The 56,708-nt window shown below is 56.9% G+C and carries 59 protein-coding genes (2 of these 59 cut by a window edge); 40 read left to right on the top strand and 19 right to left on the bottom strand.

Annotated features, from left to right (window positions below):
• The 32 genes from V2546_RS10555 to V2546_RS10710 form a co-directional block, all read left to right on the top strand.
• A protein-coding gene (locus V2546_RS10555) for a protoporphyrinogen oxidase (RefSeq protein ID WP_227144331.1) crosses the window boundary here: on the top strand, nt 1–479 show its 3' portion. The gene continues 97 nt to the left of window position 1, outside the view; only the last 479 of its 576 coding nucleotides appear in the window; its start codon lies beyond the left edge, outside the window; it ends in the stop codon at nt 477–479.
• Complete coding sequence (locus tag V2546_RS10560; RefSeq protein ID WP_329752286.1) at nt 463–2,385, top strand: phage terminase large subunit family protein; 1,923 nt, start codon at nt 463–465, stop codon at nt 2,383–2,385. Before V2546_RS10555 ends, V2546_RS10560 begins: the two co-directional genes overlap by 17 nt.
• A gap of 15 nt (nt 2,386–2,400) precedes the next feature.
• Nucleotides 2,401–2,667, top strand: a complete 267-nt coding sequence (locus V2546_RS10565; protein ID WP_118647711.1) for a hypothetical protein — start codon at nt 2,401–2,403, stop codon at nt 2,665–2,667.
• 156 nt (nt 2,668–2,823) lie between these two features.
• Entirely contained in the window at nt 2,824–4,401 is a 1,578-nt protein-coding gene (locus V2546_RS10570; protein ID WP_329752287.1) for a phage portal protein, read from the top strand.
• Nucleotides 4,388–5,608 (top strand): head maturation protease, ClpP-related, encoded by a 1,221-nt coding sequence (locus tag V2546_RS10575; RefSeq protein ID WP_008981430.1) that lies wholly within the window; start codon nt 4,388–4,390, stop codon nt 5,606–5,608. Before V2546_RS10570 ends, V2546_RS10575 begins: the two co-directional genes overlap by 14 nt.
• Entirely contained in the window at nt 5,608–6,015 is a 408-nt protein-coding gene (locus V2546_RS10580; RefSeq protein ID WP_008981429.1) for a head decoration protein, read from the top strand. The genes V2546_RS10575 and V2546_RS10580 overlap by 1 nt, the downstream gene beginning before the upstream one ends.
• Nucleotides 6,016–6,033: 18 nt before the next feature.
• Nucleotides 6,034–7,104, top strand: coding sequence for a major capsid protein (locus V2546_RS10585; RefSeq protein ID WP_329752288.1), 1,071 nt, complete (start codon nt 6,034–6,036; stop codon nt 7,102–7,104).
• Nucleotides 7,105–7,126: 22 nt separating this feature from the next.
• Nucleotides 7,127–7,546 (top strand): Rho termination factor N-terminal domain-containing protein, encoded by a 420-nt coding sequence (locus V2546_RS10590; protein ID WP_008981427.1) that lies wholly within the window; start codon nt 7,127–7,129, stop codon nt 7,544–7,546.
• Nucleotides 7,546–7,869 carry a sugar ABC transporter ATP-binding protein gene (locus tag V2546_RS10595; RefSeq protein WP_329752289.1) on the top strand — a complete coding sequence of 108 codons (324 nt, stop codon included), beginning with the start codon at nt 7,546–7,548 and terminating at the stop codon, nt 7,867–7,869. The genes V2546_RS10590 and V2546_RS10595 overlap by 1 nt, the downstream gene beginning before the upstream one ends.
• Before the next feature lie 10 nt (nt 7,870–7,879).
• The gene (locus tag V2546_RS10600; protein WP_329752290.1) at nt 7,880–8,497 is read left to right on the top strand and encodes a hypothetical protein; all 618 of its coding nucleotides are present in this window, start codon (nt 7,880–7,882) and stop codon (nt 8,495–8,497) included.
• A 47-nt stretch (nt 8,498–8,544) separates the two neighbouring features.
• The gene (locus tag V2546_RS10605; protein WP_329752291.1) at nt 8,545–10,056 is read left to right on the top strand and encodes a phage tail sheath family protein; all 1,512 of its coding nucleotides are present in this window, start codon (nt 8,545–8,547) and stop codon (nt 10,054–10,056) included.
• Nucleotides 10,056–10,568 carry a phage major tail tube protein gene (locus V2546_RS10610; RefSeq protein ID WP_329752292.1) on the top strand — a complete coding sequence of 171 codons (513 nt, stop codon included), beginning with the start codon at nt 10,056–10,058 and terminating at the stop codon, nt 10,566–10,568. The genes V2546_RS10605 and V2546_RS10610 overlap by 1 nt, the downstream gene beginning before the upstream one ends.
• A 57-nt stretch (nt 10,569–10,625) precedes the next feature.
• Nucleotides 10,626–11,036, top strand: a complete 411-nt coding sequence (locus V2546_RS10615; RefSeq protein WP_033121176.1) for a phage tail assembly protein — start codon at nt 10,626–10,628, stop codon at nt 11,034–11,036.
• 115 nt (nt 11,037–11,151) lie between these two features.
• Nucleotides 11,152–13,206, top strand: coding sequence for a phage tail tape measure protein (locus tag V2546_RS10620; protein ID WP_329752293.1), 2,055 nt, complete (start codon nt 11,152–11,154; stop codon nt 13,204–13,206).
• Nucleotides 13,178–13,402 carry a LysM domain-containing protein gene (locus tag V2546_RS10625; protein ID WP_329752294.1) on the top strand — a complete coding sequence of 75 codons (225 nt, stop codon included), beginning with the start codon at nt 13,178–13,180 and terminating at the stop codon, nt 13,400–13,402. Before V2546_RS10620 ends, V2546_RS10625 begins: the two co-directional genes overlap by 29 nt.
• Nucleotides 13,403–13,406: 4 nt before the next feature.
• Complete coding sequence (locus V2546_RS10630; protein WP_329752295.1) at nt 13,407–14,327, top strand: hypothetical protein; 921 nt, start codon at nt 13,407–13,409, stop codon at nt 14,325–14,327.
• Nucleotides 14,327–14,737: a pre-mRNA-splicing factor gene (locus V2546_RS10635; RefSeq protein WP_227107479.1), complete on the top strand. Its 411-nt coding sequence runs from the start codon at nt 14,327–14,329 to the stop codon at nt 14,735–14,737. The genes V2546_RS10630 and V2546_RS10635 overlap by 1 nt, the downstream gene beginning before the upstream one ends.
• A 12-nt stretch (nt 14,738–14,749) precedes the next feature.
• Entirely contained in the window at nt 14,750–15,325 is a 576-nt protein-coding gene (locus tag V2546_RS10640; RefSeq protein ID WP_033121180.1) for a hypothetical protein, read from the top strand.
• Nucleotides 15,326–15,340: 15 nt separating this feature from the next.
• The gene (locus tag V2546_RS10645) at nt 15,341–15,613 is read left to right on the top strand and encodes an early E1A protein (RefSeq protein WP_195385476.1); all 273 of its coding nucleotides are present in this window, start codon (nt 15,341–15,343) and stop codon (nt 15,611–15,613) included.
• A 14-nt stretch (nt 15,614–15,627) separates the two neighbouring features.
• Nucleotides 15,628–17,019: a baseplate J/gp47 family protein gene (locus tag V2546_RS10650; RefSeq protein WP_329752296.1), complete on the top strand. Its 1,392-nt coding sequence runs from the start codon at nt 15,628–15,630 to the stop codon at nt 17,017–17,019.
• Nucleotides 17,020–17,670, top strand: a complete 651-nt coding sequence (locus tag V2546_RS10655; RefSeq protein ID WP_008981414.1) for a phage tail protein I — start codon at nt 17,020–17,022, stop codon at nt 17,668–17,670.
• Between the two features lie 15 nt (nt 17,671–17,685).
• Nucleotides 17,686–18,435, top strand: coding sequence for a hypothetical protein (locus V2546_RS10660; RefSeq protein ID WP_033121183.1), 750 nt, complete (start codon nt 17,686–17,688; stop codon nt 18,433–18,435).
• A gap of 270 nt (nt 18,436–18,705) precedes the next feature.
• Complete coding sequence (locus V2546_RS10665) at nt 18,706–19,104, top strand: four helix bundle protein (protein ID WP_008981408.1); 399 nt, start codon at nt 18,706–18,708, stop codon at nt 19,102–19,104.
• Nucleotides 19,105–19,424: 320 nt separating this feature from the next.
• On the top strand, nt 19,425–20,648 hold the full coding sequence (locus tag V2546_RS10670) for an RNA-directed DNA polymerase (RefSeq protein ID WP_329752297.1): 1,224 nt from the start codon (nt 19,425–19,427) through the stop codon (nt 20,646–20,648).
• Nucleotides 20,557–22,266, top strand: coding sequence for a DUF6273 domain-containing protein (locus V2546_RS10675; RefSeq protein ID WP_329752298.1), 1,710 nt, complete (start codon nt 20,557–20,559; stop codon nt 22,264–22,266). Before V2546_RS10670 ends, V2546_RS10675 begins: the two co-directional genes overlap by 92 nt.
• Nucleotides 22,263–22,433, top strand: coding sequence for a hypothetical protein (locus V2546_RS10680; RefSeq protein WP_278985075.1), 171 nt, complete (start codon nt 22,263–22,265; stop codon nt 22,431–22,433). The genes V2546_RS10675 and V2546_RS10680 overlap by 4 nt, the downstream gene beginning before the upstream one ends.
• A complete protein-coding gene (locus tag V2546_RS10685; protein WP_329752299.1) occupies nt 22,430–22,594 on the top strand; it encodes a hypothetical protein in 165 nt (54 codons plus the stop codon). Before V2546_RS10680 ends, V2546_RS10685 begins: the two co-directional genes overlap by 4 nt.
• Nucleotides 22,591–22,782: a hypothetical protein gene (locus V2546_RS10690; protein ID WP_008981402.1), complete on the top strand. Its 192-nt coding sequence runs from the start codon at nt 22,591–22,593 to the stop codon at nt 22,780–22,782. The genes V2546_RS10685 and V2546_RS10690 overlap by 4 nt, the downstream gene beginning before the upstream one ends.
• 57 nt (nt 22,783–22,839) lie before the next feature.
• A complete protein-coding gene (locus tag V2546_RS10695; protein ID WP_329752300.1) occupies nt 22,840–23,205 on the top strand; it encodes a serine/threonine protein kinase in 366 nt (121 codons plus the stop codon).
• Nucleotides 23,206–23,209: 4 nt separating this feature from the next.
• Nucleotides 23,210–23,527: a hypothetical protein gene (locus V2546_RS10700; RefSeq protein ID WP_329752301.1), complete on the top strand. Its 318-nt coding sequence runs from the start codon at nt 23,210–23,212 to the stop codon at nt 23,525–23,527.
• Nucleotides 23,524–23,838: a phage holin, LLH family gene (locus V2546_RS10705; protein ID WP_329752302.1), complete on the top strand. Its 315-nt coding sequence runs from the start codon at nt 23,524–23,526 to the stop codon at nt 23,836–23,838. The genes V2546_RS10700 and V2546_RS10705 overlap by 4 nt, the downstream gene beginning before the upstream one ends.
• A 58-nt stretch (nt 23,839–23,896) precedes the next feature.
• The gene (locus V2546_RS10710) at nt 23,897–24,784 is read left to right on the top strand and encodes a LysM peptidoglycan-binding domain-containing protein (RefSeq protein WP_329752303.1); all 888 of its coding nucleotides are present in this window, start codon (nt 23,897–23,899) and stop codon (nt 24,782–24,784) included.
• A 59-nt stretch (nt 24,785–24,843) separates the two neighbouring features.
• On the opposite strand, the gene V2546_RS10715 is transcribed toward V2546_RS10710, so the two are convergent.
• Nucleotides 24,844–25,623 carry a hypothetical protein gene (locus V2546_RS10715; RefSeq protein ID WP_329752304.1) on the bottom strand — a complete coding sequence of 260 codons (780 nt, stop codon included), beginning with the start codon at nt 25,621–25,623 and terminating at the stop codon, nt 24,844–24,846.
• A 159-nt stretch (nt 25,624–25,782) separates the two neighbouring features.
• On the opposite strand from V2546_RS10715, the gene V2546_RS10720 reads away from it, so the two are divergent.
• The 4 genes from V2546_RS10720 to V2546_RS10735 all read left to right on the top strand — a co-directional run bounded on the left by V2546_RS10720 (nt 25,783) and on the right by V2546_RS10735 (nt 28,182).
• Nucleotides 25,783–25,992 (top strand): helix-turn-helix transcriptional regulator, encoded by a 210-nt coding sequence (locus V2546_RS10720; RefSeq protein ID WP_329752321.1) that lies wholly within the window; start codon nt 25,783–25,785, stop codon nt 25,990–25,992.
• 382 nt (nt 25,993–26,374) lie between these two features.
• Nucleotides 26,375–26,638, top strand: a complete 264-nt coding sequence (locus V2546_RS10725; RefSeq protein ID WP_008981396.1) for a helix-turn-helix domain-containing protein — start codon at nt 26,375–26,377, stop codon at nt 26,636–26,638.
• A 58-nt stretch (nt 26,639–26,696) separates the two neighbouring features.
• The gene (locus tag V2546_RS10730; protein WP_329752305.1) at nt 26,697–27,746 is read left to right on the top strand and encodes an IS30 family transposase; all 1,050 of its coding nucleotides are present in this window, start codon (nt 26,697–26,699) and stop codon (nt 27,744–27,746) included.
• A 214-nt stretch (nt 27,747–27,960) separates the two neighbouring features.
• Complete coding sequence (locus V2546_RS10735; RefSeq protein ID WP_118533554.1) at nt 27,961–28,182, top strand: hypothetical protein; 222 nt, start codon at nt 27,961–27,963, stop codon at nt 28,180–28,182.
• Nucleotides 28,183–28,317: 135 nt separating this feature from the next.
• Here the strand turns inward: V2546_RS10735 and V2546_RS10740 are convergent, their stop codons facing one another.
• Genes V2546_RS10740 through cdd form a run of 3 tightly spaced genes read right to left on the bottom strand, consistent with a single transcriptional unit; the run spans nt 28,318 to nt 30,623 of the window.
• On the bottom strand, nt 28,318–29,511 hold the full coding sequence (locus V2546_RS10740; RefSeq protein WP_329752306.1) for a phosphopentomutase: 1,194 nt from the start codon (nt 29,509–29,511) through the stop codon (nt 28,318–28,320).
• Nucleotides 29,498–30,169 carry a deoxyribose-phosphate aldolase gene (deoC, locus tag V2546_RS10745; RefSeq protein ID WP_329752307.1) on the bottom strand — a complete coding sequence of 224 codons (672 nt, stop codon included), beginning with the start codon at nt 30,167–30,169 and terminating at the stop codon, nt 29,498–29,500. Before deoC ends, V2546_RS10740 begins: the two co-directional genes overlap by 14 nt.
• Before the next feature lie 37 nt (nt 30,170–30,206).
• Entirely contained in the window at nt 30,207–30,623 is a 417-nt protein-coding gene (gene cdd, locus V2546_RS10750; RefSeq protein ID WP_215702255.1) for a cytidine deaminase, read from the bottom strand.
• A gap of 280 nt (nt 30,624–30,903) precedes the next feature.
• On the opposite strand from cdd, the gene V2546_RS10755 reads away from it, so the two are divergent.
• Complete coding sequence (locus tag V2546_RS10755; protein ID WP_405580220.1) at nt 30,904–31,551, top strand: phosphatase PAP2 family protein; 648 nt, start codon at nt 30,904–30,906, stop codon at nt 31,549–31,551.
• A 277-nt stretch (nt 31,552–31,828) separates the two neighbouring features.
• Here V2546_RS10755 and V2546_RS10760 read toward each other — a convergent pair whose 3' ends face one another.
• The 3 genes from V2546_RS10760 to asnA form a co-directional block, all read right to left on the bottom strand.
• The gene (locus tag V2546_RS10760; protein ID WP_329752308.1) at nt 31,829–32,809 is read right to left on the bottom strand and encodes a D-2-hydroxyacid dehydrogenase; all 981 of its coding nucleotides are present in this window, start codon (nt 32,807–32,809) and stop codon (nt 31,829–31,831) included.
• Nucleotides 32,797–34,608 (bottom strand): aminopeptidase P family protein, encoded by a 1,812-nt coding sequence (locus V2546_RS10765; protein ID WP_329752309.1) that lies wholly within the window; start codon nt 34,606–34,608, stop codon nt 32,797–32,799. The genes V2546_RS10760 and V2546_RS10765 overlap by 13 nt, the downstream gene beginning before the upstream one ends.
• Before the next feature lie 162 nt (nt 34,609–34,770).
• Entirely contained in the window at nt 34,771–35,775 is a 1,005-nt protein-coding gene (asnA, locus tag V2546_RS10770; protein ID WP_118299207.1) for an aspartate--ammonia ligase, read from the bottom strand.
• 240 nt (nt 35,776–36,015) lie between these two features.
• On the opposite strand from asnA, the gene V2546_RS10775 reads away from it, so the two are divergent.
• On the top strand, nt 36,016–36,762 hold the full coding sequence (locus V2546_RS10775; RefSeq protein ID WP_329752310.1) for a LytTR family DNA-binding domain-containing protein: 747 nt from the start codon (nt 36,016–36,018) through the stop codon (nt 36,760–36,762).
• A complete protein-coding gene (locus V2546_RS10780; protein ID WP_329752311.1) occupies nt 36,743–38,035 on the top strand; it encodes a GHKL domain-containing protein in 1,293 nt (430 codons plus the stop codon). The genes V2546_RS10775 and V2546_RS10780 overlap by 20 nt, the downstream gene beginning before the upstream one ends.
• A gap of 379 nt (nt 38,036–38,414) precedes the next feature.
• On the opposite strand, the gene V2546_RS10785 is transcribed toward V2546_RS10780, so the two are convergent.
• The 4 genes from V2546_RS10785 to V2546_RS10800 all read right to left on the bottom strand — a co-directional run bounded on the left by V2546_RS10785 (nt 38,415) and on the right by V2546_RS10800 (nt 44,741).
• The gene (locus V2546_RS10785; RefSeq protein ID WP_329752312.1) at nt 38,415–39,413 is read right to left on the bottom strand and encodes a hypothetical protein; all 999 of its coding nucleotides are present in this window, start codon (nt 39,411–39,413) and stop codon (nt 38,415–38,417) included.
• 152 nt (nt 39,414–39,565) lie between these two features.
• Complete coding sequence (locus tag V2546_RS10790) at nt 39,566–41,605, bottom strand: hypothetical protein (protein ID WP_329752313.1); 2,040 nt, start codon at nt 41,603–41,605, stop codon at nt 39,566–39,568.
• The gene (locus V2546_RS10795; protein ID WP_118531630.1) at nt 41,589–43,907 is read right to left on the bottom strand and encodes an efflux RND transporter permease subunit; all 2,319 of its coding nucleotides are present in this window, start codon (nt 43,905–43,907) and stop codon (nt 41,589–41,591) included. The genes V2546_RS10790 and V2546_RS10795 overlap by 17 nt, the downstream gene beginning before the upstream one ends.
• 81 nt (nt 43,908–43,988) lie before the next feature.
• Nucleotides 43,989–44,741 carry a hypothetical protein gene (locus V2546_RS10800; protein WP_329752314.1) on the bottom strand — a complete coding sequence of 251 codons (753 nt, stop codon included), beginning with the start codon at nt 44,739–44,741 and terminating at the stop codon, nt 43,989–43,991.
• 210 nt (nt 44,742–44,951) lie between these two features.
• Here V2546_RS10800 and V2546_RS10805 point away from each other — a divergent pair, with 210 nt between their 5' ends.
• Nucleotides 44,952–45,551, top strand: coding sequence for a TetR/AcrR family transcriptional regulator (locus V2546_RS10805; protein WP_182426803.1), 600 nt, complete (start codon nt 44,952–44,954; stop codon nt 45,549–45,551).
• Nucleotides 45,552–45,618: 67 nt separating this feature from the next.
• On the opposite strand, the gene V2546_RS10810 is transcribed toward V2546_RS10805, so the two are convergent.
• From V2546_RS10810 to purF, 8 genes are all read right to left on the bottom strand, one after another.
• A complete protein-coding gene (locus V2546_RS10810; RefSeq protein ID WP_329752315.1) occupies nt 45,619–47,160 on the bottom strand; it encodes an amino acid carrier protein in 1,542 nt (513 codons plus the stop codon).
• Between the two features lie 237 nt (nt 47,161–47,397).
• A complete protein-coding gene (locus V2546_RS10815) occupies nt 47,398–49,107 on the bottom strand; it encodes a S8 family peptidase (RefSeq protein WP_329752316.1) in 1,710 nt (569 codons plus the stop codon).
• Nucleotides 49,108–49,262: 155 nt separating this feature from the next.
• Nucleotides 49,263–50,216: an AEC family transporter gene (locus tag V2546_RS10820; protein ID WP_215702797.1), complete on the bottom strand. Its 954-nt coding sequence runs from the start codon at nt 50,214–50,216 to the stop codon at nt 49,263–49,265.
• 233 nt (nt 50,217–50,449) lie between these two features.
• Nucleotides 50,450–51,256, bottom strand: coding sequence for a hypothetical protein (locus V2546_RS10825; protein ID WP_118531647.1), 807 nt, complete (start codon nt 51,254–51,256; stop codon nt 50,450–50,452).
• Between the two features lie 244 nt (nt 51,257–51,500).
• Nucleotides 51,501–52,781 carry an adenylosuccinate synthase gene (locus V2546_RS10830; RefSeq protein ID WP_329752317.1) on the bottom strand — a complete coding sequence of 427 codons (1,281 nt, stop codon included), beginning with the start codon at nt 52,779–52,781 and terminating at the stop codon, nt 51,501–51,503.
• A gap of 186 nt (nt 52,782–52,967) precedes the next feature.
• Complete coding sequence (locus tag V2546_RS10835) at nt 52,968–53,873, bottom strand: LysR family transcriptional regulator (RefSeq protein ID WP_215702799.1); 906 nt, start codon at nt 53,871–53,873, stop codon at nt 52,968–52,970.
• Nucleotides 53,873–55,303: an adenylosuccinate lyase gene (purB, locus tag V2546_RS10840; RefSeq protein ID WP_329752318.1), complete on the bottom strand. Its 1,431-nt coding sequence runs from the start codon at nt 55,301–55,303 to the stop codon at nt 53,873–53,875. The genes V2546_RS10835 and purB overlap by 1 nt, the downstream gene beginning before the upstream one ends.
• 101 nt (nt 55,304–55,404) lie before the next feature.
• Nucleotides 55,405–56,708: the 3' portion of an amidophosphoribosyltransferase gene (gene purF / locus V2546_RS10845; protein WP_118531651.1), read on the bottom strand. Its footprint extends 136 nt past the window's final position; 1,304 of the gene's 1,440 nt are visible here — the last part of the coding sequence; its start codon lies off the right edge, out of view — the gene reads right to left on this strand; it ends in the stop codon at nt 55,405–55,407.

Consider the following 56,708-nt stretch of genomic DNA (forward strand, 5'->3'; position numbering starts at 1 on the left):
GCGTCATCGCCGCGGTCAAGGAAGGCAACGCCAACCGCTATGACCTGCTGCCGACGATCCAGAGGTACATCCGATACCTGACGGCCAAGGCCAACGGCCGGGAGCCGTCGAAGAAGGACAGCGAGATCGAGGGCCGACGTCTGGAGGCTGAGGCTGACCTCAAGCGCAGCAAGGCAGACATCGCCGCCCTCCAGCTCAGTGAGCTCGAGGGCACCATGCACCGCAGCGAGGACGTCGAGGCTGTGATGACCGACCTCGTCTACAATATCAGGTCGATGCTCGTGGCCCTGCCGGGCCGTCTGGCCGTCGACGTCACCGGCGCAGCAACACCCGCCGAGGCGTCTGAGATCATCCGCACAGAGGTCTACAAGATCCTGACGGAGCTGGCCGGTTATAAATACGATCCCGAGGTGTACGCCCGGCGAGTAAGGGATCGGGAAGGCTGGGGCGAGCAGCTCGCCGATGACGCGGACGACTAAAAAAGCCGCCGCGAAGCTCAATACCGCCATCGCCGGAGCGGTCAAACGCTTCGCCCCGCCTGAGAGCCTGACCGTGGACGAGTGGGCCGACAAGCACCGCCGCCTCTCCCCGGAAAGCTCAGCCGAGGCCGGCCCGTGGCGTACCAAGCGCACCCCGTACCTCGAGGAGCCCATGCGGGCCTTTACGGATCCGAAGGTGCACAAAATAGTCATGGTGGCCGCCTCTCAGGTCGGCAAGTCTGAGCTCGAGCTCAACATCATCGGCTACATCATCGATCAAGACCCCGGCAGCATCCTCTACGTCCACCCGACCATCGACGACGCCCGGAAGTTCAGCCGCCTCCGCGTGGCCCCTATGATCCGCGACAGCAAACCCCTGAAGGCGAAGGTGCACGACGTCAAGGCCAAGGACAGCGGCAACACGATCCTCCAGAAGTCGTTCCCGGGCGGGATGCTCACCCTGACCGGCTCCAACAGTGCCTCGGCTCTGGCCTCCACGCCTGCCCGCTATATCATCGGCGACGAGCGCGACCGCTGGGCGACCAGCGCCGGCACCGAGGGCGACCCGTGGGCGCTGGCCGAAGCACGTCAGGCCACATTCTACAACGCCAAGGCGGTCGAGGTCTCCACCCCGACCATCAAGGGCAACAGCAACATCGAAACGAGTTTTTACCAAGGCACGCAGGAACGCTGGTGCCACCGCTGCCCCGAGTGTGGGGAGTACAGCGAGATCGTGTTCGACAATATCCACTTCGACCCGGAGGCCAAGAGGATCCGCGGGAAAAAGTCGTGGAGCCTCAAGAGCGGCGTCTCGTGGAGCTGCCCGGCGTGCGGCTGCCTGATCCCCGAGGACGTCATGCGAAAGCAGCCGGCCAAGTGGATCGCCGACAACCCGGACGCCTACAAGAAGGGCGTCCGTTCTTTTTGGCTCAATGCCTTCTCGAGCCCGTGGACTCCGTGGGAGAAGATCGTCCTCAAGTTCCTCGACGCCAAGGATGACCCGCAGCGCCTCAAGGTCGTCTACAACACCCTGCTCGGCCAACTGTGGGAAGATCGCGGCGACCTCGAGGACGAGGACACCATGCTCGCCCGCCGTGAGGACTACGGCACCCGCTCGGACGGCACCCCTGTGGAGCTGCCTGACGGCGTGCTCGTGCTGACCTGCGGCGTCGACACTCAGGACAACCGCCTCGAATACGAGGTAGTCGGTCACGGGAAGTACGGCGAGACGTGGGGCGTCGTCAAGGGCTACATCATGGGCCGGCCAGACACCCCGGAGGTCTGGCAGCGGCTCGATGACGTGGTCGACCACGTCTACAAGTTCAAAAACGGCCGCGGCCTGAAGATCTCCATCACCTGCGTCGACTCCGGCGGCCACTTCACCCAAGAGGTCTATGAGGCGTGCCGGGCCCGCGTCGGCAAGCGCGTCTTTGCCATCAAGGGCAAGGGCGGCGACGGCATCCCCTTCGTCTCGCCCCCGAGCAAGGTGCCGATCCGCGACAACAAGCGGATCACCTGCTGGCTCTACACCATCGGAGTCGACGCCGGCAAGGCGACGATCATGGCTAATCTGAAGGTGCAGGAGCCCGGGCCAAAATACTGCCATTTCAACCGGCACCCCGACGCCGGTTATGACCTCAATTTCTTCAACGGGCTCCTCTCCGAAAAGCTGGTGCTCACGCACACGCGCCGCGGCGACCGCTGGGCGTGGGATAAGCTGCCCGGGCACAACCGCAACGAGGCCCTCGACTGCCGCGACTACGCCAACGCCGGCCTCAAGATCATCAACCCCGACATGGACGCCATCGAGCGCCGCCTGCAAGGACTGGAGGAAAAACCGAAGGCCCCGCAACAGCGACGGCAGCGGCAACGGCACAACCGGGCCGACGCCTTCGACGACTGGTAAGGAGGACAGACCACAATGAGAAAGACCCGCGAACAAATCGAGTACCAGCTCTCCATCAAGAGGAACCGGCTGGAGCTCTACCTGAAGCGAGAGGCCGAGATGCTGGACGGAGGCGTCCAGAGCTACGGCATCGGCTCGCGCAATCTGGCCCGCTACAACACCGACCTCGGATCCATCCGGGCCGCCATCAAACAGCTCGAGGCAGACATCGAAGCCCTCGAGGCCGCACTGAACGGCGAGAAGCCGCGAAAAGCTGTGGGAGTAGTGCCCCGAGACTGGTGAAAGAAGCCCCGAAAGGGGCTTTTTTCATAGGCCGACGCCGGGAGTTTTCGCTCCTTTTCTCCCGACTCGGCCATCTTCACCATGAAGGAGGTGAGCACCATCAGCAAAAGAAAAAGCAGAAGCCGCCCACAGAACAGGCGGCAGCAGCCGCGCCCTGTGAATAAGGGCTACGGCGACGCCGGCGCGAGCTGGCACAAGAAGGCGACCAAGGGCTTCAGAGCTATGAGCGGCAGCCCGAAGGAGGACATCGACGCCAACAACTACACCCTGCGGCAGCGTGCTCGGATGCTTTACATGGCGGCCCCGATCGCCACCTCTGCCATCCGCACCAACCGCACCAACGTCGTCGGCATCGGCCTCCAGCTCAAGAGTCGGATCGACCGCGAGGCGCTCGGCATGACGCAGGAGGCCGCCGACGCATGGCAGGCTCAGGCCGAGCGTGAGTTCGCTCTCTGGTCTGAGAACAAAAGGGCGTGCGACGCCACCGGCGTCAACAACTTCGCAGCCATGCAGCAGCTCGCACTCTCCTCGTGGCTGGTCAGCGGCGACGTGTTCGCCGTCGTGAAGCAGTACGAGCCGACGCTGCTCACGCCCTACTCGCTACGCCTGCACCTGATCGAGGCCGACCGAGTCGCCACGCCAACGACCTCCGGCATCATCACCCCGATGCTGCTGACCACCGGCAAGGCGGCCAACGGAAACACCATCTACGACGGCGTCGAGGTGAACGTCGACGGCCAGATCGAGGCGTACCACATCCGCAGCACCTACCCCTTCGAGCTCGGCAGCACGACGACAACGTGGGCCCGTGTTCAGGCATACGGCGAGCGGACTGGCCTGCCGAACATCCTGCACGTCATGGAGAGCGAGCGCCCGGATCAATACCGCGGCGTCAGCTATCTCGCGCAGGTCATCGAGCCCCTGCTCCAGCTTCGCCGCTACACCGAGAGCGAGCTGACTGCGGCGGTCGTCGAGTCGTTTTTCACGGCCTTCATCAAGACCGAGGCAGGCGCCGGCGACAACCCGTTCAACGAGGTCGGGAGCAGCCTGCCGGAGGTGAGCCGAGATCCTAACGAGTACGAGATGGGCCCCGGCCAGATCAACATCATGGAGCCCGGCGAGGACGTGACCTTTGCAGACCCCAAGCGGCCGGCCAGTGGCTTCAACACCTTCCTGCGCGCCATCTGTGAACAGGTGGGCGCCGCGCTCGAGATCCCGGCCGACCTTCTGCTCAAGAGCTTCAACAGCTCGTACAGCGCCAGCCGCGCCGCCCTGATGGAGGCGTGGAAGGCGTTCCGCATGAGGCGCAAGTGGTTTGTCGATGACTTCTGCACGCCGGTATATGAGATCTGGCTCTCTGAAGCCGTCGCCCGCGGCCGCATCAGCGCCCCGGGCTTCTTCGCAGATCCGGCGATCCGCGCCGCATACCTCGGCGCCGAGTGGATCGGCCCCTCTCAGGGACAGCTCGACCCGACGAAGGAGATCACGGCCGAGATCCTCGCCATCGGCGAAGGCATCACGACCAGAGAGCAGGCGACCATCCGACTCAACGGCGGTCAGTGGGACGCCAACGTCGACCAGCTCACTCGGGAAAACGAGAAGCTGCGCGCAGCGCAGGGGCAGGTTGACCAGAGCACAGCGGCCAGCGGCACGATCTCCGCAGCTCTGCGGGAGGCAATCGTCGCCGAGGCCATCAAAAGCATCAAGGAAGGAGACAAGCATGAGAACGCATAACACTCCCCGGCTCTGCGCCGGGCCTCAGACTGCGGGCACGCCGATCAAGTTCTGGAACGTCGCCAGCATCGGCGACGACGAGGGCGAGATCACCCTCTACGGCGACGTCGTGAGCCGTCAGCCTGTGGACTGGTGGACGGGCGAGCCCGAGCCCGGCCTCTACATCGCGCCCGAGAGCTTCATGGAGGATCTCGCGGCCGTCAAGGGCAAGAGCAACATCACCATCAAGATCAATAGCTGCGGCGGCGACCTCTACACCGGCATCGCCATCCACAACGCCATCAAGGGCCTGACCGGCCACAAGGTCGTCGTCGTGGAAGGCATCGCGGCCAGCGCGGCCAGCGTCATCGCCTGCGCAGGTGACGAGGTGCAGGTCTATCCCGGCAGCATGGTGATGATCCACGGCGTCGCCGGGCTGCTCTACGACTACTACACCCTCGCAGACCTGAAGAAGCTCCAGAAGGACTTCGACGCGAGCGAGCGGGCCATCGCGGAGATCTACCACGCCAAGACCGGCCTCGAGGTCGACCAGCTCCGCAGCATGATGACCCGCGAGACGTGGATGGTCGGGCAGGAGGCCATTGACAACGGCTTTGCCGACACCCTGCTCACAGACGAAGGCCCCGACGTCACCCTGAGCGCCGACAAGAAGGTGCTCCTCGTCGCCGGCATCCGGCACGACGTCAAGGGCTTCAGACACATCCCGGGGACGATCCCCATCGACAACAGCATCCACGCCGCCCCTGCGGCTGGAAATAAACACGCGGCCGCCAAGAACGACGGCCCCAAGAAGGAGGACAACAAGACCATGACCCTCGAAGAAATGAGAGCACAGCACCCCGACGTCGTGGCTCAGATCGAGCAGCAGGCGGCCGAAACTGCCAGAACGCAGGAACGTGCCCGCATCGAGGCCATCGACAGCATCGCCGCAAGTGTGGGCGACGCGCAGCTCGTCAGGGACGCCAAGTACGGCGAGACCCCCTGCACCGCTGAGCAGCTCGCGCTCAAGGCTATGCAGAAGCAGGCGGCCCTCGGTGCCAAGCACCTGAAGGACGCCAAGGCTGACAACGACGAGTCCGGCGCTGCCGGCGTCGGCGCTGCCCCTAACGGCGGCGAGGAAGGCAGCGAAAACGACGACAAGGCAAAGGTGGACGCCATCGTCGGCCTCTACAACTCCACCAAGTCTCAGAACGGAGGTAAGAAGTAATGAGCAAGAGACTGGACGAAAACCTCGGCAGCGTCGGCTATGACGGTCTGATTGTTGCCAACGAGCCCGTCGCTGACGTGTTCACCGTGACCATCCGCAAGGAGGCCACCGCCGCAGCCACCTATAAGCGCGGCACCGTGCTGGCCCTGTCTGCCGGCACCGCCGGCGACGGCAAGCTGGTGATCCTCGGCTCCACCGCGACCACCAACGAAACCCTGACCGCCAACTGCATCCTCGCCGAGGACGTGGAAGTCGGCACCACCGCGGACGTGACCGTGCTGGCCTACCGCACCGGCCACTTCGCCCGCAACAAGCTGGCTGTCGCAAGCGGCTACACCCTGAAGGCGACCGACGAGGAGGAGCTGCGCAAGGCCGGCATCCTGCTCTCCGACGCCATCGAATACTAAGAGAAGGAGGACAACAAAATGCCTTTTAACTTCTACGACACCCACACGCTGCTCATGGCCGTGCAGCAGCTCACCCCTGCTGCGACCTTCCTGCGTGACCGCTACTTCCCCACCAACGACGCGAGCGACATCTTCGCCACCGACGACGTGCTCGTCGAGTTCCGTGACGGCAGCAAGAAGCTGGCGCCCTTCGTGGCCCCTCGCAAGGGCGGCGTCACCGTCCTGCGCGCCGGCTACAATATGGAACGCTACACCCCGCCCTTCGTGGCTCCCCGTCGCGTCCTGACCCTCGACGAGCTGCGCAAGCGCGGCTTCGGCGAGGCTCTCTACTCTCAGCTCACCCCTGAGCAGCGCCAGCAGACCCTCATCCTGCGCGACGCTGACGAGCTGGGCGAGCTCATCACCAACCGCGAAGAAGCGATGGCCGCCGAGACCATGCTGACCAATGGCTGCGTGATGAAGCACATCGCCGACGACGTCGACAAGGCCGACGAGATGGAGATCCGTTTCTACTCCGAGGCCAGCAACCCCGCGACCTACACCCCGACGGCCAAGTGGGACGCCACCGGCGGCAAGATCCTGAAGGATCTGGAGGCCATGATCCGTATGCTGACCAAGCGCGGCCTCCGCGCTTCTGATCTGGTCTGCTCCCCGGACGTGGCTGACACCATCATCAACGACGCGGCCGTGCAGAAGCTCCTCGACAACCGCCGCATCGAGATCGGCAACGTGGAGCCTGAGCTGCTGCCTGACGGCGCTGCCATCGTGGCCCGCCTGAACGTCCTCGGCCGCATCATCAGCGTCATCTCCTACGACCTGACCTACACCGACGACGAGGGCAAGGACAAGCTCTACATCCCGTCCGGCAAGTGCATCCTCACCGCTCCCGGCGCTGGCCGCACCGCCTACGGCGCCGTCTCTCAGGTCGAGCAGAGCGACGGCGAGTTCCACACCTACGCCGGCCGCCGCGTGCCGAAGTATGTGAGCAGCGCCGAAGGCAACAGCCGCACGCTGACCATCTCCAGCCGCCCGCTGATGATCCCCAACAACAAGAACCCGTTCATCGTTGCGGACGTCCTGACGGACTGAGCGCAGCAGAAAGGAGCAGAGTATGATCCAGATCATCAAGGGCACCTTCGGCTACTATAACGGCCGCAAGGTGATCCCCATCACTGAAGCAGATGGCCCTCAGAAGTTCGACGACGAGCTGGAGGCCCGTCTGGTGAAGGAAGGCGTCGCCAAGTACATCGGCGAGCTGGGCGAGACCGCCGAGCAGCCCGCACCCGCTCCCGGCGACGACGCCGACGAGCCTGCCAGCACCAACACCGCGGCCGACGAGGCCCCTGAGTACAACGAGGACATGAAGCTCGACGAGCTGAAGGAAGTGGCCACGCGCTATGGCGTGGACGCCTCTGCTATGCGCAAGAAGGCCGACGTCATCGCTGCCATCGAGGCCACCAAGGCCGAGCAGCCTGATGACGGTGCCGACGACGAGGAGCCCCCTCAGATCGGCGCCGCCGATCCCGTCTGATGGCCTTCAGCTTCAAGGCGATGGTCGAGGCTGACCGTCGGCGCACGTTTCTCAATCTCGACGAGTTCGGTGAGAAGCACACCGTCGAAGGCAAAGCCATCGCCGCCGTGCTGGACGACAACGCCCTGAAGGAACGCCAAGGGGGGCAAGAGCTGAGCGTCGCGGAGTCCTCTCTGCTGCTTTACGCGGCGGTCGAGGATCTTCCCGCTCGGCGCCCGGCGGGCGAAGGGCTCAACGTCGACGGCCGCGAGTACATCGTCAACGACTGGAGCGAGGACGTGGGGATCGCCACCGTGGCCCTCGGCCAGACTGTCACCATGTAGGAGGTGCCCCATGTCCATCGTCAACAGCATCGAAACCGTCCGGGACTGGCTGACCGCCGAGGTCTGCCCTCTGGTCAAGCTGAAGCTCCCCGACGACAACGCAACGGACGCCTCCTACCCATACAAGCTGGTAAACCCGGCCGCGTTCTCGCTTTTCGTACCATCGAAGGACAGGACGCCCCCGAACATCGCCGCGCCGATCCCGTCGGTCTGCGTGCAGATCGTTCAGGGCGACGACGACCTGCTCCAGAGTGCCCGAGACATCAAGATCCGGCTCTGCTTCTCAGCGTGGGATCCCGGCTACCACGGGCCCGACATCTTCAAGCCGAAGGGCGACGGCAGCGGCACCTACATCCAGCAATGCAACGAGGCGGCGGCCTCCTACTTCGTGAAGAACGGAGAGGGCTGGCGTGACGCATGGAATTTTGTGGACACAGCTCTCCGGCTGATTGAAAACGCCGAGTACCTCGGCGACCTCCGCGTCATCAAGGAGAAGGGCATCACCTTCGGCCCCGTCACGGAGCAAGACGCCGTCCCCGACTTCTACCCGTACTGGTTTGCATGGGCTGAGTTCTCCATCGAGGAGACACTGACCCGCAACCCGAAAAGCTACCAACACCTGCTTTAAGGGCAGCCACTCGGCTGCTCTAATTTCATGCAAAGGAGGATAAGCAGATGGCAAACGAATACCTCTACGGCGCCTACGGCCACATCGGCGAGACCGTGGCACAGAGCGCCGTGCAGGCGGGCACCACACCGGTCTATATCGGCACGGCACCCGTCAACCTCGTGCGCGGCTTCGGCGAGGCCGGCATCATCAACGCGCCGATCAAGATCACCAGTCTGGTCGACGCTCAGAAGAAGATCGGCTACTCGTCCGACTGGGGCACCTTTACCCTGTGCGAGGCCGTGTACGCGCATTTCAACAACACCCTCGGGAACATCGGCCCGATCTACGTCATCAATGTGCTCGACCCCTCCGCGGGCAAGCACCGCAAGGAGACGGCCACCACCAAGACCCTCACCTTCACCGGCGGCCGCGCCGAGTTCGCCAGCGACAAGATCATCCTCGACACCCTGACCATCGCAAAGAATGACAGCGGCAACTACGTCGAGGGCACCGACTACGCTGTGGACTATAACTTCACCAAGGGCACGGTCATCATCACCAGCCTGAAGGACGACGCGCAGCTCGCCGGCAGCCTGACGGCCAGCTTCAGCGAGGTGGACGACTCTGAGATCGCAGACAGCGACATCATCGGCGGCGCCACCTCCTCCGGCGAGTACAGCGGCCTGAGCGCGATCGCGCTGCTCTATCCCGAGCAGTTCGCGGTCTGCAATCTGATCGCGGCCCCCGGCTGGAGTCACAGCCCTGCCGTCTACAACGCCATGCTGACGGCCTGCAAGAAGATCAACGGCCACTGGGACGCCTTCGTCGTGGCCGACCTGCCCCTCGTGGACAGCACCGCGCAGGCGGTCGACACGATCACCAAGGCGATCGCATGGAAGAAGGCCAACGCCTTCACCGGCGAGCGTTCTAAGGTCTACTGGCCGCAGGCTGTGGACAACCTCGGCAACGTGTTCCACCTGAGCACGCTGGCCGTGGTCGAGCTTATGCGCGCTGACTTCAGCCACAACAGCGTCCCGATGGAGACCTGCGGCAACAAGGCCATCCCCGTCATCAAGCAGTATTTCGGGGCCAACGCCAACAACCGCGGCTTCGACCAGCAGACCGGCAAGGAGCTGACGCAGAACGGCATCAGCACCGCCGTCGCATGGGGAGGCGAGTGGGTACTGTGGGGCGACCATACGGCCGCCTACACATACGGCGCAGACGTGGATCCTCGCGCGATCTTTGACGTCTCCATGCGTATGCTCATGCACATCACCAATAGTTTCCAGCGCGAGTGGAGCCCTGAGATCGACAGCCCTATGACCCGCGCGCTGAAGGATCGCATCATCAACCGCGAGCAGGAGAAGCTCGACGGCTATGTGAGCATGGGCGCCCTGCTGGGCGAGCCCGTGATCCTGTTCCTCGAGAGCGAGAACAGCACCACGGACGTGATGAATGGCGACTTCCGCTGGGACATCGCCGTCACCCCGACCCCGCCCCTCAAGTCTGCGAGCGTCTACGTCGCCTACACCGACGCGGGCTTCTCTGTCTACTACGAAGGAGGTGACGAGTAATGGCAAACCTGTGGCTCGACCTGAAGGGCCCCATCCTCGCCGACACCGTCTACATCGGCGGCACTCTCGTCGCCAAAGACGTGACCATCGCGCTGCCGGCTGTCACTCCCGTGACCGCTGACTTCAAGGCTATGGGAACCTATACCGCCCCCATCCTCGGCCAGATCGAGGCTATGGAGGCATCCATCACCAAGATCGGCATCGACCTCGGCCTGCGGAACATGATGAAGCTCGAGAGCAAGACCATCGAGATCCGCTGGGCTCAGGACGTCAAGCAGGCCGACGGCTCCACCAAGACCGAAGGCTGCAAGGCGTTCCTCCGCTGCGTCTCTAAGGGCATCCCGGGCCTCTCTGTGGATCCCGGCAACACCAGCGAGAACGAGGCCACGTTTGCCGTGAGCCGCTACCAGCTCTACGTCGGCGGCGCTGAATACTGGATGATCGACCAGCTCAACACGATCCTGCGCGTCGGCGGCGTCGACTACGCCAAGGACATCCGCAGCCTGCTGTAACCTAAAGGGCGCCGCGCCTATGCGGCGCCCTCTGTTTATCGAAAGGAGACGCACCCAATGAAGAACACCATCAAGCTCGACAACCCTGTGCAGATCAACGGCAAGAGCTACAACGAGCTGACCTATGACATCAGCGAGATCACCGCACAGGCGTTTGCTGAAGCTGACGCCAGAAAGCTGAGCGCCAGCGGCTCCAAGAATGGCAACGCAGCCGGCGCGGCCGAGCTGGACTACGGCCTGCACCTCTACCTCGGCTTCGCTGCCATCATCGCGGTCAACCCTGAGATCGACATCTCCGACCTCGAGCGCGTCCGCGGCTACGACGTTATGAAGATTATGAGGATCGGCCGGGATTTTATTTCCGGGAAGTCGGAGGAACCCTACACCCCCGACAGCTCCGACGCGCAATCCGAGACTACGCCCGAGCCTTCCACACATCAACGCGAGACCTCGGAGAGCGAAGGCTGACCGACTTCCTGACCGAATACGGGGAGGCCGTCGAGGAGGCCAAGCGGTTCCAAGCGAGCCGGCCGACTCGTGCGGCCAGCTTTAAGAAGCCACACATCAGAAGGAGGTGACGCACATGGCAAACGGAAAAACGATGCAGGCGGTCGTCAATCTGGCCGGCAGCATCGACCCATCACTCGGCAAAGCCATCGAACAGGCTCAGAAGAAAATCAGCGGCCTGAACGTGAAGGCGCTGGCCGTTGGTGCAGCCGTGGGCGGCATCGCTGTGGCGACAGGCAAGGCAGTCATAGAGGCCGGAAAGTATATGAAGGATCTCGGCGCGTCCTTCGACGACGCTGCTGATGCTATCCGCATCGGAACCGGCGCAACCGGCGACGCACTGGACGGGCTTCTGGATGACTTCGACGCCGTCTACAAGAGCGTCCCGACCACAATGGAGGACGCCAGCAAGGCGATCGCAGACTACAACACCCGCCTCGGCCTCACCGGCCCGCAGCTTCAGGAAATCTCCAAGCAAGCCATCCAAGTAAGTGATATGCTCGGGGACGACCTCGGCAGCGTGATCGAGGAGTCGAGCCAAGCCTTCCAACAGTGGAGCATCGACGCCGACGACATGGGCGGCGCTATGGACTACATCTTTAAGGTCAGCCAGAGCACAGGCATGGGCTTCACAGATCTGATGGCAGATATGCAGAAGTTCGGCCCGCAGCTTCAGGAGATGGGCTACTCCTTCGAGACGGCGAGCGCCCTGATGGGCCAGCTCGACAAGGCCGGCGTAAACACCGACGAAGTGCTCGGCGCTATGAAAAAGAGCGTCGCCACACTCGCCAAGGAGGGCATCAGCGCCAGCGACGGGCTCGCCATGTACTACGAAAAGATCAAAAACGCCGGGACGGCCGCAGAGGCCGCCAGCATCGCGTCGGAGATCTTCGGCACAAGGGCAGGCTCCACGATGGCCGCAGCAATCCGAGACGGCTCTCTGGCCGTCGCAGACCTGACGGCTGAGCTGCAAGAAAACGGCGAGACAATCGCCGGCGCAGCTGATGACACCTACGACTTCGCCGAGCGGCTTCAGGTTATGAAGCAGGGGCTCGAAGTGGCCCTAAAGCCTATGGCGAACACTGTGTTCGACGGGCTCAACAAGTTCATGCCGACCCTGCAAAAACTGATGGAGCAGATCACTCCGGCCATCTCCAAGGCGGTCGAGGCTGCGGCCCCGTTTGTCGACGAGTTCCTGACCGGCGCGGCCGACGCCCTCGAGGACGTTCTGCCCCTGATCTCTCAGCTCGCGGCCGACCTTCTGCCAGTTCTGACGCAGCTAATGAGCACTCTGCTCCCGCCGCTTCTCAACCTCGTGCAGACGCTCCTCCCGCCACTCATGCAGATCGTCTCCGCGATCCTGCCGCCTATTGCCAGCCTGCTTGCCACCGTGCTCCCTATCATCACGCAGATCGTCAGCGCCGTGCTGCCTGTGCTGGTGAGCATCATCTCGAGCCTGCTGCCGGTCATCACCCCGCTGCTGGAAGTGGCCCTGCAAATCGTCAACAGCGTCATCATGCCGCTGCTTGATCCCCTGATGCAGCTCGTTCAGGCACTACTCCCCCCGATCCTGAGCCTGATCGGCGCCATCACCCCACTGCTGACTCCGCTGCTGTCTATTCTGGAACCCATCGCCAGCGTGCTCGGCACGATTGTCGGCTGGGTATCGAAGATCGTCAGCTTCGGCTCCGGCGTCATCTCCAAGATCGCCGGCCTGTCCGGAGGTGGAGGCGGCAGCGCGTCTGTCTCTGGCTATGCGACCGGCGGCTTCACAAGAGGGCCGTCCATCGCCGGCGAGGATCCACGCTACCCGACCGAGGCGGTCATCAGTTTCAACCCTGCATACCGTTCGCAAAACCTGTCCTACTGGGCAGAGGCGGGCCGGATGCTCGGGGCATCTGACGGCGAAAGCGACTACGAGCTGCTCAGCGGCGGCTCCGGCACTGCTGTGGTCTACGACCTGAGTGGCCTGTCCTTCTCTCCGCAGATCAAGGTCGAGGGCGACACTGACGAGGACGTACTGATCCGAAAGCTCCGCGACCTCGAGCCGGAGTTCATCGACTTCATTCTCGAGGCACTCAGCAGAAGGGAGGGCGGCGCTTATGTCACAGCAGACAGTCGGCTTTATTGATTATGTGGCACAGGGCGGCGACACGTTCGACAGCATCGCGCTCGTCGCCTACAACGAGGAGCGCATGGCAAGCACCATCATCGCAGCCAACCCCGACCTCAGCGACGTGCTGATCTTCGAGGGCGGCGAGGCCGTGCGGATCCCGATCGTCGAGACCGTGGAAACGCCGGAGACCCTGCCGCCGTGGAGGAGGTGACGCCGTGAAGATCCTATACGAAGGCGTCGACGTCTACCCGGACATCAGCGTCCACCGCTGCTATCACGATATGTACGCCGAAAAGCAGAGCGACGAGCTGCTGCTCAAGCTCAACGACACCCGCGAGCTGTGGGACTCGTGGAACCCCAAGAAGGGCGACAGCATCGCCATCGAGGACGGCGCGGCCAAGACGGGCAAAATGTTCGTCGAGAGCGTCGTCCCCGAGTCCGGGATCATCACCCTGCGGGCCTATTCCGTCCCGCAGTCTGCGAAGGATAAGCGGAGCAAGTCGTGGGAAAAAGTCAAGTTTCTGCAACTGGCCCAAGAGATCGCCGGCCGCCACGGCCTGACACTCGAGACCTACGGGATCACAGACCAGACCTACGACTACGTCGAGCAGAACAACCTCGCAGACTTCGCATTTTTTCAAAACCGCTGCACCCTCGAGGGCGCGGCGTTTCTGGTGTATGACGGCAAGCTGGTCGTCTACGACGAGGCGCACATGGAAAGCCAGCAGCCCGTCGACACCATCACCATCACCCCGGCCAATGACTTCGAGTACCGAGACGAGGGCACCAACGCCTACGGCTCGGCCGAAGCCGTCAACGGCGGCCTGACCGGCACCTTCGCAGCCCCGAACGGCGGCGACAAGGTGCTGCGCCGGATCCTGCCATTCCGCATGACCGACCAGAGCGAGGCCGACCGCTTCGCCAAGGGCCTCCTCCGGGACGCCAACAAAAACGCGACCGTCGGCACCCTCTGGACGGGCTCGCTGCTGCGAGACTATGCGGCGGGATCTGTGGTCGCGCTGGCGACCGAGGGCGTTAAGTCGTGGGACGGCGCGGCCTTCATCAGCCGGATCCGGCACGACTACGTCAAGACGCGGAGCAAGCTATACCTCCGCAAGCCACTGGAGGGATATTGATGAACAGCAACAACCAAATGATCCAGAAGGGCAAGATCTCCAGCGTGGAGGGAAAGGCCGACAGGAACGGCGACAAAACCACGGCCAGAGTGCTCCCGAGCACCGCCGACAGCATGGTCACACGGCCGCTGACGATCCCGTGGTATCTGCGCGGAGAGATGGGAAACCTGACCCCCGGAACAGAAGTCGCCTATGCTATGTTCGAGGACGGCACCGGCATCATCCTCTCCCGCATGGACGGAGAGTGGGACGGCATCGTCCCGGGCGACATCACTGTCAAGAAGGGCGCGCTCACGATGCAGGACAAGGGCATCAGCGTCCCGTCGGCAGACGTGACCGCCACGGGCATCAGCTTGACCGGCCACACCCACACCGACAGCATGGGAGGCAGCACTTCTGGCCCGCAGTAAGGAGGGATAGACATGGCCGTCATGGCATCATGGAACGGCAAGACGTGGGGCGTCTCCAGCCAGAGGATCGCCGCCCTGAATGGCGTCTCTCACAGCGTCGAGCTCGACACGGAAAACAGCGACGACAAAGCCGGATCCCCGGCGACCAAGACCAAGGCGCTCAAGCTGCAAAGCATGAGCTTCGACTTCGATCTGGCCGCCGCGGTCGGCTGCGACGTGCGCAGCGAGTACGAGTCGTGGACGGCGCTGGTCGGGCAGTATGCCCCCTTCTATCTGGCCGGCCGGCGCTTCGGCCCGGCCAACCTTCAGCTCACAGGTGTGAGCCTATCAGACACCAAGCTGGACAACCTCGGCAGGATCCTGACCGGCAAGATCACGATCAAGCTGACAGAGTACGCTGAGGAGGCCAGCAGCAAAAAGGCCAGTTCTGGAAAATCCAGCAGCAGCGGCAAGAGCGGCAGCAGCTCCAAGTCGGCGGCGGGCATCGCCACCTACAAGGAGCTCGGCATCAGCTCCTCGGCTGTGAACGTCGGAGCCTCCAGCAGCGCCAAAGCATCCAAAAAGCCAACCAATGCGCAGCTCAAGTAAAGCGAGGTGATCCCAATGAAAGCATCTGGCAACGGAGCGCCCGAGATCTGTGTGCAGAACCTCCTCAAGACCATCCGCGGGGAGGTGCCCTACGAGCGCATCAAGGGGATCGACCGCACGCTGATCGACAAGCCGAGTGAAACCGCTGCGACCGATCTGGCCGCCGACGTGGAGTTCGTTGTGGAAACCTACGAGCCCCGCGTGCAGCTCAGTGACTCCGACCTGAAGGCCCTGACCGCTCAGACCGGCGACTTCGAGCTGCGGGCCAGCATCGAGAACATCACATGAAGGAGGTGAACAGCGTGAGCGACGCGACAAACACCTACGGCGAGGACATCAAACTCACCACGACAGACGCGAGCACCCTATACAAGACCATCATCACCGAGCTCGAAAAGGGCGCCGGCGAGCCGCTCTACCCGGGCGACGAGCGCCGGATCTTCGGCGAGGCTCTCGTGCCCGTGTTCGTTGCCCTCTACAACAGCCTCAACGACGTCGGCCGGCAGACGCTCCTCCGCTATGCGAGGGGCGAGGTGCTGGACGCCATCGGCGAGCGACAGGACGTGAAACGACTGGAAGGCACACCGGCCAAGACGACCATGCGCTTCTCCGTCTCCACGCCGCAGGAGAAAAACATCATCATTCCGAAGTGGACGAAGGTGACGCCGGACAGCGAAAACTATTTTGCAACCGACGAGATCGCTGTGCTGCAAGCTGGCGCCTACTCTGTGGAGGTGCCGACCTCGGCCGTGAGCAACGGCACGAAGTTCAACGGCTACGCAGCCGGCACGATCACCACCCTTGTCGACCTGATCCCCTACATCGAGTCCGTCACCAATCTGACCGAAACGGCCGGAGGCGATGACGGCGAGCCCTACACCACCGAGGGCGACAACCGCCTCCGCGAGCGGATCCGTCTGGCGCCCGCCAAGAGATCCACCGCGGGCCCTGAACAGGCTTACATCTACTGGGTAATGACGGCCGACAGCTCCATCGTGGACGCAAAGGCCGTCAGCGAGAAGGAAACCGTCAGCGAGACCCTCACGGTCTACGACGGCAAAGCCTTCAAGGGCGGCGGCACACTTCTGACCGACACCCTCGTCGTGAAGGCCCACGGGCAGAGCACGGCGGCGGTCAAGGACACGGACTACACCGTCGACTACGCCGACGGCCTGCTGGCCATCACGCTCAAGGGCAGTCTCGCGGCTGCTGAAAGCATCGACATCATCATCACCCGCACGCTGGAGGGCTGCGTCAAGATCGTGCCCCTGCTGGAAGGCGGCGGGATCCCCGACGCTGCCATGCTGGCGAAGGTGCTGGACGTGGTCAACGCCAAGGACATCCGGCCACTCACTGACAAAGTGAGCGCCGTGCCCCCGGAGGTCGAGACCTACGACATCGAGATCGTGTACTACACCACGCCGGAGAGCGAGGCCGAGGTGATCGCCAACGTCGAAGGCACAGGCGGCGCGATCGACCGCTACAACGAGTGGCAAGTCGCAGCCCTCGGCCGGGACATCAACCCCGACCAGCTCCGCAAGCGGATCCTCTCGCCTTCGTGGGGAGAGAACCTGACAGGCGCCTTCCGCGTGGACGTCGTCAAGCCGACCTACAAGGCCCTCGACGACACGCAAGTCGCCAAGTTCAGCGGCCACCTGACTGTCAGCCACAAGGTCGAGAGCGAGGTGGTGTAAATGCGGCTCAATGAGACCGAGATGGTCAAGCTGCTGCCTGCGTGGATGCAGGAGGACGGCAGCGACAAGGGCCTCGCCACCGGCTGCGACATCATCAGCCGCGACGCCTATGCGCGCCTGAAGCTCCTGAGCAGGTGGGACAAGATCGACCAACTCAACGATGCAGAGCTCGACGAAATGGCGTGGGAGCTGAACATCCAGTGGTATGACAGCACCGCGCCCATAGCAGTCAAGCGGGCCGTCATCCGCAGCAGCGACCGCGTCTACGCGAAACTCGGCACCCCATACGCCGTGGAGCAGATCGTGGCCGACTACTTCGGCACCGGCGAGGTCAGGGAGTGGTATCAGTACGGCGGGCAGCCGCATCACTTCAAGGTGCTGAGCGACAACCCGAGCCTCGTCAACAGCAACCTCGACCTGTTCCTGAAGCTGCTGCGGACGGTCAAGCGCCGCAGCTCGTGGCTCGACGCGATCCTGATCTGCCTGACTGGCGAAATGTTCCTCTATTCCGGCATGGCCGTCAGGGATCACACCCAAGAGGTGCACGTCATGGGCAGCGACGAGATCCACATCTACCACGCGGCCGTCGTCCACGACAACAACCGCGAGACCGTCAGCATCGGCACCGACGCGGCGGTCATCTCAGACTAAGGAAAGGAGATAGACATGGCTGCATTTATCAACAACGACATCACCACCGCCGGCCTGATCGTTCTGGCGAAGGGCGTGGCCGGCCAGAAGATCAACTACACCAAGATCGTCCTCGGCGATGGCTACCTCGAGGAGGGCCAGACGCCCCGCACCCTCACCGGCGTGGTCAGCCCGAAGGCGACCGTCGACATCACGAAACTGAAGATCAACGGCGACGGCACCGTGGCCGTCGGCGGCATCTTCACCAACGGCGACGAGACCGATGGCTTCTACTACCGCGAGCTCGGCCTTTATGCCGAAGATCCCGATCCCGAGGTCGGCGAGGTGCTGTACTGCTACGGCAACTGCGGCGATCTGGCCGAGTGGATCCCGCCCTCCGGCGGCGCCACCATCGTCGAGAAAACCATCGACATCGTCACCGCGATCGGCACGGCCACCAACGTGACCGCCTACATCCCCGCCGACGCCTACGCCACCAAAGAGGACTACGAGACCTACAAGGCCATCGCCCTCGGCGCGCAGGCTACGGCCGAGGAGGCTCTGGCACTCGCCCGGCAGGCCATCGCAATCGCGCAGGCTGCCGAGGCATCGGCCAACGACCTGAGCAACGCGGTCGGCCAGAACACCAGCAAGATCGCAACGCTGTGGGACGCCGTTTTCAGCGACATCACAAGCAACCCGTTCCAGATCACATTCGCAGACTTAACAGGCATCACGCTGAAGTCTGGCGTCTGGAACGCTTCACTTCAAAGGCTCGAGTGCTGATGGGAAACTGCTACAACTACACCCCAATCCCACCGGCCGAAGCCTCCTGCATCATCGCGCACCTGTTCGTCGAGCTGGCCCTGCCCTGCTCCTGCTGCAAGCGGGAGGACGGCGTCATCGTCATTCAGGGCAAAACCTACGACGGCAGCAGCGCCCGCGTCACAATCAAAGGCGAGGAGGTGAGATACTACGGCAAGCAACGGACACTCGCGGCCATACGAGCGGGCCAATGTAGGCCGCCCGCCCTTCGGCCGTGACAAACTGCCCGAGATGCAGGTCATCACGGACGCCAAGGAGCTCGAGAAACACACCTACATCAAGACCAGAAACCCGGCCGTTTTCCCGAAGAAGGAGCGGCTCGGTCTGGCGCAGAGGATGATGAACGAGGCCAGCGACCTCGTCGCCGATCTGATGGAGGCCAACGATCTGCTCCTGACGGATCCCGAGGAGCGTGAGCTCAGGTATCGCGCGCAGCGGTCGGCGCTTCGCAACTGCCGAAAGCTGATCCACCACATCGAGCTCGCGCATGAGATCCTCAGCGGCTTCAGCGATGACGCCTTTGCATACTGGGCGAAGATGGCGGCCGGCGTGAAGAACCAGACCGCCAAATGGTACAAAACGGATAAAGAGAGGGCCGCCAAGCTGGACGCGCAGAAGCGTCACCAGTGAGGCGGCCCTCGGGGTATGCCTTGTTTTTTCGTGCCGGCTCGGCCAACAACGCCCGCAACGTCAACACCGATGGCACTCTGAACAGGAACAACGCCTACAACGGCAACAACGGCCTGCGCCCCGCTTCGATGGATCGCCCGACTTATTAACCGCCCGGAGACGGACGGCGAACACTGTGCCCCATCATCCAAGGAAGGCATATCCCTCCCGCAGCCGCGGCCGTCTGGCCGGCCCGGTCATGGGTAAACACAAGACCGCCGATGCTCCCGGCGGCGCACGCAAAGCGTGGCCGGAGCTATACACGGCGGGGAGACTTTTCAATGGAGAATATCGTAAACAGCACCATCGCGCTCTACAAAGCATACCGCAAAACCCGCTGCGGGAAGCGCGACAACCCGACCGCCATGCGCTACCGCATGGAGGCCATCGAGCGCACCGTCGCCCTCTCTGAGAGGCTCCAGCGGCGCGACTATTCCTTCGGGCCCTACTACCCCTTCACGGTGTACGAGCCCAAGGAGCGGCTCGTCCTCGCCATCGACTTCGAGGGCAAAGTCGTCCAGCACTCGCTCTGCGACAACGTCCTCGAGCCGGCGTTCTCCCGGCGCTTCATCCGGGACAACTACGCCGGCCAGATCGGCAAAGGCACCCACGACGGCCTCGACCGTCTGGCTGCGGCCATGCGCCACTATTTCTTCAGCCGAAAGGCAGCAGACGAAGCAGCCCGCAAGGCTGCCGGCCTGCCGCCCCGACCGATGAACGAGTGGGACTACGCCGACGGCTGGGTACTGAAGGGCGATTTTTCAAAGTTCTTTTACACCCTGCTCCATTCCTACTGTTACGAGACGGCCCGCCGGGCCCTGAAGTGGCTGAAGGATCCCGAGCTGATCGACTTCGCTGAGTGGCTGCTGTGGCTCATAATCGACAGCACGCCAGACCCCGGCATCCCGATCGGCAACCAGTCGAGCCAACTGCTCGCGCTGCTCTATCTGGACGCCTTCGACCACTGGCTGAGGGATGACCGCGGCCTCGTATATGGCAGGTACATGGACGACTTTTACATCATCCACAGCGACAAGCTGCTGCTCCGGCAGATACTCAAGGAGATCGAGGCGTACATCAAGCCGCTCGGCCTTCGGCTGAACGGCAAGACGCAGATCCTCCCGCTGAAGAACGGCATCGACTTCCTCGGTTTTCACACCTACCTCACGCAGACCGGCAAGGTCGTGAGGAAAGTGCGAGCCAAGAGCATCGACAACATGAAGCACAAGATCCGCAAGTTCCGCGGGCTGGTGGACTCCAGCAAGATGACACTCGACAGCGTCGTGCAATCCTACGCGAGCTGGACGGGCCACATCTCACACGGCAACACCTACCACCTGCGGCAGAACATGGACGCCTATTTCTTCAGCTATTTCCCGGAGCTCAAACCATCACCGAAAGGAGACACAACTCATGGCCCAAAAACTGAGCAACCTCGCAAACAAGTCGAAGGTCAAGTTCGGCAGCCTGTACGGCAGCCCGATCGTCTGGATCGTGGCCGATAAGAACCACGCAGGCTACCCCTCCAACAGCGTCACGCTCGTGACCAACCAGATCATCAAGATGCTGTGCTTCGACGCGACAGAACCGAGTAACGGCAACAGCGACCGCCGCAACTACGGCAACAACCGCTACATCTACTCGAACCTGCGCCAGTGGCTCAACAGCCCCGCGTCTGCCGGCCAGTGGTACACCGCACAGCACTCCGCAGACCAGACGCCGGACTCCTCCCACGTCTGGAACGGCGTCAACCCGTACAGTGGCCTCGCCGGTTTTCTGAACGCCTTCACCGCCAACGAGCGGGCGGCTCTGCTGAACACCACCATCACGGTCGGCAAGAGCTCCACAGACGGCGGCGGGACGGAGACCTGCACGGACAAGATCTTCCCCCTGTCCTGCACTGAGGTCGGCCTGAGCGGTGACCACGTCTGCGGCAGCAAGCTGGCGATCTTCAGCGACAACAACAGCCGCATCGCCACCGTGACGGCCTCCTGCGTCGCCAATTCCAACTATTCCGGCAACCCGGGCTCTGGTGCCGCGTGGTACTACTGGCTGCGGGACGCCTATGCCGGCTCGGCCAGCAGCGCCCGCCGCGTCTACGCCGGTGGCACTCTGAGCTGGCGCGACGCCTACGACGGCAGCTACGGCCTGCGCCCCGCTTGTAATCTGTCCTCTGATCTCCTGATCTCCGACTCCGTCGACTCGGATGGATGCTATACAGTGATCTACAATCAGGCGCCCACAGCGCCGTCGTCCATCACTGTCCCGAGCGAAGTGCTCGGCGGCGAGAACCTGAGCATCTCGTGGGCGGCCTCCACCGACCCCGACGGCAACCTCTCCGGCTACGTTCTGGAGCGCAAGGTCGGGAGCGGCACATGGGCGCAGATCTACAAGGGATCCTCGCGCAGCTACACCGACGCCATCACCTACGGATGGACGAGCGTGCAGTACCGCGTCAAGGCATACGACGCCGCCGGCGCGGAGAGTGCGTACACCACCAGCGCCACCCGCACTGTCACCAATAACCGACCGCCCGTCATCAGCGGCACGGACGGCGCCCTCGGCAGCTTCAGCACGGCGGCCCCGTCCTACGAGTACACCGTCACCGACGCCGACGGCCATCAGGTCGACGTCGTGGAGATGCTGGACGGCGTCACGCTGCGCAGCTACACCGTGACCCTCGGCCATACCAACACGCTGACGATCGGCTCCGAGGCGTGGCTGAAGGTCGTGAACGGCAGCCACACCCTGAAGATCGTGGCGACCGACGCCAAGGACGCCAGCGTCACCCGGACGCTGACCTTCACCAAGGCCGTCACGTCCGTCGAGTTCGAGCAGACCCTCGCTATGGAGGCCGACGCCATGCCGACCAAGGCCCTCGTCAACATTCAGGGCAATTTCCCGGCCGGCTGCACGCTTCAGGTCTGGATCTGCAACAACGGCAACGACGCGAGCCCGACGTGGGAGGACATCACGCAGAAGGCCCGCACCGGCCAGAAGCACTATTTCACCAACCAGACCAAGACGGCCGCAGCATGGGGCGTCAAGGTCAAGGCCAAGCTGCTCCGCGGCTCTGCTACGGAGACCTGCTACATCCAGTCGATCGGAGGTAACTTTGCATGATTAAGCACAGAGCCGACAGCATCAAAAAGCTGAACGACGAACAGGCCGCAGAGGCCAAGAAGGACAAAACCATCGCCGAGCAGGCTGACACCATCGAGCTGCTGAAAGGCTGCATCATGGAGCTGGCCGACGTGGTCTACGGCGACGGAGGGGAGGTAACAGCATGAGCAAGATCGTCGAGCTGTACGTCAGGGAGCTGACCCGCGAAGGCTCCACCATGACCACCAACGACGTCCCGAAGAAGCTGCGCAAGCAGGTCGAGGACGCCATCGCTGCCATCGAGGCAGCCGCAAACGCTGGCACCGCGAAGGAAGGGGCGAGCGAATGATCGCCCGGGCCCTCGCGTGGCTATTATTAAAAATTGCAGGAAAGGAGGAGCGTGAAATGCTGGTACGTCTGTATGCAGGCGAGATCATCATGGGCCGCATCACCGAGGACAACGTCCCCGCGAAGCTGAAGGCCCGCGTGCACAAGTATCTCGTCGACATGGGCTACTTCGACGACGTCGAGGAGTAAGCCCAACAACAAGGAGGGCCGCGTCCTGCGGCCCTCCGGCTTTTATGAGGTGACACAATGATCGAAATCAACATCGGCGCGCTCGTCGTCCTTTTGGGGATCCCGACGGCCGCGACCGGCTTCTGCTTCTGGATGCTCGAGCACAGGATCCAGAAGCGCGAGAAGCAAAAGGAGGCCGAGGAGGCCAAACGACAGAAAGAGGCAGCGGCCCGAGAGCGTGCCCGTGAAGATCTCCAGATCATCACCATTCAGGGCACGTCGGCAGCCATCGCTCTCGGCGAGGCGACGGCCCGGGCCGTGCAGCGCATCCCTGACGCGCATTGTAACGGGGATATGCACGCGGCCCTCGACTACGCTGCCAAAATCAAACACGCGCAGAAGGGCTTCCTCACCAGTCAGGGGATCCACGCGATCATCGACTAAGGAGGTGAGCAGCACGGCCGCAAAGAAGCGCCGGCGCAAGCGGAAAAAGAAGATCGAGGCGAGCAAGAAGCTCGCATACTGGGCGGCCATCGTGGCAAGCCTCAGCGCGGCCACGTCCTACCTGCTCTCAGCCTTCGGGCGTGACCCGGTCAGTGAAGTGACCGGCACGATCTTCACCGCCTGCGTCGGCTATCTAATCACATACGCCGGCAAGAGCCTCGGCGAGAAAATCAGCCGAAACCGCCACAGGCTCGACGCCGACGGCAACCCGCTCCCGGATCCGTCCGGGGACACTCTCAACAATGAGGAGGCACAAGGATGAACACCATCGACATCACCCCCATCGTCAACGCAGCCATCGCCCTGATCGGCGCCGGCGTGAGCGTTTTTCTGATCCCGTGGCTCAAGAGCCAGACCACCGAGGCACAGCGCAAGGAGCTGACCGCGTGGGTAAAGATCGGCGTCGCTGCTGCTGAGCAGCTCTACAAGGGCGCCGGCCGCGGCGAGGAGAAGAAGCAGTACGTCATCGACTTCCTGAAGCGGAAGGGCTTCAAGGTCGACGAGGAAAGCGTCAGCAACGCGATCGAGGCAGCAGTCAAGCAGCTCAACACCGAGGGCCTGACTATCGAATGACGGAGAGGGGCGGGCTCCGGCCCGCCCTTTTTCTTTTTACAGCTAAGGAGGTAAAACTATGAGCAAATGCTACGCATCGGCCGTTCTTGCCATCGCTGCGGCAGAGATCGGCTACCACGAGAAAAAGAGCAACGGCCAGCTCGACAACCCGACCGCCAACGCGGGCAGCGCCAACTATACCAAGTACGCCAGAGACTTCGACGAGAAGTACCCGAAGTGGTACAGCGGCAAGAAAAACGGCTTCGCATGGTGCGATATGTTCGTCGACTGGTGCATGCTGACCGCCTTCGGATATGCGGACGCGCTGCGCCTGCTCTGCCAGCCCGAGAGATCCGCGGGCGCCGGCTGCACCTACTCCCTCATGTACTACGAGAAGCAGAGCCGCTATCACGCCAAGGATCCCAAGCCCGGCGACCAGATCTTTTTCAGCACCGCGCACTCCAAGAGCAACGTCAGCCACACCGGCCTCGTCGAGAAGGTGGACGGCAGCAAGGTCTACACCATCGAGGGCAACACCTCCGACCAAGTGGCCCGCCGCTCCTACTACCTGAGCGACAGCTACATCGTCGGCTATGGCCGCCCGGCCTACGACGCAGAGCCCGGGAACACCAACACGGGCAGCCAGACGCCGAGCAGCGGTACCACCAGCGAAGTGACCTACACGGTCGTCGCCGGCGACACCCTGAGCAAGATCGCGGCCAAGTACGGGACGACCTACCAGAAGCTCGCAGCGTACAACGGGATCACCAACCCGAACATCATCAGAGTCGGCCAGAAGATCAAGATCCCGGGAACCGCAGCCCCCAAGAAAACCAACGCCGAGATCGCCAAGGAGGTCATCGCCGGCAAGTGGGGCAACGGCGCAGACCGCAAGAGGCGCCTCGAGGCCGCCGGCTACGACTACAACGCCATCCAGCAGGCCGTCAACGCAGCACTCGCACGCTGATCCGCAACTTCACAGCACAAGAAAACCCGCCCGGAGATCCCGGGCGGGCTTTTCCTGTTTTATAGGGCCCCACACTGCTTCAATCTGGCGGCGGCCATTTTGTAAACCTTCGTGCCTCTGTTCGGGCCTGCGAAGTCATAGACATCACGATCCTCCAGAGACTTCAGCAGGGCAGGATCTTCAGCAATCTCAGCCCCGCAACTGCGCAGAAACTCATACACCGAAAGACTACGCGGATCGCTGAACCTTCCACCGCTCTCCTGCCGGTAAACGGCATAAGCATACAACTCGCCCCGAGCGGCTCCGTGCATCTGGCTGACCATATACGAAAGCAGAGCCTTTTCACCGACAAAGCGCGAAAACTTCACCCCGCAGGCGTGCGCATACAACGAAAGGCCGGGATCTGGTGCAGCCTCGTCCTCGTCGGTGATCCTACTGATGATCGCGCTGACGTCCTCCTTGCATACGCCGTCGGGGAGCATGGCCTCGAGTTCGAGCGCGTAGTCCATTTGCCGATCGGTCGGCGGGATCTGCGGCTCCACCTGCACAGTCATGGGCTCAACGAGGCCATCATCCGCAGCCGCAGCTCTGGCGTCAGCCTCGGTCTGTGCCTCATATCGTTTCGTGTTTTTTCTCCCCGTGCTGGAGTTCATACCAGTAACGCAAAAACGCCCATAGTTTACAAAACCGCCGGACGGGCTCACATAGCCGCCGATCTCGGCAAGCGGGAGCTCACCGCGCGTCCGTTGCTTCACTTCTACGGTCTGAGCGTGGATCGTGGCCGTGATCGCAGGAGCCGGCTCTGGCTCCTTTTTCTTCAGAAAGCTAAACAGCCCCATGCAGTACCTCCTCCTGATGACTTTGTATTTATTAGTGTTTAGTCATCTTTGGCATAATATTACCATGCCAAAACTGGTAAAGTCAATATTGCATAGTCATCTTTAGCGTAAAGGGAGGCGAGGGCTGCGAAGATATACAAACCAGACGGCAGGTGCAACATCTCCGGGGAGAGAGTCAAGGAGGAGCGGCTGCGGGCAAACCTGTCACAGGAACAGCTCGCCTACAAGCTCCAGATCATCGGGCTGGACGTCACGCAGAAGGTCATCAGCAGGATCGAGAACGGCAGCCGAGTCGTCGCTGACTACGAGCTGGACTATCTGGCGACCGCTCTCGGCACCACCATCAACCACCTGCTCGGGAAAGAATGAGAAAACCGCACGGCAGCGACGCCGTGCGGGCTTTTTTATGTAGGAAACTGCATAAAAATGTTGAAACTCTGGCGAATTATGCTTGACATTATAGAGCAAATGCTCTATAATATAATCACAGGCAAGGGATAGCCGAGTACAGAAAGAAAGGAGAACAAAACCGCGGAAAGGAGGCAAAGCCGTGGATGCTGAGCAGATGAAAAAACTGCTCGAGCTGCTGGAACAGGCTCTAAAGTGTGAACAGGTTGCCACCATTACGATCACAATAAAGCCGAACCAAAAGCCCAAGCAGTAAGGTCGAAGGACGGCGGGAAAAATCCCGCCCGCCGTTCCTTTTCATTATAACCACGAAACCACGGCAAAGTCAAGCGGGAGGAACAACATGGACATCTCGATCAAAGTGACCTACAAAAGCGAGGGGCTGCAAAAGCTCCGCAAGGCCGCCGGCCTGTCTCAGTCTCAGCTCGCCGATCTGGCCGGGATCAAGGTGCAGGTGCTCCAGCAGTACGAGCGCGGCGCCCGGGACATCAACGGCGCGAAGCTGCCGACGCTGCTGAAGATCTGCAACGCGCTGGAGTGCAGGCTGGCTGACATCATCACAGACGAGGAGACGCTCGAGCTCCTGAAAAAGTACGAGGAACACTGACACACAGAAGGGGCGGCCGGCGGGCCGCCCCTTTTCTTTTATCACGGAGGGGAACACAATGGGACAGCACTGGAGCCATCTGACGCCGACCAAGCGCATCCAGCTCGACGCCTTCATCCGCGCAGGAATGAAGCCGACGGACATCGCCAAGGAGCTCGGCGTCCATCATACGACCATCTACCGGGAGCTGAAGCGGTGCACCTATGAGCACCTCAACAGCGACTACACCACCGAGACCAGATACAACCCCGAAGGCGCACAGGCCCGCTATGAGGCCAACCTCCGCGCCAAGGGGCCGGAGCTGAAGATCGGCAACGACTACGAGCTGGCCGACTACCTGATCGCCAAGATCCGCGACGAGAAGTACAGCCCGGAGGCCGCGATCGGTGAGGCCGAGGTCAAGGGCTGGCCCTTCAAGACCCACATCTGCGCGAGCACCGCCTACAACTACATCCGCGGCGAGATCTTCGGCGACGAGCTGACCGTCTCCATGCTGCCGCAGCACGGCAAGCGCCACCAGCCGGAGCGCCCGGCCGGATCCATGCCCCGCAAGCCCGCCGGCCGGAGTATCGAGGATCGCCCTGAGCACATCAACGACCGCAGCACCTTCGGTCACTGGGAGATGGACAGCGTCGAGAGCTGCCAAGGCGTCAGCAACACCTACATCGTGATGACCGAGCGCAAGACCCGCCGCGAGATCATCATCCCCTCGCCGGATAAGACGAGCGCCAGCGTCGTCGCTGCCCTCGACACCCTCGAGAAGAAAGTCGGCTCCAAAGTGTTCCCGCTGATCTTCCAGTCAATCACCTGCGACAATGGCTGCGAGTTTGCCGACGCCGCCGGGATCGAACGAAGCGCCAGCGGCAAGGGCACCCGCACCGAGGTCTACTACTGCCACCCCTACCGGCCGAGCGAGCGCGGATCCAATGAGAACCAGAACGGCCTCATACGTCGGCACCTGCCGAAGGGCACCGACCTGAGCACGATCCCCTACGAGGAGACCAAGCGGATCGAGGACTGGCTGAACAACTACCCCCGCAAAATGTTCGGTTATCTGTGCTCCGAGCAGCTTTTCCGGGAAGAAATCGCCCTCATTCTGGCCTCATAAAAAATATTTTTGCTTTTTTGTGCATTTACTCTTGACAAACGGCAATTTTTTGTGATGATATTTTTCCTTTTCTATACTACACGATTTTTAAAAAAGACTGACATCTTCTTTTTTTCTCTTGCATTCCCGATACATCTTGTTATATAGTATAACGTATAGGGAACCAGTTTATGGATTCCAATATTATGAAACCTGCACAGGAGGGATTATCATTATGCCAAGAGGAAGAAAGAAAGTCGAAGTTGCTCCGCAGGATCTTTTAAACGAGGTCCTCACTTCCATTGAAGAGACAGAGCAGAAATTAAAAACATTAAAAATGCAGAAAAAGGACATCGAAAAACAGATCGAAGCTAAAGAGATGGCTGAATTATACGCGATCGTGAAAGAGAAAAACATGTCGATCGAAGATGTAAAAACGAAACTCGGCGCAGAATAAGTTTTGCACTTCTGCCTGAACATAAAAGGAAGATCCACATTTCCCAGATATCAGGGATGCGGATCTTCCTTTTTTATTCCATTTTACCTGTTTCGCGAAACCAGCAGTCCCACGCAGATCTCAGTCAGGTCCCGATCATTCTAATTCTTTTAAGATCGACTCCCCGATCATATTCTCCGCTTTCTTCAGTCCGAAGTTATCGAGCACTGTCGCGCCAATGACACCGAAGGTCTTCTGTTCCTCAAACATTCCCTTCTCTTTCATAGATGGGGAATAGGCAATAAACGGAACTTTTTCTCTCGTATGGTCTGTTCCCGCGTAAGTCGGATCATTCCCGTGATCCGCCGTTATCATCAAAAGGTCACCTTCCCGGAGGTGTTCAAGGAGTTCGCCAAGCTTCACATCAAAGCGCTCCAGTTCTTCCCCATAACCCACCGGATTTCTCCTGTGGCCCCAGAGGGCATCGAAATCCACGAGATTCACAAAGCAGAGTCCCTTGAAATCCTTATCTTTGCAGATTTCAATCGTCTGTTCCATTCCATGGACGGAGCTCTTTGAGCGGAACGCCTCCGTGATGCCCTGGCCGTCGAAGATATCCCGGATCTTGCCGACAGAGATCACATCGTATCCGTTGTCCTTTAAGATATCGAGCGCCGTTGTCCCGGTCGGCTTTAACGCATAATCGTGGCGGTTGCTGGTGCGGACAAATTCGCCTTTCTTCTTTCCGACATAAGGTCTCGCGATGACGCGGCCCACGCGCCACTCTTCCTTCATCGTGATCTCTCTGGCGATCTCGCAGCAGCGGTACAGCTCGTCAAGCCCGAATGTCTCCTCATTTCCGCAGATCTGAAGGACGGAATCGGCAGATGTATACACGATCATGTGACCGGTAGCGATCTCCTCCTCTCCCAGCTCATCCAGGATCGCGGTTCCGCTGGCGCTCTTGTTTCCGATCACCTTGTGTCCGGTGCGTTTTTCCAGCTCCTCGATCAGCTCTTTCGGGAATCCATGATCCGTGAACGTCTTAAAAGGCTTCGTCGTGTAGATCCCCATCATCTCCCAGTGGCCGGTCATCGTATCTTTGCCGTTGCTCGCCTCCGAGAATTTTGTGAACCGTCCCATCGGCGCATCCACCGGGTCCACGCCCTTTAACGGTCTTAAGTTTGCGATCCCGAGTTTCTGAAGATTCGGGATATTGAAATGTTCCATATGTTCCGCGATGTGTCCGAGAGTGTCCACTCCCACATCTCCAAATTTTTCAGAATCCGGCATTGCACCGGTTCCGAGTGAATCAATTACGATCGTAAAGATCCGATTATATTTCGGCATCTAAATCTACCCCTTTCTTTGCCTGTTCTACAAGTCTGCTTGTTCCGAGGCGGTCAGCCCCCAGACGGACAAACTCCGCCGCATCGCAAAAGTCTGCGATACCGCCGGCCGCCTTGATCTTCTTTTCTGCGGCCATGTGGGCCTTCATGAGCGCCACATTCGGCTTTGTCGCCCCTGCGGCGGAAAATCCTGTGGATGTCTTGATAAAGTCCGCGTCTGAGGCTGATACAGTCTCACACATCTTTATCTTCTCCTCCTCTGTGAGGAGACATGTCTCGATGATGACTTTCAGGATATGATCGCCGCAGACCTCTTTCAGGGAGTTGATCTCTTCCAGGATCTTATCGTACTGTCCCATTTTGACCCAGCCGATATTGATCACCATATCGATCTCCTCCGCTCCGTCCTTCAACGCCTCTTTCGTCTCAAACACTTTGACCGCCGTCGTGTTGTACCCGTTCGGAAATCCGATCACGGTACAGACCGGCATCTTCTCTCCGAGGTACTCCGAAGCCTGCTTTACGAAAGACGGCGGGATGCAGACCGACGCGGTCCCGAATTTCACCGCATCATCGCAGATCTCCCGGATCTGTTCCCAGGTGGACGGCTGCTTTAATAATGTATGGTCCACTCTCTTTAAAACATCTCTGTATGTCATTTTTCTTATCGTTCCTTTCCGCTTCTTTTCCGGCGGCTCAAATTTCCAGCGCTTTCCCTGTAAATCCGAGCGGAAGAAGCTCCTTCAAAAGGTATTCCCGGATCTCGCCCGCGCCATTCATGAGGATGATCCGGAACGTCTCCGGATCGCAGAATTCCGCCATCACCTGGCGGCAGACGCCGCAGGGCGCGCAGAAATTTTCCGGTTCTTTTCCTTTTGGACCTCCGACGATGGCGATCGCCCGGAATTCTGTTTTTCCTTCACTGACTGCCTTAAAAATCGCCGTGCGCTCCGCACAGTTTGTCGCCGGGTACGCCGCATTTTCAATATTGCAGCCGGTAAATACCCTGCCATCCGCGCAGAGGAGCGCCGCTCCGACGGCAAAACCGGAGTACGGGCAATACGCCTGTTTTCTGGCCTTCAATGCTTCCATGACCAGCTCTCTATTTTCCATGAATTTCCTCCCTTCCGGTCCGAAAATCCGAATATTCTATGTTCTCTTACCATACCATAAACACGGAGCAATGTCAAAGCAGCTTCCGGCACCCCCGGACATTCCCCGCCCAGGAAATTCCTGCCCGCGGAACACTTTCTGACACCTTTCTTACGTTTCGATAAAAATTTATTCATGGGGGTTGAAACCGCAAAACCAAAGTGCTATAATGTGGCAACATAAAGGAAATATGACAAAATTGTTACAGAACATAAATTCAGAAAATAAAGGAGGTCATCCTTTGAAAAAGCTGATAAAAAAATACGGACATATATGGATGTTATCCTACGCATTCATCTATCTTCCCTGGTTCTCAAGACTCCAGGAAAATGTGAACAAGCCTTACCACGTCATGCACACGGCGCTCGACGATCTGATCCCGTTCAACGAATATTTTATCGTCCCTTACCTGATGTGGTTTTTGTACGTTGCCGCGACCATCGCGTTTTTCTTCTTTAAAAACCGCGATGACTATTACAGGCTCTGCACTTTCCTCTTCACAGGAATGACGATCAGTCTTCTCGTCTGCACCCTGTTCCCGAACGGAACCGATTTCCGTCCGGCGATCGATCCGGATAAGAACATCTTCTGTTATTTGGTATCGAGACTCTGGAGCATCGATCCATGTATCAACGTTTTCCCGAGCATCCACGTTTACAACTCCGTGGGTGTTCACATCGCGATCTGCCACAGCGAGGAATTAAAGAAACACCCGATGATCGTCCGGGCATCCGGCGTTCTGATGGTTTTGATCTGCCTCGCAACGATGTTCTTAAAACAGCACTCCGTCATCGATGTCGTCGGTGCACTCTTAATGGCATCCGTCATCTATCCGATCGCTTATGCGCCGGAGGCGGAGAAGAAGAAAAAATACGAGACGAGCTTCTAATAAGGATTCAGAAATATTTGCAGGGCAGCTTTTCAGCTGTCCTGTTTTTTCGCGCGAAGATGAAGATCGTCGCAGGCGACCGCGCTCAGCGCGAGAATGTTCCAAGACACATTCGGTCCTCTCCCCACTGTCTCCCGGGTCTAACTTCATCTTCACGCAAGTGTCCGGTTCCGGTCTGCCAGTGTTTTTTATCCAGAATTTTTACTGCTATAGAAAAACAGCCGCCCTCCTGCACGCTTCACGCGCGCAAAAAGGCGGCTGTCTTACTATTCCGGATCTACTTCCGGTACCCAGTCGCAAAATCCACCACATTCCGGTACGGTGTCCCGTTCGCCCACGCCGCGAGATTCTCTCCCGCGATCCTTACGATCCGCTCAAATGTCTCCGGAAGGAAGAAGTTTCCGGCCACATGAGGCGTGATCACGAGGTTTCCGAGGTCCCAGAGCGGACTGTCCGCCGGAAGCGGTTCCGGCTCCGTCACATCGAGTCCGCAGCCGCCGAGATGTCCCTCTTTTAAGACCTTGTAAAGTCCCTCCGGGTCAACGGCATTTCCGCGTCCGACGTTGATCAGGTACGCGCCCTTTTTCATCAGGCGCAGTCTTCTCTCGTCCATGATGTGGTTTGTAGCGTCTCCGCCCGGAAGCACCATCGCAACAATATCTGCTCTTCCGAGAAGCTCGTCCAGATCGTCCATCGTATGCTGCTCATCCAGATAATCCGGTTTATTCCGGTTCGTGCGGCGGACACCGATCACATGAGCGCCGAGTGCATGGCACTTTCTCGCGTAATCCCCGCCGATATCTCCGAGTCCGAGCACCAGGATCGTCGAACCTTCTACAGAGGTGATATTTCCCATGGACTGCCATATGTGCTTTGCCTGGTTCGCATGATACTGGTTAAAACGGCGGATCAGATCAAAAGTCAGCGCCAGCATATGTTCCGATACGGCAAGCCCGTAAGCACCCGTCGCATTTGCGAGCACCGCCTGTTCCGGAAGGATCCCCGGTTTGATGTACTGGTCTGCACCGGCAGAGTTTAACTGGAACAGTTCCAGATTTTTCGCCTCTTTTACAAGTGCCGGATCGACATTTCCGATGATCACGTTTGCCTCTTTTACATCCTCAGCTATGACATCGCTGCCGTTCACATAGCGGACGCAGCAGTTTTTGTTGCCAGATGCAGCTTTCTCTTCCAGGAACTTTTTATGATCCTCATTTACCGGGATCACCACAAGGATATTTTTCTCTAGATCCGCCATGTATAATCCTCCCCGATCGGTCTTGTCGCCTCTTTTAACCACTCATTCTCCTCCGCCGTCATAAACGGTGAAAGTTTCTCGTAGACCGCTTTATGGTACTCATTTAAGTTTCTCACATCGGACGGCTCCATCACGGAAATGTCCACCGCGTCGAGGTCGATCGGCGCGAAAGTCATGTTCTCAAAGCACATGAACTGGCCGTACTCGTTCTTTTCCGCTTTTCTGCACATCGTCAGGTTCTCGGTACGGATGCCGTGGCTTCCCTCAATATAAAGTCCCGGCTCGTCCGAAGTCAGCATTCCCTCTCCCAGGACGCAGGAGTCCTGGCGCTCCGGAACGATGCGCCAGCGGATACCGTTCGGGCGCTCATGAACCGCAGACAGGAAGCCGACGCCGTGACCGGTGCCATGGTTGAAGTCGAGTCCGCGCTCCCAGAGCGGTCCTCTTGCGAGGTAATCCACATTGAGTCCGCGGCAGCCATATAAGAATTTCGCATGCATCAGACGCAGCATTCCCATCATGACAAGCGTGAAATGAACCTTCATCTCGTCCGTGACATTGCCGATCGCGATTGTTCTCGTCACATCCGTGGTTCCCTCATAATACTGTCCGCCGGAGTCAACAAGATAGAATCCGTCTGTTCCGACCGGGCTCTCCTGCTCCTTTGTCGCGTGGTAATGGCACATCGCGGCGTTGGATCCGAATGCGGAGATCGTCGTGAAGCTCGGTCCGAGATAACCTTCCTGGGCTTTCCGGTAATCCTCAAGACGCTCTGCAGCTTCTGTCTCCGTGAGAGCGACCTTTCCGGCGTTTTTCTTCATCCAGTACAGGAATTTTGTCAGGGCAACGCCGTCCTTTAAATGGGCCTTGCGGAGGTTTTCCATCTCCACCGGGTTCTTCACCGCCTTCATGAGGGAAGTCGGGTTCATGGCCTCCACAACGCGGTTGGATGCGTCGATCTTCTTATAGAGGGCAAAGTTTACCTTCTCAGGTTCCAGGAGAACCGTCTCATTCTTTAACTCCGCCACCGCATCATAGATCGCGTCGTATTTTTCGATCGTCACATGATTCTTTTCAAAATAAGCGCGCAGCTCCGGAGAGAATTTACGGCTGGCGATAAAGAGTCTCGCCTCGTCTTCCGTAATCAGGGCAAACGCCGGTGCGAGCACATTTCCGTCATCCGAATTCTTGCGGATATTGAAGAGCCATGCGATATCGTCAAGGCTTGATAAGATGTGGACGGACGCATTCTTCTCATCCATCTCGGATCTGAGGCGGATCAGTTTTTCCGTCACAGTCTCACCTGCATATTTCACATCGAGAGTCCAGACTTCTGGTGCCGGAAGGATCGGGCGTTCTTCCCATACTTCCCCGGCAAGGTCATCCCCCACGGAGAGAGTCGCGTGTTTCTTCGCCATCATCGCCTCAAATTTTCTTCCCTGGGCTGCATTGACCACGCGGCCGTCAAAGCCTAAAACTCCGCCTTCCGGCATATGATCCGTCAGGTATTCCTCGATCGTCGGAACGCCTTCCTCTCCCATCGCCATCAGACGTGTGTCCTGACCTTCCAGCTCTCTCTTTGCCTGAACGAAATATCTTCCGTCCGTCCACATGCCGGAAAAAGCCTGGGTGATCACCATGGTCCCCGCGGAACCTGTGAAGCCGGACAGGAATGCGCGGCATTTGAAATAGTCCTCCACATACTCAGAATCGTGGAAATCGGAAGACGGAACATAGTACGCGTCCACATGTCTCACTTTCATCAGGGTCCTGAGTTCCCTCAAACGTTCATTTGCCATTGTTTACCTCCATAAGTGAAGAACAGTTACCGCACGCATGTTTTTGCGGACCGTAACTGTTCTTCTGATATATTCATGCCGGCCGGCTTGCGCCGCCGGGTCGTTCTCAAAATGACTTTGTGCAGATCCATATCTGCTGCGTATATGTTCGGAACGCCTTCCTTACAGGAGCGGGATTCCCGCCTTTGCTGCCTCGGCGCGCACCTCATCCGGCCATAAAGAAGACTGGATCTCGCCGATATGCGCTTTTCTAAGGAAGAACATACAGATACGGGACTGTCCGATACCGCCGCCGATGGTGTACGGGAGCTCGCCGTTTAATAATGCTTTCTGGAATGCGAGTTTCTCGCGCTCCACGCATCCTGCTGCCACTAACTGCTCATGCAGGGATTTCTCATCGACACGGATACCCATGGAGCTCAACTCCAGTGCGATGTCGAGAACCGGATAGTAGACGATGATATCACCATTTAATTTCCAGTCATCGTAGTCAGGAGCACGGCCGTCATGCGGCTTTCCGGATTTTAAGTTTCCGCCGATCTGCTCGATAAAGACAGCGCCGTGAAGCTTCACGATCTCGTACTCTCTCTGCTTCGGAGTCAGGTCCGGATAGCGGTCCTCGAGTTCCTGGGATGTGATAAATTCAATGTGCTCCGGAAGAACGCGGCCGATATAATCGTACTCATAAGCCATGTAGTCCTCCGTGATCTTTAACGCCTTATATACGGCGCGGACGGTCTCCTCGAGAGTCTCGCGGGTCCGCTCCTCCTTCGTGATCACTTTCTCCCAGTCCCACTGGTCCACGTAGATGGAGTGGATATTATCGGTATCCTCGTCGCGGCGGATCGCGTTCATATCGGTATATAAGCCTTCGCCCGGCTCAAAGCCGTACTGCTTTAACGCGTAACGTTTCCATTTTGCGAGGGAATGGACGATCTCCGCCTGTCTCCCGCCTTCCTTGATGTCGAACGCGACCGGGCGCTCCACACCGTTTAAGTTATCATTCAGTCCGGATTCCGGCGTTACAAATAACGGCGCGGAAACACGGGTCAGATTTAACTGCTTTGTCAGTTCCTTCTGGAAAAAGTCTTTTACGATCTTGATCGCAACCTGGGTCTCTTTCAGGTTGATATCCGGAGTATAACCGGCTGGTACAATAAAATTCATTGTGGTGCTCACCTTTCTATGCAGCAGCGTGTCTTCTGTATGTTCGTCTCTGGTCCTGCTGCTGTTATCCATCATATCATCATTTGGGGGAAAATGGAAGAAAAAAGTGTTCGTTATAATTTTTCATTCGTTCACACTTTTTTCCAAAAAACATGGTAAAATGTTTCCAGTATCATTCTGTCTCCGGGAATCACCGGACTGGCAGATTGCTACCAAAGACACTGTAAAGGGGATACATCTATGAAACTTGCGATCGTTGACGACTTAAAGACGGATTCCGACCGTCTTGCCGGCTTCGTTCATACATATATGGAGCAGCATCAGCTTAAACTCGATGCATTGGATCAATTTGAAAGCGGAGAGTCCTTTTTAAGCGGCTTTACCTCCGGCTCCTACGATCTTATCTTTCTCGATATCTATATGACCGGGATCACCGGCATGGAGACTGCCAAAAAGATCCGGCAGACCGATCATGACTGCCGACTCATCTTCATCACGACCTCCCCGGAATTTGCCGTGGAAAGCTACGATGTGAACGCCGTCTTTTACCTTTTAAAGCCGATCCGGCAGGAACAGGTCTTTACCGCTCTTGACCGCTGCGCCCTGCGCGCCCGGGAAGACAGCAGGACCATCGATGTTCCGACTGCCCTCGGAACAATGCCTCTCCCGCTCCACAAAATTTCCTACACAGAGCATGTAAACCGCCAGATTCTTGTCCACTTCAAAGACGGAAGGAAGATGGAAGTCCCAATGAACCAGAAAAGCTTCTCCGCCCTCCTTCTCGAGTATCCGTGGTTCTGCGACTGTATCAAAGGCATGCTCGTAAACTTTGAGGATGTGGACAAACTTCTGGACGACCGCTTTCTCTTAAAAAGCGGAGTCTATATTCCGATCAGCCGTTTAAAATACAAAGACGTGCGGGAACAATTTCTCGAATATTCCTATTCCGCAGTCAGAGGAGGTTCCTATGGCGGAGCTGCTTTTTAATGAATTTTTCTGTACCTATCCGTTTCATATTTTTGCCTATCTGCCGTTTCACTCCACACTCCGGATCTCCGGCAGAAAGATCCTCCTGGTTTCGGTCATGGCGGAACTGCTCTACCTGACCGTTTTCGCGCTCTTAGTCAGCGCCGGTCTCCCGGCTGTCTACGTCCAGTACACAGCGATCCCTGTTTTCGGGATCTTCCTCTATTCCCTCGTAAAAGCAAATGTCGGGATCATCACCTTCCAGTATATCTTCGTCATCGACTATCTGATGGTGATCCGTGCCTGCGCCTTCTTCGTCTGCCAGACATTTTTCCACTGCGGATTCTTCTCCTGGCAGTCCGGGCTCATCACATTCGTTCTCGTACTCCTGACCGCCTGGTTCATGATGAAGCGCCTGATGGAGATCATTGACAGCCTGTCCGCGATCCAGGCTCCGGCCCTCTGGAAGACCGCATGGCTCCTCCCCTTCTCCGCGACCATGATCATCTTTCTCCTGACCGGCAGCATCCGGAGCGGAAGCTTCACACAGGCCGCCCTTATGGCGAGGATCCTCATGCTCCTCTGCATGTTCCTCATCAGCCATACCCTGATCCTGCTTCTCCGCTTCTTCAAAGAACAGGCAGAAGCAGCCGTCAAGACCGAATCCATGGAAAAACTCCTCGAGATCCAGTCCGACCAGTACAACCTCCTCACAGCCAGGATCCGCGACAGCAGCAGAGCCCGGCACGACTTCCGCCAGCACCTCGCCGTCATCAAAGACTGCGCAGACCACGGAGATCTCGCCTCCCTGCAAGCATACCTAAAAGACTACGAATCCATGTTCCCGGTCCAGGATGTCCGCCGCTACTGCAAAAACTACGCAGTCAACGCGATCCTCTCCTTCTACGCAGAAAAAGCCGAAAAAACCGGGATCACCACCCAGTTCCAGATCCAGATGGGAGAACCACTCCTGATCCCGGAGACAGAATTCTGCGTCCTGATCGGAAACCTCCTCGAAAACGCCGTCGATGCCTGCGCAGACACAGATGATGGTATCCAGCCCTTTATCCGTCTCCACGTCTGCCAGACCAGCTCCTCCATGCTCTCGATCACAGCCGACAACACAAGCGCATCCGGCCCGACCTGGTCCGGCGACCGCCTCCTCTCCACCAAACACACCGGCTACGGCATAGGAACCGAATCCATCCGCATGATCGCAGAACGCTACCACGGCGACGCCAGATTCTCATGGAAAGACGGCATGTTCTACGCCTCCGTGATGCTGAACCCGTAAAAAAATATATTTTCAGCAATGCCAGCGGCGAGCGTCCCACTCCCAGCAATGCCAGCGGCGAGCGTCCGGCCGGGAGTGCCTTGATCCGGGGAGCTGGTTCCTCTTAGCTCGCGGGTGACTGCGTTGGACAACCGATGACACTTGTCTGAGCGCAGCGAGTTGTGTCATCGGTTGTCCGCCCTTAGCAGTCGCACGGGAGCTTAGCGGAACCCTCCCCGCATCCCGGGCACACCCGGCCGGACGCTCGCCGCGTACCCCCGCCAACCACCCCAAATCGCCAAAAAACAAAAGAAGCGGAACAGACCACTCAAAAAAATGATCTGTCCCGCTTTCCTTCTATTCATATTTTCCGAAAAGATATCCCAAATCCCCTTCGCTCCTACATCCCCGGCACATACACCCCACTCTCATTCACATACATCCCATCCGGCGTCCTCCGGCTCTTATACATCTCTCCACTCACCGGATCCAGATAATAAGACTTATTGTACAACGTGATCCATCCCGTCGCCATATACCCGTCCTCCTGGAAATAATACCACTTTCCATTGATATACAGCCACTTCGCCGCCGGCCACGTCCCGTCACCGTAGTCCCACCACCATCTTCCGTCCGCACTCTGCTTCCAGGAACCGGAGGCATACGATCCGATCTCCCCGGAACGCACCCAGGCACTCTTCGTATTGTTCGAAGCCTTCACCGCACGGACCTCAAAACTGTAGGAGCCCGTCGTTCCCATCAGTCTCGAAAAATCATAAGCCGTCCCATAGATCGTAAACTCATCCCCTGTGAGACTTCCATCCTTCAAAAGCCGGAGCTGGTAATACTTCGCCCCGCTGACCGCCTGCCATGTTCCCGTCCCGTACGCATTCGGGGACCAGGCAGCACCTGCCGGTGACTTGATGGTGCTCGTCGTTGAAGAGGTCGTCTTCTTATCGAGCGTCAGACGAAATGTCAGCTCCAGCGTGCTCCTGTCATCCCTCTTCACCGCCTTCACATACTCCGCCTTCCCATAACCCGATTTCGCAGAATCCGAAAGCGTGAGCCGGAAATCCTTCGACGCCGTCCCGGAAAAATAACAAGAATCCTCATCCGCGACCGATAACGTCACCGTGACCTTCGGAGGATTGGACTCCGTATAGCCGTTTCCGTCGTTGTTTTCGATATAGATGGAATCCACATAGTAATGGTCCGTATTATCGCCGTACGGCGTCACTGTGACGTCCTCAGAGTCATCCTTTAAGCCCACCGTACCGTCGATCGTCAGATAGATCTTCCCAACCGCCGTCTTATCCGCAGCAAAAGCCGGAACTACTGCCGCAGCAGCAAAGACCGCCGCAAGAAAAAAAACGATGGCTTTCTTTCCGAATCTCTTCATATCCTTTTTCTTCTCCTTCCCGGAAATTTTTCTCCCATATGTCAATATGTGCAGAAAAACGGTTCCGGAGTACGGGGTCTCCCCTGCTCCGGCACAGGGCAAAATAAATTTGCCGCACGTCCTCCTGCACAGATCTGTCACATATCCTTTATTTACCTGTTCTTAAAAATCTCAACGATCGCCTTCCACATCTGGACAAGCATGTTCCACATTCTCTGAAGCGGATTGACTGCTGCCTTCTCTGTCTCTGCATCGAGAAGCTCTGCATCATCATCCACGCTGATCTCCTCCGTGCGCATGATGATCTGCAGGGTATTCGGCTCCGCATTCTCATCGGAAGTAAAGGAAACCTTCTCCGCACTCGGATCCATATTTAAGAAGTTGGTGTCATCCTCAAGATCACTCCACTCATTGTCCATCGTATCCTTCATGGTGCGTCCGGCTTTTCTCATGGAGCTGGTGCTGTCGAGAACATTCAGGCTCTTGTTCAGGACATTCAGACTTCCCTTGATGGAATCCTTCGCCGCCGCATCAAGGCTGTCAGAGCTCGCACGGACCGTATTCTGTACAAGTGTCAGAGAGTTCGTGCTGTTATTCAGCGCATCCGTTGTACGGTTCACAAGCTCTTTGGAATCATCCAGCGCAGACTGAAGATCCGGATAATAGACGTCCAGGGAATCCTTCAGAGCCTTCGTATCCTCGATCAGATAATCCATCTGATCCGTCGTCTGCGCAAGATATCTCGCGACATTCGACACATCATCCAGCATATTCGATGTGTCGGAAACCAGCGCATTGCTGGAGGAAGCAACCTGGCGGAGCGCTTTCTCCTTCTGTTTTAAGATCCCGATCAGCTCCTGGGCATTCAGCAGACCGGCGTGACCGGCGGAAGTATCTGCTCCCGCAGCCGCCTCGGCAAGTGCCTGTTCATCCGCATCCCCTGCCTCAACATCGTAGTAATCCGCAATCGCATCCTCCATGGATGCCTGGGATGATGCAAGATTTTTGATAAAGTCCACGATACTCTTCTGGAGCTGTGTGTCCAGCCTTTTGATCTGCTGGACTGCTGATACCACGTCATCAACGCTCACAGACGCACTTCCGGAGCTGCTCTTTAAACCGCGAAGACTCGTATCAAGCTTCCGGAGCGGTTCCTGCATATTTCCGAGCGTATTGACAACATCCGTCAGACTGCTGTGGGCAACCTCGGAGGCATCCTTCGCCGTCTGGATATACGGGATGATCGTTCCGAGCTGCTCGGAAAGGGCATTTAAGGATGCAAGTGCCTGGTCATTGCTGTCCAGGATCTCATCTTTGGAACCGCTGATGATGCCTCTCGCATTCTCCGCCTCGTTTAATCCCTGTTTCAGCTCGTTGACGCCGCTTCTCATGCTCTCCAAAGAAGCTGCCAGCTGGTCCATGCTGTCATATAACTGGTCTCCGGCACCTTTCCAGGTGTCCTTCGCATCCTTTAAGTCCACGATATGCTCAAGGTCTTTCACAGTTCCCGGGACCATCGCCATGATGACGCCGGATGTCTCGAATTTGTCAGAGCCGATCCGGATTGTATAGTCGCCGTCCTCGCCCGGAAGCGCCGTATACATGATCGCGGTCTGGGAACCGAGACTCTGCGTCTGCGCGCCTTCCGCCTCGACACTGTAGCATTTGCTCATATCGACGAGCATCGCGACAACGAGCAGCATATTGTTCTTATCATAATCTCTCGCCGCATCGTTCGGTTTCGCGGTCACATGGACCTCCACGAGTCCGGAAGCTCCGGCGAGCTTCTCTGCATCCGTCGGGACTCCGTTTAATTTGTAGGAGACATCCATCGTCCACGGAAGTGTCACCGTGTCCTTGTCGATCGCTCCTTTATAGTAAAAATATCCCTTTGTGTCGGCCGGGAGATTCCAGGTAACTTTTCCGTCTCCGATCTCCGGGGCCGTATTGTTGGTCATATTTGTGACATCGAGATAATTTCCATAGTCCGTGAAGCTCGTGAGTCCGTTTAAGCTCACTCCTTTCACAACATTCACCTTATCTACAGAACCATAGTAATCCAGGTTCACGTACATCGATTCATCGACGCTCACAGACGCCTCCGCCGCATAGACCGGCGTGGAAACAAGGCTGGTGCAGAGCGTGACAGCTGCCATTCCCGCTGCCATGATCTTTCTATTTTTCTGTCTCATCACCGTTCTCCTCCATTCCTTCTCTATCTGTCATCTCCGGCTCCCTACCTGCCGCCGCTTCGTTTTCATCGTCCTCGTAGGGATCCGCGCCTTCCTCTGTATCTTCTTCCGTCTCACCTTTTTTCGCGTTCCGTTTTTCTCTCCGGTTCTTCACCCGGCGGTGAAGACGTTTCGCAAGCGCCGCTGCCGGCTTCTCCCCGACGATAAAGTTGTCAAACAAGGTCAGGAGCAGCGGAAGCACTGTCAGTACCAATACAAGGCTGAACAGTCCGCCTCGTCCGATCAGGTGGCCAAGGTCGGCGATCGCCGTTGTGGACGAGATCATGTATACAATATATCCGGCCAGCGTGATGATGGAACCGGATGTAAAGATCGAGGAACAGGACGCCGCGATCGCTTCCACGCAAGCTTTTTTCTTCGAGAGCGTCTTTCTCTTCGCCAGATAGTTGTTTGCTAAGAGGATCGAGTAATCGACCGTCGCACCCAGCTGGATACTGCTGACGATGATGTAGCCCATGTACACCATCTCAACGCCCTGGAAATACGGCATCGCCATGTTGATGAAGATCGCCACCTCGATCGGGATGATGACGAGGATCGGCATGACTGCCGACTTGAAGCTCATCATAACGACGAGGAATACGCCCGCAAGGGACAGCACATTTACATTCTCATAGTCCTTGACGATGAAGGACTTGATATCCTGGGTCGACGGCGTCTCACCGACGAGATAGCTGCCATCCGGATAATATTTCTTTACGATCTCCTGGATCGCATCGGAATCCTTGAACGCCTCCGTACTCTCCGTCTTTGTTCTTGTGTAGATCAGCATCCGGCAGTAGCCGCCTTTATGTAAGAGTTCCACCGTGGACTTCGGAAGGAACTCTTCCGGAATCCCCTCCGGCAGCGTGTCTGCCAGGGCCGTCACGCTCTTTACATAGGAGAGATCCTTGATCTCCTTCGCCATCGCCCGCTCATTGACCTCCGAAGTGTTCGGATACAGGGCGAGCAGCATGTTGCTTCGTCCGAAGATCTTCGTGATCTCCTGGTCATCCTCATAGACCTGGGTTCCTTCCGATGCACCCATGGAATCATTTCCGTAGAGGAAGTCGTTTAATCCCTGCGCTGTGTAGGCAAGCGGCGTCACAAGGACGATCACCGCGAACACGATCGGGCGGATCCGGTAGATCACCTTTCCAAGGCCGTGGAAATCCGGCATGAAGGAACGGTGTTTCGTCTTCTCATTGAGCTTCGCAAACTTCAGGATCATTGCAGGCATGAAGAATACGACGGTCAGAAGGCTGAACACGATACCTTTCGCAAGGACGAGACCTAAGTCAAAGCCGATCGAGAACTTCATCGTTACAAGGGCGAGGAAGCCGACGACTGTCGTCAGGCTGCTGGCGAAGATCGAGTTGATCGCCTCCTGAACGGCGTTGATGATCGCGTCCTCCTCATTCATTCCCTGTTTGCGGTAATTCATGAACGCATCAAGCAGGAAGATCGAGTAGTCCATGGACGTCGCCAGCTGCAATATGATCGAGACGTTTTCCGTCAGGAACGAGACCGTTCCGATAAAAATGTTCGTTCCTTTGTTTAAGAGGACCGCAACACCCATAACCAACAGGAATAATATCGGTTCCGTCCATGCCGTCGTCGTCACGGAAAGCACTGCAAAGATCATGACAACGGCCACCACGAGGATCTTGCTCATCTCGCTCTCCATGGACTCGGTCATGGATTTGTTCTGGACCGCCATTCCGACATAACAGCCTTTGTCGCCGAGAAGATTTTTCATCTCATTGATCGCGTTGGAAGTCCGGCTGGAATCGCTCTCCTCGACAAACGTGATATCGAAGACTGCGTTTCTGTCCTTATAGTAATCCTTGATGTCGCTCTCATTGATGAAATCTTCCCCGGCGTAGATGTTGACGGAACTGTCGCACCACAGCACCTGGTCCACGCCATCGATCTCTGCGATCTCATCTTTATATTGCTTCGCCTCATATAGTGAGACATCCTTCACCATGACCCGCGCAGTTCCCGGATAACCGAACTTGTCACGCATGACGTCAAGTCCGATCGCCGATTCCGCTGTATCCGGAAGGTATTTTGTCAGGTCATAGTTTACATTGACGAAATTCATCGTCAAAAGTGATAAGAGACAGCCGATCACAAAGACTGTCTCGATCCACGCGCGTTTATGGATGATGAACGACGCAAGCATATAGGAAAAGCCGCCGCTCTGGCTCTTTTTCTTCTCCTTATGCCCGCGGAGCGCATTCTTTAACTTCTCTCCCATGTCCTCTCTCCTTCAATTCTGAAATGCAGCCGGTCCTGCACCGCGGATCTGGCGCGGGACCGCCCGGTCATTTCTTTTTTCTTACCGCTCCAGAACTACCATATAGTAGTCTTTTCCGTCTCTGTTTTCATGGGCGATTCCCATTCTGCGGTAGTATTCCAGAGAATATTTTTTATCGTTCTTCCGGTCCGCCTTTTCCTGCATCCGGATCATGACAGAATCATACGGATCGTACGTCTCCTCCGGTCCCCAGAGGTACATCTCAAAAAATGTCGCACTCTTTCTCTCCGGAAGTACGTTCTTTATGTAATCGCTCACCGTTCCCTCGCCCGGGATCATATTTCTGCTCTTCGAATATCCCTTCTCCATTGCGAGAGAGAGCCGTTTCTCTGCGATTTCATTTAACGTCTGGTCCAGGACAAAGCTCGCCTGCCCATCGTAAAACTCTACATCCCCGTTGTCATAGTCGTCCTCGGCATCCGGATAAGCATCAAAAAACAGGTCGCTCTTCTCATCATTCATCTCATCAAAGAGTTCCTGTTCCTTCTGATCCAGCATATCAACAGGGTACGCTCCGCCCCGCGTGTTCGGATTTTTCCTCGCATAGGAGAAGATCCCGTCCTTTGTGAACGTGTAGCATGTATTTTCATCCTCGATAAAATCTGTGTTCCAGGCACCGTTTCCCATAAGGTAGTACCAATTTCCGGAAATCTGATTCCAACCCGGCTTCGCTCCGAGCGTCTCCGGAACTGCCGCATAGGCGGGAATCCCGGTCATTCCGGTCATCACGCAGAGGATTGCTGCCATTCTTCGTACATCTTTCTTTCTGATCATCCGATCGCCTCCGCTTTTCCTCTCCTGCTCCGGCTGCCTTTCTTTCTCGCACACCCTGCAGCAGGATCTTTTTTATTTCATTCCTTTTACTTGCAATATTATCTATGTTTATGTTAAAATACTCAAGAACCAGTTTTCAAAAATTGTGCCAAATGAGACAATTTGAGTGTTTTTGTCCAATTTGGAATGGATAAAGGAGTTTTGTGCTTTATGTTAAAGCTGCCTATACAGGAAGAGCATGTCTCTGTCCGCAGAACCTACCTGCTTTTGATGAAAGCGCTTCTGGATCTGCTGGCGGAAATGCCGTTTGAAAAGATTTCCCTGACGGATATCTGCCGGGTATCCATGGTCTCCCGCTCTACCTTCTACCGGTATTTTGAGGATAAGTACGATCTGCTCCACTACTGCATCAAAATGTATATTGAAGGACTTCGTCCGGTGGAGGACCTTTTATATTTCAGGAACATGAACTCCCTGCGGATCTTTTTGACGTTCCTGCTCTCACAGGCGCAGGAAAACCTTGCCCAGTACCAGAAGATCTACCAGGTAAATAAAAACGGGTCCCTGATGTTCCTGATCCAGCATGATCTCGCTGAAATCCTGGCTGAGAGCGGATGGCACGGGGAAAGCAAAGGGTACCGCCTGAAGATCGCGATGCCGCTCTATGTTTCGTTTATGTCAAGTTTTTACCTTACAACGCTAAAATCCTACCTGGAGCTGGCCGATGACTACACGATCGCTGATTATGTGGAAAATGTGTGCCGGTTTGTCCAGAGGGATTTCTGGGAGGCAAAGGAAGACGAGACATGACAAAATGCCGCCTGTCACCGTTTTTTACCAGGTGAACAGACGGCATTCTTTCTATATTTTATATATTCTATTTTCTCTTCTCTGCGTGTTCATCCCACGCCGGAACATCGATCCCCGCAACTTTCGAGGTAAACGCGGTTCCGTCATTCTTTTCAAAGTGTTCCCACGCCCGAAGCACATATTTGAATCCGATATACTGTAACGGAAGGTTGCAGTAAACCATGAGGATATTCGCAAAATCACTGAGATCCCAGAGGGCACTCAGATCCATGCCGGCAATATTTGTGATGACGCCGAAGGAAATGACAACAAGGCAGAGCACACGGATCGTATTGATAAATGCAGGCCGTGTCGAGATCCGGTTCGCGCACATCTCCGTGAAGGACATAAAGCCTACCAAGCAGGTGAACGCAAACAATCCGAAGCAGACGCTGACGAGCATCGTCACAAGATGGTAGATGGTTCCGGTTCCGGTGAGTGCGCCGCATGATGTCAGGAAACGGTCAAGTTTCCCGAGCTCAAACCATGCCGCACTGTCCTCCGTGAGCCACATTCTTCCCATGACAACGACAAAACCTGTCAGGGTGCAGATCACGATCGTGTCGAGGAATACGCCGAGTGCCTGGACACAGCCCTGATCACACGGATGGTTCGCATCTGCTGCCGCTGCCGGCATCGTGATGGTTCCCTGTCCTGCCTCATTTGACATCAAGCCGCGCTTGATGCCCTGGCTTAATGCGATGCCGAACGCTCCGCCGAAGACTGCTTCCGGACGGAATGCCTCGGAGAAGACTGCTCCGAAGAACCACGGGATCCTCGGGATGTTAAAGACGATGAGGAGGACAACCGTCAGGATATAGATTACTGCCATGACCGGAACTAACAGGTCTGTGACCTTTGTGACTTTTTTGATCCCGCCAAAGCTGATGATCGCCGTCGCAACAATGAGAACTGCGAAGGAGATCCAGTAAAGGGACGAATTCGTCTCAATCACGGTCCCGGTAAACACGCCCGCGATCGCGCCGACCGCAGAGATCGTGTTGAAGCCCTGTGCCGGGAAGCAGAGGAACGCGTAGATAATATAGAGGACACTGAGCGCCGCTCCTGCCCACGCTGCATTCTTCAAAAGTCTTCTTCCGTAGAATGGCAGGCCGCCCACATACTCATCATCTTTTCGCTCTTTAAAGATCTGGGAGAGCGTCGCCTCCACGAAAGCCGTCGACATTCCGAAGAACGCAGAGATCCACATCCAGAACAGAGCGCCCGGACCGCCCGTGGAGATCGCGCCGGTGACACCCAGGATGTTTCCGGGACCGACACGCATCGCCGTCGACAAGAGGAATGATGCGAGGGATGAGATTCCCGTTCCGCTGCTCTTCTGCCTCATCAGGACATGGAGTCCGTAGCGGAATTTCCGCACCTGGATAAAACGCAGACGGAATGTAAAATAAATTCCCGTTCCGACTAAAAGAATGATCGCCAGACTGAAATTCCCGAGGATCGGGATCTTCGCATACCAGTCAAAGTTTGTCGGAAAATCCCAGAACAGGTTTGAGACGATCTGGATCTTCCCGCATATGGCATTTACGGCCTGAAACAATGCTTCCATAGCTTTTTCCTCCTCATGATCTCTTATTTGTGTGAATGACCGGATCGAACGCCCCGGCATTTTCACACGCCGCAGTCGAATTCAGATTATCGTTCCACGCTGCGAAATTTGCGCATTGATTTTCGATATTCCGGACTCGTTTTTGTATATGTTTCTATAATATCTCTGATATTTGGTATTTTCAAGAAAAATTTGTCATATTTCAGAAATTTGTAAAGTTCATGTTCCTTCCACATTTCATTCCGGTATACTTTCAGAAACACACAGCGCCCCATACCCCAATCTCGGATTCGGATACTCCAGCTCGGACGGCAGCCGTTTCGCCCCTTTCCTCAGGTACGCTTTCACTTTCTCCCCATAAAGGTACGGGTCATTCCCTCTCACGATCCCCCACTCCATGAGAAGCGCCGCGGCTCCGGCGACGAGGGGCGCCGCAAAGGACGTTCCTGTGACCGCCTCATATCCGCCTCCGCTCTTCGGAGCCATGATCCCGACGCCCGGCGCTGCGAGATCCGGCTTCTGGGCATGGTAGATTCTGGTGTCCCCGCGGCCGGAAAACGGGGCATAGATCCCGGTCCGGCTGTCGTAGGCGCCGACAGTGAGCGGACGAAACGCCGTGGACGGGATCGTGAGCGTCGTCTCCGGCGACGGTTCGAGAAAAGCCGTATTCTGCCCGAGTGCGGCGGATGACGGAAGCCAGAGATCCACATATGTATCTTCCCGCCCCTTTCCGAGAAACCGGAAAATCCAGATTCCGCTCTCCACATACGCCTGCTCCGGAACGAACTCGATGTAGATCTCCTGGGCGGCATTAAACGGGGACGGCTCCCCGTAATAGATCAGAAGCTCCGTCTCCCCGATCCGGATCCGGTCCGTCCCACGTATCGGAAGCAGTTCGAACTCCGCGTCACTGGACGGATCTCTCAGAAAGATCCGCATCCCGTCCTCATAATTTTTCCAGATCTGTACTCCGAATCCCGTTTCATAATTGCCCACCGAAAGGCGGACTTCCGCGATCCTTCCGGGCACGATCACCGGTCTTGCGTGTCCTCCTGAATCCCCCTCGTTCCCCGCTCCGGTCACAAATACGAAGCGTCCCATCTGCGCCAGGGAATCGAGATACCTCTCCAGAAGTCCGCCGCCGTCATGCGACCCGTATGTATTTCCGAAGCTTAAGTTCACCGCCATCGGTCTCCCCAGCTCCAATGCCTTTCGCACAGCAAGATCCATCCCGCTCATCAGCTCTGCCGTCCTCGGAAATCCTGCCGGATCCGGGATCCCAAGACGGACAACGATCAGCTCGCTCTCATATGCGGCCCCGCGGTACAGCCCGCCGCTTGCTCTCCCGTTTCCGGCCGCGATCCCCGCCACCGCTGTCCCGTGACCACTCGTGTCAAACGATGGACTTCCGAAATTTCCTGGTGTTTTCTCCCCGCGGAGCAGCTCATCGATTTCCGCCTTTTCATATGTCTTCCCGGTGACCTGATCGTCCAGATACAAAATTCTCGTAGTTCCATCTTCATTCCGGAAATCCTCGTGAAACAGATCGATCCCGGAGTCGATCACCGCCACCAGAACGCCTCTTCCTGTGAGTCCCTCATTTCCGCTCTGTGACGGAAGAAAGCAGGAGGCCGCTCTCGCCCGGTTCAGGGCAAAGAACAGCCTCTTTGGTTTCTCCGCATATTCAATTTCCCGAAGTGCAATCACTCCCGGGACATCCCGCTCCGGGATCCGGAGGATCGCAAAATCATTTAAAAGATATGTCCCCGAAACAGTTGGGAATTTTTCTCTCAGCACAGACGCAAGATCCCCGTGGTATTTCACGATGATCTCCCAGGTCCGGTCCGCCCTGTCATATCCAATATTCAGCTCCTTTGTCCGCTCTCTCGTCTCCTCCGGAACGGAAAGTGCCAGATTTAAGAGATTTTCAGCCTTCTGATCTTCCATATCCGCCGTGCCGCATCTCCTCTGTCCCCTGCCTGTCTCACGCCGGCGAAACTTACACGCCGGATCCCACATCATCACGATCTGACGCAGATTCCAACGCAGACAGATTCATTCCGGATATTTTATGCAGTGACTGCGGATCCTGTTCCGAACCTCTATCCGAAGATTACAAACGTCTGCATCAGGTACATGAACACCGGGATCGTCACCATGCTGATCACGGTTGTCACAGTGATGACGGTACAGGCAAACTCATAGTCCCTGTCATACTCCCGCGCCATGATCCCCATCTGTGCCATCGCCGGCATCACGGTCAGCATGAAGAATACCTCTCTCATCTCCTGTGTCACCGGCAGGAGTCTGAGGAACACAACGGCGGTCGCCGGCACCATGATAAACCGCATAAGGACCGCCACAACGATATCTTTTCCGATCCTGATCGATGATGTTTCCATGTTCCGGATCACGCTTCCGATAAACACAAGTGCCAACGGGGATGTGACCCCGCTGATCATGGACAGCGGTTTCAGGATAAAATCAGGGACTTCGATCCTGAAAAAGACTGCTGCCATTCCAAGAAACATTCCTACGACCGTCGGGCAAAACAGATTTTTGATATTCTGCGCCCATCTCGCACTCTTGCCGTTTTTTTCTCCCCGCTGCAGCAGACTGATCCCCAGCGTCCAGAAGAGGACTGTGCTCGCGATATAATAGATCGCGCCGACGGAAGTGATCCCCTCTCCCCAGAGCGCCTGGATCACAGGAAATCCGATAAAAACGACATTCGGGAAACCCGCTGCCACGATAAAAGTATCCCGCCTGTCCTCCCTGATGCGGCACACCTTTGCCGTCACTGCCGCTAAACAGACGCACATTAAGATCAGCGCAAACACATACGGCACCTTTGTGATCAGGAACAGAAGGCGTTCCCGGCTTTCCAGGTCTCGATAGATATTATAAAACATATAGAACGGGAGCGTCGCCTCCACCGTAAATTTAGAAAGAAAATCCATTCCGTTTTTTCCGAACCATTTCTTTCCGGCGAAATAGAAGCCCATTCCGATCAATATCAACAGTGCAAAAATACTTTTTATCGATTGTAAGACCATTCCCATCCCCCTGAATCCATAAAAGAGTCGTAACTGTTCAGTACCCTCACAGTTACGAGCAAAAATCCATTCCAGATCGGCTTCGCCGATGGGATTTTTGCCTTCCGTCCCATGTTTTATTACGGTCAGCGCAGCAAGTGCGCAGACCTACTGAATAGTTACAAAGAGTCTATAAAAAGACCCCCGGAGCCATCAGACCCGGGGGCATCGTGCAAATGACACGTTTGATCCTGTTACTGTGCAGTTGTAATATTCATGACAATGCTGTCAAGAGCACTTGCATTTTTGATCCTTCCGTTGGTATAGATCACAACCATATATCCATCCTGTTTCCGGCAGTAGTAAGTGTTTGTTGTCTTCTTTCCGGTTACTGACGCTTTGTAATACTGCTGATTTGCGATCGTCACAGCAGCAGCCTGCGTTGCCTGGCCTTTCTGTGCTTTCTCAATACCGACAAGTGTATTTACAAATGTCTGTGCATCCATATCCGGTTTATTCTTCATATCGAGATAATAGATCTCAACATCACCGTTATCTGTGCTCATGCAGAGATCCTGTGTGCGGTACGGGTTTCCGATCGCATTATATTCGCTGCCGATATAGTCGTCACCGACATCTTCTTTTGTCTCCGTTGTTCCGATGATCTGCGGGATGCAGAGGTTCGACCAGGTATTGTAATATCTTCCTCCTGTGATATGTCCCTTCGGAGCAGTTGTTCTCGGCGCTACCCAGCTTCCATCGTCACCAAATGTATAATCAACGCCGTCAATGTTTCTTGTGGTGTTGGAGACCATAATGTGGGTTGCCGGATCGATATAGTACCATACTTCATTTCCGCGTCCGTCTCCCTCTTCGGATTTGATCCATCCGCTTGCGAGGTTTCCGTCCTTGTCATAATAACGCCAGTTGTTTTTTGCGTCACTCTCCCAGCCGTACTTTGTTTCTCCGGAAGCAGTCTCATCTGCAAATGCAGTCACCATATTTACACTGCCGATCGCTGCAGCGAGCGCTGCCATAAGCATAACTTTCTTTAATTTCATTTTCAATCCACTCCTTCATGGGTTTTTATCAACTAATGCCATTATACAGGGATTTTTTTGAGAACGCAAGCGCTAAGAACTGGAGGATGGCAGGATTTATGAAAAATTAAGAAAAAAGCGGCAAATTTTGTCATTTCTGACATAGATTTGCCGCTTTTTCCACTTGTTTGTATCTATGATCCCTGCATCCGATATCCGTTCCCGGTAGCGATGTTCCGCTGCAGTTTCCGGTCATCGATCAGGATTACTTTCTCATGATGATCTCGTCTCTTCCCGGTCCGTTGGAAACCATGGTGATCGGCACTCCGATCTCTTCCTCGATCGTCTCGATATACTTCTTGCAGTTCTCCGGAAGATCCTCGTAGTTCTTGATTCCGCGGATCTCGCACTTCCAGCCCGGAAGAGTCTTGTATACCGGTTTTGCCTTCTCAAGCTCCGGAGTTGTCGGGAAGTCTTTTGTTACCTTTCCGTCGATCTCGTAGCCTACACAGATGTGAAGCTCGTCAAGATATCCTAAAACGTCAAGAACCGTGAGGGCAACCTCTGTGGAACCCTGGATCTGAACGCCGTATCTTGTAGCAACAGCATCGAACCATCCCATTCTTCTCGGACGTCCTGTTGTCGCACCGAACTCACCGCCGTCGCCGCCGCGTCTTCTTAACTCGTCTGCCTCGTCTCCGAAGATCTCGCTGACGAATGCGCCTGCGCCGACTGCGCTGGAGTAAGCCTTAACGACTGTTGTGATGTTCTTGATCTCGTACGGCGGAATGCCTGCGCCGATCGCGCCGTATGCAGCCAATGTGGAGGAAGATGTAACCATCGGGTAGATACCGTGATCCGGATCCTTTAAGGAACCGAGCTGGCCCTCTAAAAGGACATTCTTTCCTGCCTTGATCGCATCGCGAAGGTATTTGGATGTGTCGCATACATACGGAGCGACCATCTCCTTGTACTCCATAAGAGTATTGAAGATCTCCTTCGGATCAAGAGCCGGCTGATGATATAAATGCTCTAACATTACATTTTTCAGTGTGCAGACATTCTCGATCTTGTCCATCAGTTCCTTCTCGTCGCCGAATAACTCGTTGACCTGGAAACCGATCTTTGCATATTTATCAGAATAGAACGGAGCAATTCCGGACTTTGTGGAGCCGAAAGACTTACCAGCCAGACGCGCTTCCTCATAAGTATCAAATAAAATGTGGTACGGCATTAAGATCTGTGCTCTGTCGGACACGAGGATCTTCGGCATCGGAACGCCCTGGCTTGTCAGGTCGTTTAACTCATTTACAAGGAACGGGATGTTTAATGCCACGCCGTTGCCGATGATGCTTGTTGTATGATTATAGAATACACCGGACGGAAGAAGATGAAGGGCAAATTTTCCGTAATTGTTGATAATTGTGTGACCAGCGTTGCTGCCGCCCTGGAAACGGACAATAATGTCGGATTCCTTTGCCAGCATATCTGTGATTTTGCCTTTTCCCTCGTCGCCCCAGTTGGCGCCTACGATTGCTCTAACCATGTTCTAATATCCTCCTTTGGACGTTCAAACGGAATGCACTTTGCGCATCCCGGCGTCTTACGCAGTTGTAGCTGTCATATTCATGACACTTTCATAGTTTACAACAAAAGTCTCCATAAGTAAAGTCAATATTTATTATGAAGTCCATAATAGCAGCTTATGCATTACTATACACGGCCGGATCCGTCACCCCCGACGTTCCCTCAGCACTTCTAAAAACCGCTCTCCCGCCGGTGAGATCGGTACCTTCCGGTCCGTCACGACGCAGATCTCGCGCTCCGGCATCATCTCCCGGAAGGCAAGCTCAAAGAGTTCTCCGCTCTCGATCTTCTCCTTCGCGAATTCCTCCATCACGCAGCCGATCCCCATGTTCCGGATCGCGAACTGGACGATCATATCACTGGTGGCGAGCTCAAACTCCGGTTCCAGGACGATCCCGCGCTTTTCCAGGAAGCGGTCCATGAACTTTCTCGTACTCGTATCCTTTTCAAGGAAAATACAGGGCAGATGCTCCAGTTCCCCGTACTCCATCCGCTTTCCCTTCAGCGTCCAGAACTTGTTTCCGGCGACAAAGGTATTCCGGATCTTCTTCACCTCAAAGGCTTCCACCTCCGGTCTCGCGTCAAACGGCGTGCTCACAACGCCGAAATCGATCTTTCCCTCGTACAGAGACTCGATCGTCTCCGGCGTCGGCGCATTGGAGACCATGACCTTGATATTCGGATATCGCTCGTGGAAGGTCTCCAGGTACGGAAGCAGGTAGAACTGCAGTGTCATATCGCTCGCGCCGATCCGCACCTCTCCCATGTCCATATCCACGAGGCGCTTTAACATCTCCTCGCCGTCCAGGATGTTTTCCATCCCGCGCTCCACATAAGGATACAGGAGTTTTCCCTCCGTGGTCAGTTTTACGCCTTTCTGGGTCCGCAGAAAAAGTTTCGTGTTCAGCGCTTTTTCCAGCTGCTTGATCGCCTGGCTCGCCGCAGGCTGGGAAATGCAGAGCGCCTCTGCTGCAGCGGTAATGCTGCCGAGGCGCCCTACATAATAAAATACTTTATAATATTCTGTACTGATGCTGCTCGCATGTTCCATTATACATTGATCTCCGCTTTTACTCCGAGAAGATCCGCATTTTCCTTTAAGATCGGGCGGACAACCTCATCAAGGAACTCATCAACCTGTCTCGGTGCGCGGCCGACATACTTCTTCGGATCCATAGTCTTCTTTAACTCGTCGAGGCTTAAATTGAAGGACGGATCTGCAGCGATAAGCTCTAAGAGATTGTTGTCCTTTCCTTCCACTTTGACGTTCTTTCCTGCCTCCATGGAGAGCTCACGGATGCGCTCATGGAGTTCCTGCCTGTCTCCGCCGGCTTTTACCGCATCCATCATGATATTCTCGGTCGCCATAAACGGAAGCTCTGCCATTAAGTGTTTCTCGATCACCTTCGGATATACCACAAGACCGTCGACAACGTTTAAGTAGAGATCCAGAATACCGTCGATCGCAAGGAATCCTTCCGGCACGGAAAGACGCTTGTTCGCGGAGTCATCCAGAGTACGTTCGAACCACTGGGTGGAGGCAACGAGCATCGGGTTCATCATATCGGACATCACATAGTTCGCTAAGGAAGCGATACGCTCACTTCTCATCGGGTTTCTCTTATATGCCATCGCGGAAGATCCGATCTGGTTCTTCTCAAACGGCTCTTCCACTTCTTTTAAGTGCTGGAGAAGGCGGATATCATTGGAGAATTTGTGGGCGCTCTGCGCGATCCCGGCAAGAACAGAGAGCACACGGCTGTCGATCTTTCTGGAATACGTCTGTCCGGATACCGGGAAGCACTGGGAGAATCCCATCTTCGCAGCGATCCGTCTGTCCGCCTCGCGGCACTTCTCATGATCCCCGTCAAAGAGTTCCAGGAAGCTTGCCTGGGTTCCTGTCGTTCCCTTGGAACCAAGTAATTTCATGGAACCGATCACATGGTCAAGGTCCTCAAGGTCAAGGCAGAGTTCCTGCAGCCATAAGGTCGCACGCTTTCCGACCGTTGTCGGCTGCGCCGGCTGGAAGTGTGTGAAGGCCAGTGTCGGAAGTTCTTTATATTTATCCGCAAAGTCGGAAAGTTCTTTCATCACGTTGATGAGTTTCTTTCTGACGAGCTTTAACGCCTCTGTCATAAGAATGATGTCTGTATTGTCGCCGACGTAGCAGGAAGTTGCACCCAGATGGATGATCCCCTTTGCCTTCGGGCACTGGAGTCCGTAAGCGTATACATGGGACATGACATCATGGCGGACAAGCTTCTCTCTCGCTTTTGCTTCCTCGAAGTTGATATCCTCCGCATGGGCTTTTAACTCTTCGATCTGCTCATCTGTGATCGGAAGACCGAGTTCTTTTTCTGTCTCAGCTAATGCGATCCATAATTTTCTCCATGTGCGGAATTTCTTCTCCGGAGAGAAAATGTACTGCATTTCCCTGCTTGCGTATCGCTCAGAGAGCGGGCTCTGGTATCTGTCGTTCATGACAAAATCCTCTTTTCTAATTCAATGTTTTTGTAGTTCAATATACTTTCACGAATTTTCAGCTAACTATGGGGTTTTGTGGAACATTAAAATTCCCCTTGTTATTTCTCATAACTTCCGCGGATATCTTCTTCCGGCGGATCCACCGGATACTCTCCGGAAAAGCATGCCGTACAGATCGGAAGTCCGTTTGCCATTTCACTTAAGCGCTCCATCTTTAAGTAGGCTAAAGAATCTGCTCCGATCACCTTGCAGATCTCATCCACGGTACGGTTGTGGGCGATCAGCTGTTCGCTGGACGGAATATCGGTTCCGAAGTAGCACGGGTAAAGGAACGGCGGCGCGGAGATCCGCATATGGACTTCCTTCGCTCCTGCCTCACGCAGCATATCCACGATCAGGTTGCTGGTCGTTCCGCGGACGATAGAGTCGTCGATCATAACGACGCGCTTTCCTTCCACGGCCTCTTTTAAGACGTTCAGTTTGATCCGGACCGCAGACTCACGGCTGCTCTGTCCCGGTTTGATGAAAGTTCTTCCGACATAGGAGTTCTTTACGAACGCCATCGCATACGGGATTCCGGATTCCATGGAATATCCGAGGGCGGCAGCATTTCCGGACTCCGGAACGCCGACAACAATATCTGCGTCCACCGGGGAATCCTTTGCAAGGCAGCGGCCCGCATAGATCCTGGAGTGGTAGACGCCGACGCCGTCAAAGACGCTGTCAGGTCTCGCAAAGTAAATATATTCAAAAATACATCTCGCCTCTTTTTTCGGGTCATGCATCGCGAGGTTGGACTTGATGCCATCCTTATTGATCGTCACGATCTCGCCCGGAAGCACGTCGCGGACAAAGGTAGCACCGATCGTGTCAAGCGCGCATGTCTCGGAGGTCAGGATATAGGCATTATCACGCTTACCGATGCAGAGCGGCTTGAAGCCCTGCGGGTCACGGGCGCCGATCAGCTTTCTCGGGCTGGAGATCACAAGGGAGTAGGCACCCTTGATCTTCTTCATCGCGTTTGCCACGGCCTCCTCAGCAGTTCCCACCTTGCAGCGCTCTCTGGCGATGTGGTAGGCGATGACCTCGGAGTCGATCGTGGTCTGGAAAATCGCTCCGTCGTAAGCGAGCTCTCTGCGGAGCTCCGGCGCATTGACAAGGTTTCCGTTGTGCGCCAGCGCTAAAGTTCCCTTCACATAGTTTAAAACGAGCGGCTGGGTATTCTCGATCGTACTGCTCCCGGCCGTGGAATACCGGACATGACCGACACCGATATTTCCCTTTAATTTTTCCAGTTTCTCTGACGTGAAGACTTCGTTGCAGAGTCCCATCCCCTTACAGGCATTGACAACACCTTTCGGTCCGTATGTATCGCTCACCGCGATTCCGCAGCTCTCCTGTC

This window comes from Clostridium sp. CM74B_53, from assembly GCF_036318045.1.
Classification (GTDB): domain Bacteria; phylum Bacillota; class Clostridia; order Lachnospirales; family Lachnospiraceae; genus Pilosibacter.

What these genes read in the sequence shown, in the direction of transcription:
- V2546_RS10560 (WP_329752286.1), top strand. Translation starts at nt 463, where the DNA reads ATGACGCGGACGACTAAAAAAGCCGCCGCGAAGCTCAATACCGCCATC.
- V2546_RS10565 (WP_118647711.1), top strand. Translation starts at nt 2,401, where the DNA reads ATGAGAAAGACCCGCGAACAAATCGAGTACCAGCTCTCCATCAAGAGG.
- V2546_RS10575 (WP_008981430.1), top strand. Translation starts at nt 4,388, where the DNA reads ATGAGAACGCATAACACTCCCCGGCTCTGCGCCGGGCCTCAGACTGCG.
- V2546_RS10580 (WP_008981429.1), top strand. Translation starts at nt 5,608, where the DNA reads ATGAGCAAGAGACTGGACGAAAACCTCGGCAGCGTCGGCTATGACGGT.
- V2546_RS10585 (WP_329752288.1), top strand. Translation starts at nt 6,034, where the DNA reads ATGCCTTTTAACTTCTACGACACCCACACGCTGCTCATGGCCGTGCAG.
- V2546_RS10590 (WP_008981427.1), top strand. Translation starts at nt 7,127, where the DNA reads ATGATCCAGATCATCAAGGGCACCTTCGGCTACTATAACGGCCGCAAG.
- V2546_RS10595 (WP_329752289.1), top strand. Translation starts at nt 7,546, where the DNA reads ATGGCCTTCAGCTTCAAGGCGATGGTCGAGGCTGACCGTCGGCGCACG.
- V2546_RS10600 (WP_329752290.1), top strand. Translation starts at nt 7,880, where the DNA reads ATGTCCATCGTCAACAGCATCGAAACCGTCCGGGACTGGCTGACCGCC.
- V2546_RS10605 (WP_329752291.1), top strand. Translation starts at nt 8,545, where the DNA reads ATGGCAAACGAATACCTCTACGGCGCCTACGGCCACATCGGCGAGACC.
- V2546_RS10610 (WP_329752292.1), top strand. Translation starts at nt 10,056, where the DNA reads ATGGCAAACCTGTGGCTCGACCTGAAGGGCCCCATCCTCGCCGACACC.
- V2546_RS10615 (WP_033121176.1), top strand. Translation starts at nt 10,626, where the DNA reads ATGAAGAACACCATCAAGCTCGACAACCCTGTGCAGATCAACGGCAAG.
- V2546_RS10620 (WP_329752293.1), top strand. Translation starts at nt 11,152, where the DNA reads ATGGCAAACGGAAAAACGATGCAGGCGGTCGTCAATCTGGCCGGCAGC.
- V2546_RS10625 (WP_329752294.1), top strand. Translation starts at nt 13,178, where the DNA reads ATGTCACAGCAGACAGTCGGCTTTATTGATTATGTGGCACAGGGCGGC.
- V2546_RS10635 (WP_227107479.1), top strand. Translation starts at nt 14,327, where the DNA reads ATGAACAGCAACAACCAAATGATCCAGAAGGGCAAGATCTCCAGCGTG.
- V2546_RS10640 (WP_033121180.1), top strand. Translation starts at nt 14,750, where the DNA reads ATGGCCGTCATGGCATCATGGAACGGCAAGACGTGGGGCGTCTCCAGC.
- V2546_RS10645 (WP_195385476.1), top strand. Translation starts at nt 15,341, where the DNA reads ATGAAAGCATCTGGCAACGGAGCGCCCGAGATCTGTGTGCAGAACCTC.
- V2546_RS10655 (WP_008981414.1), top strand. Translation starts at nt 17,020, where the DNA reads ATGCGGCTCAATGAGACCGAGATGGTCAAGCTGCTGCCTGCGTGGATG.
- V2546_RS10660 (WP_033121183.1), top strand. Translation starts at nt 17,686, where the DNA reads ATGGCTGCATTTATCAACAACGACATCACCACCGCCGGCCTGATCGTT.
- V2546_RS10665 (WP_008981408.1), top strand. Translation starts at nt 18,706, where the DNA reads ATGCAGGTCATCACGGACGCCAAGGAGCTCGAGAAACACACCTACATC.
- V2546_RS10670 (WP_329752297.1), top strand. Translation starts at nt 19,425, where the DNA reads ATGGAGAATATCGTAAACAGCACCATCGCGCTCTACAAAGCATACCGC.
- V2546_RS10675 (WP_329752298.1), top strand. Translation starts at nt 20,557, where the DNA reads ATGGCCCAAAAACTGAGCAACCTCGCAAACAAGTCGAAGGTCAAGTTC.
- V2546_RS10680 (WP_278985075.1), top strand. Translation starts at nt 22,263, where the DNA reads ATGATTAAGCACAGAGCCGACAGCATCAAAAAGCTGAACGACGAACAG.
- V2546_RS10685 (WP_329752299.1), top strand. Translation starts at nt 22,430, where the DNA reads ATGAGCAAGATCGTCGAGCTGTACGTCAGGGAGCTGACCCGCGAAGGC.
- V2546_RS10690 (WP_008981402.1), top strand. Translation starts at nt 22,591, where the DNA reads ATGATCGCCCGGGCCCTCGCGTGGCTATTATTAAAAATTGCAGGAAAG.
- V2546_RS10695 (WP_329752300.1), top strand. Translation starts at nt 22,840, where the DNA reads ATGATCGAAATCAACATCGGCGCGCTCGTCGTCCTTTTGGGGATCCCG.
- V2546_RS10705 (WP_329752302.1), top strand. Translation starts at nt 23,524, where the DNA reads ATGAACACCATCGACATCACCCCCATCGTCAACGCAGCCATCGCCCTG.
- V2546_RS10710 (WP_329752303.1), top strand. Translation starts at nt 23,897, where the DNA reads ATGAGCAAATGCTACGCATCGGCCGTTCTTGCCATCGCTGCGGCAGAG.
- V2546_RS10715 (WP_329752304.1), bottom strand. Translation starts at nt 25,623, where the DNA reads ATGGGGCTGTTTAGCTTTCTGAAGAAAAAGGAGCCAGAGCCGGCTCCT.
- V2546_RS10725 (WP_008981396.1), top strand. Translation starts at nt 26,375, where the DNA reads ATGGACATCTCGATCAAAGTGACCTACAAAAGCGAGGGGCTGCAAAAG.
- V2546_RS10730 (WP_329752305.1), top strand. Translation starts at nt 26,697, where the DNA reads ATGGGACAGCACTGGAGCCATCTGACGCCGACCAAGCGCATCCAGCTC.
- V2546_RS10735 (WP_118533554.1), top strand. Translation starts at nt 27,961, where the DNA reads ATGCCAAGAGGAAGAAAGAAAGTCGAAGTTGCTCCGCAGGATCTTTTA.
- V2546_RS10740 (WP_329752306.1), bottom strand. Translation starts at nt 29,511, where the DNA reads ATGCCGAAATATAATCGGATCTTTACGATCGTAATTGATTCACTCGGA.
- deoC (WP_329752307.1), bottom strand. Translation starts at nt 30,169, where the DNA reads ATGACATACAGAGATGTTTTAAAGAGAGTGGACCATACATTATTAAAG.
- cdd (WP_215702255.1), bottom strand. Translation starts at nt 30,623, where the DNA reads ATGGAAAATAGAGAGCTGGTCATGGAAGCATTGAAGGCCAGAAAACAG.
- V2546_RS10760 (WP_329752308.1), bottom strand. Translation starts at nt 32,809, where the DNA reads ATGGCGGATCTAGAGAAAAATATCCTTGTGGTGATCCCGGTAAATGAG.
- V2546_RS10765 (WP_329752309.1), bottom strand. Translation starts at nt 34,608, where the DNA reads ATGGCAAATGAACGTTTGAGGGAACTCAGGACCCTGATGAAAGTGAGA.
- asnA (WP_118299207.1), bottom strand. Translation starts at nt 35,775, where the DNA reads ATGAATTTTATTGTACCAGCCGGTTATACTCCGGATATCAACCTGAAA.
- V2546_RS10775 (WP_329752310.1), top strand. Translation starts at nt 36,016, where the DNA reads ATGAAACTTGCGATCGTTGACGACTTAAAGACGGATTCCGACCGTCTT.
- V2546_RS10780 (WP_329752311.1), top strand. Translation starts at nt 36,743, where the DNA reads ATGGCGGAGCTGCTTTTTAATGAATTTTTCTGTACCTATCCGTTTCAT.
- V2546_RS10785 (WP_329752312.1), bottom strand. Translation starts at nt 39,413, where the DNA reads ATGAAGAGATTCGGAAAGAAAGCCATCGTTTTTTTTCTTGCGGCGGTC.
- V2546_RS10790 (WP_329752313.1), bottom strand. Translation starts at nt 41,605, where the DNA reads ATGAGACAGAAAAATAGAAAGATCATGGCAGCGGGAATGGCAGCTGTC.
- V2546_RS10795 (WP_118531630.1), bottom strand. Translation starts at nt 43,907, where the DNA reads ATGGGAGAGAAGTTAAAGAATGCGCTCCGCGGGCATAAGGAGAAGAAA.
- V2546_RS10800 (WP_329752314.1), bottom strand. Translation starts at nt 44,741, where the DNA reads ATGATCAGAAAGAAAGATGTACGAAGAATGGCAGCAATCCTCTGCGTG.
- V2546_RS10805 (WP_182426803.1), top strand. Translation starts at nt 44,952, where the DNA reads ATGTTAAAGCTGCCTATACAGGAAGAGCATGTCTCTGTCCGCAGAACC.
- V2546_RS10810 (WP_329752315.1), bottom strand. Translation starts at nt 47,160, where the DNA reads ATGGAAGCATTGTTTCAGGCCGTAAATGCCATATGCGGGAAGATCCAG.
- V2546_RS10815 (WP_329752316.1), bottom strand. Translation starts at nt 49,107, where the DNA reads ATGGAAGATCAGAAGGCTGAAAATCTCTTAAATCTGGCACTTTCCGTT.
- V2546_RS10820 (WP_215702797.1), bottom strand. Translation starts at nt 50,216, where the DNA reads ATGGTCTTACAATCGATAAAAAGTATTTTTGCACTGTTGATATTGATC.
- V2546_RS10825 (WP_118531647.1), bottom strand. Translation starts at nt 51,256, where the DNA reads ATGAAATTAAAGAAAGTTATGCTTATGGCAGCGCTCGCTGCAGCGATC.
- V2546_RS10830 (WP_329752317.1), bottom strand. Translation starts at nt 52,781, where the DNA reads ATGGTTAGAGCAATCGTAGGCGCCAACTGGGGCGACGAGGGAAAAGGC.
- V2546_RS10835 (WP_215702799.1), bottom strand. Translation starts at nt 53,873, where the DNA reads ATGGAACATGCGAGCAGCATCAGTACAGAATATTATAAAGTATTTTAT.
- purB (WP_329752318.1), bottom strand. Translation starts at nt 55,303, where the DNA reads ATGAACGACAGATACCAGAGCCCGCTCTCTGAGCGATACGCAAGCAGG.